Source organism: uncultured Campylobacter sp. (assembly GCF_963517995.1).
GTDB lineage: Bacteria > Campylobacterota > Campylobacteria > Campylobacterales > Campylobacteraceae > Campylobacter_A.
In genome coordinates, this window is sequence record NZ_CAUQHQ010000003.1 from 1 (window position 1) to 52142 (window position 52142).

The 52142-nt window shown below is 47.6% G+C and carries 47 protein-coding genes and 1 pseudogene; 8 read left to right on the top strand and 40 right to left on the bottom strand.

Going from position 1 to position 52142, the window contains the following annotated elements; translation table 11 throughout:
* A pseudogene (locus RYL88_RS00630) lies at positions 1-1349 on the top strand (GTP pyrophosphokinase); the annotation flags it as partial.
* Between the two features lie 213 nt (positions 1350-1562).
* Here the strand turns inward: RYL88_RS00630 and RYL88_RS00635 are convergent.
* From RYL88_RS00635 to RYL88_RS00775, 29 genes are all read right to left on the bottom strand, one after another.
* On the bottom strand, positions 1563-2261 hold the full coding sequence (locus RYL88_RS00635) for a VWA domain-containing protein (RefSeq protein ID WP_314988518.1): 699 nt from the start codon (positions 2259-2261) through the stop codon (positions 1563-1565).
* A gap of 342 nt (positions 2262-2603) precedes the next feature.
* Positions 2604-4121 carry a 2-isopropylmalate synthase gene (locus tag RYL88_RS00640; protein WP_314988519.1) on the bottom strand — a complete coding sequence of 506 codons (1518 nt, stop codon included), beginning with the start codon at positions 4119-4121 and terminating at the stop codon, positions 2604-2606.
* Between the two features lie 123 nt (positions 4122-4244).
* On the bottom strand, positions 4245-5024 hold the full coding sequence (gene pssA / locus RYL88_RS00645) for a CDP-diacylglycerol--serine O-phosphatidyltransferase (RefSeq protein ID WP_314988520.1): 780 nt from the start codon (positions 5022-5024) through the stop codon (positions 4245-4247).
* Entirely contained in the window at positions 5005-5649 is a 645-nt protein-coding gene (locus RYL88_RS00650) for a phosphatidylserine decarboxylase (RefSeq protein WP_314988521.1), read from the bottom strand. Before RYL88_RS00650 ends, pssA begins: the two co-directional genes overlap by 20 nt.
* A gap of 4 nt (positions 5650-5653) precedes the next feature.
* The gene (gene ftsH / locus RYL88_RS00655; protein ID WP_314988522.1) at positions 5654-7582 is read right to left on the bottom strand and encodes an ATP-dependent zinc metalloprotease FtsH; all 1929 of its coding nucleotides are present in this window, start codon (positions 7580-7582) and stop codon (positions 5654-5656) included.
* Between the two features lie 18 nt (positions 7583-7600).
* Positions 7601-8431 carry a 50S ribosomal protein L11 methyltransferase gene (locus RYL88_RS00660; RefSeq protein ID WP_314988523.1) on the bottom strand — a complete coding sequence of 277 codons (831 nt, stop codon included), beginning with the start codon at positions 8429-8431 and terminating at the stop codon, positions 7601-7603.
* 12 nt (positions 8432-8443) lie between these two features.
* Positions 8444-8809: a chemotaxis response regulator CheY gene (locus RYL88_RS00665; RefSeq protein ID WP_002952918.1), complete on the bottom strand. Its 366-nt coding sequence runs from the start codon at positions 8807-8809 to the stop codon at positions 8444-8446.
* Positions 8810-8875: 66 nt separating this feature from the next.
* A complete protein-coding gene (hisA, locus tag RYL88_RS00670) occupies positions 8876-9586 on the bottom strand; it encodes a 1-(5-phosphoribosyl)-5-[(5-phosphoribosylamino)methylideneamino]imidazole-4-carboxamide isomerase (protein ID WP_314988562.1) in 711 nt (236 codons plus the stop codon).
* On the bottom strand, positions 9586-10197 hold the full coding sequence (gene hisH / locus RYL88_RS00675; protein WP_314988524.1) for an imidazole glycerol phosphate synthase subunit HisH: 612 nt from the start codon (positions 10195-10197) through the stop codon (positions 9586-9588). Before hisH ends, hisA begins: the two co-directional genes overlap by 1 nt.
* On the bottom strand, positions 10194-11090 hold the full coding sequence (locus tag RYL88_RS00680; protein ID WP_314988525.1) for a PDC sensor domain-containing protein: 897 nt from the start codon (positions 11088-11090) through the stop codon (positions 10194-10196). Before RYL88_RS00680 ends, hisH begins: the two co-directional genes overlap by 4 nt.
* 2 nt (positions 11091-11092) lie before the next feature.
* The gene (gene pglF, locus RYL88_RS00685; RefSeq protein ID WP_314988526.1) at positions 11093-12871 is read right to left on the bottom strand and encodes a UDP-N-acetylglucosamine 4,6-dehydratase (configuration-retaining); all 1779 of its coding nucleotides are present in this window, start codon (positions 12869-12871) and stop codon (positions 11093-11095) included.
* On the bottom strand, positions 12872-13960 hold the full coding sequence (gene pglE / locus RYL88_RS00690; protein WP_314988527.1) for a UDP-N-acetylbacillosamine transaminase: 1089 nt from the start codon (positions 13958-13960) through the stop codon (positions 12872-12874).
* Between the two features lie 225 nt (positions 13961-14185).
* Entirely contained in the window at positions 14186-14797 is a 612-nt protein-coding gene (gene pglD, locus RYL88_RS00695; protein ID WP_314988528.1) for a UDP-N-acetylbacillosamine N-acetyltransferase, read from the bottom strand.
* On the bottom strand, positions 14784-15389 hold the full coding sequence (gene pglC / locus RYL88_RS00700; RefSeq protein ID WP_122866383.1) for an undecaprenyl phosphate N,N'-diacetylbacillosamine 1-phosphate transferase: 606 nt from the start codon (positions 15387-15389) through the stop codon (positions 14784-14786). Before pglC ends, pglD begins: the two co-directional genes overlap by 14 nt.
* Positions 15382-16509: a N,N'-diacetylbacillosaminyl-diphospho-undecaprenol alpha-1,3-N-acetylgalactosaminyltransferase gene (gene pglA, locus RYL88_RS00705; protein ID WP_314988529.1), complete on the bottom strand. Its 1128-nt coding sequence runs from the start codon at positions 16507-16509 to the stop codon at positions 15382-15384. Before pglA ends, pglC begins: the two co-directional genes overlap by 8 nt.
* Positions 16510-16539: 30 nt before the next feature.
* Positions 16540-18900, bottom strand: coding sequence for an STT3 domain-containing protein (locus RYL88_RS00710; protein ID WP_314988530.1), 2361 nt, complete (start codon positions 18898-18900; stop codon positions 16540-16542).
* Entirely contained in the window at positions 18890-20017 is a 1128-nt protein-coding gene (locus RYL88_RS00715) for a glycosyltransferase (RefSeq protein WP_314988531.1), read from the bottom strand. The genes RYL88_RS00710 and RYL88_RS00715 overlap by 11 nt, the downstream gene beginning before the upstream one ends.
* On the bottom strand, positions 20014-20997 hold the full coding sequence (locus RYL88_RS00720; RefSeq protein WP_314988533.1) for a glycosyltransferase family 2 protein: 984 nt from the start codon (positions 20995-20997) through the stop codon (positions 20014-20016). Before RYL88_RS00720 ends, RYL88_RS00715 begins: the two co-directional genes overlap by 4 nt.
* A gap of 1 nt (position 20998) precedes the next feature.
* Positions 20999-22063: a glycosyltransferase gene (locus tag RYL88_RS00725; protein ID WP_314988534.1), complete on the bottom strand. Its 1065-nt coding sequence runs from the start codon at positions 22061-22063 to the stop codon at positions 20999-21001.
* A gap of 93 nt (positions 22064-22156) precedes the next feature.
* Positions 22157-22912 carry a glycosyltransferase family 25 protein gene (locus RYL88_RS00730; protein WP_314988535.1) on the bottom strand — a complete coding sequence of 252 codons (756 nt, stop codon included), beginning with the start codon at positions 22910-22912 and terminating at the stop codon, positions 22157-22159.
* Positions 22909-24423, bottom strand: coding sequence for an MATE family efflux transporter (locus RYL88_RS00735; RefSeq protein ID WP_314988536.1), 1515 nt, complete (start codon positions 24421-24423; stop codon positions 22909-22911). The genes RYL88_RS00730 and RYL88_RS00735 overlap by 4 nt, the downstream gene beginning before the upstream one ends.
* 88 nt (positions 24424-24511) lie before the next feature.
* On the bottom strand, positions 24512-24928 hold the full coding sequence (locus RYL88_RS00740) for a 4-fold beta flower protein (RefSeq protein ID WP_314988537.1): 417 nt from the start codon (positions 24926-24928) through the stop codon (positions 24512-24514).
* A gap of 33 nt (positions 24929-24961) precedes the next feature.
* Entirely contained in the window at positions 24962-26194 is a 1233-nt protein-coding gene (gene tviB, locus RYL88_RS00745; RefSeq protein ID WP_314988538.1) for a Vi polysaccharide biosynthesis UDP-N-acetylglucosamine C-6 dehydrogenase TviB, read from the bottom strand.
* Positions 26191-26634 (bottom strand): ecotin family protein, encoded by a 444-nt coding sequence (locus RYL88_RS00750; protein ID WP_314988539.1) that lies wholly within the window; start codon positions 26632-26634, stop codon positions 26191-26193. The genes tviB and RYL88_RS00750 overlap by 4 nt, the downstream gene beginning before the upstream one ends.
* Positions 26631-27953 (bottom strand): UDP-glucose/GDP-mannose dehydrogenase family protein, encoded by a 1323-nt coding sequence (locus tag RYL88_RS00755; protein WP_314988563.1) that lies wholly within the window; start codon positions 27951-27953, stop codon positions 26631-26633. The genes RYL88_RS00750 and RYL88_RS00755 overlap by 4 nt, the downstream gene beginning before the upstream one ends.
* On the bottom strand, positions 27950-28936 hold the full coding sequence (gene galE / locus RYL88_RS00760; RefSeq protein ID WP_314988540.1) for a UDP-glucose 4-epimerase GalE: 987 nt from the start codon (positions 28934-28936) through the stop codon (positions 27950-27952). Before galE ends, RYL88_RS00755 begins: the two co-directional genes overlap by 4 nt.
* Before the next feature lie 182 nt (positions 28937-29118).
* Positions 29119-30030 carry a DNA ligase gene (locus RYL88_RS00765; RefSeq protein WP_314988541.1) on the bottom strand — a complete coding sequence of 304 codons (912 nt, stop codon included), beginning with the start codon at positions 30028-30030 and terminating at the stop codon, positions 29119-29121.
* On the bottom strand, positions 30027-31085 hold the full coding sequence (locus RYL88_RS00770; RefSeq protein ID WP_314988543.1) for an NAD-dependent epimerase: 1059 nt from the start codon (positions 31083-31085) through the stop codon (positions 30027-30029). The genes RYL88_RS00765 and RYL88_RS00770 overlap by 4 nt, the downstream gene beginning before the upstream one ends.
* Positions 31086-31136: 51 nt before the next feature.
* Entirely contained in the window at positions 31137-32054 is a 918-nt protein-coding gene (locus tag RYL88_RS00775; protein ID WP_314128035.1) for a 3'-5' exonuclease, read from the bottom strand.
* Positions 32055-32117: 63 nt separating this feature from the next.
* On the opposite strand from RYL88_RS00775, the gene waaC reads away from it, so the two are divergent.
* From waaC to rfaQ, 4 genes are read left to right on the top strand one after another with little or no spacing between them, the layout of a single operon-like run.
* A complete protein-coding gene (gene waaC / locus RYL88_RS00780) occupies positions 32118-33104 on the top strand; it encodes a lipopolysaccharide heptosyltransferase I (protein WP_314988544.1) in 987 nt (328 codons plus the stop codon).
* Positions 33097-33990: a lipid A biosynthesis lauroyl acyltransferase gene (locus tag RYL88_RS00785; RefSeq protein WP_314988546.1), complete on the top strand. Its 894-nt coding sequence runs from the start codon at positions 33097-33099 to the stop codon at positions 33988-33990. The genes waaC and RYL88_RS00785 overlap by 8 nt, the downstream gene beginning before the upstream one ends.
* Positions 33984-34748, top strand: a complete 765-nt coding sequence (locus tag RYL88_RS00790; RefSeq protein WP_314988547.1) for a glycosyltransferase family 2 protein — start codon at positions 33984-33986, stop codon at positions 34746-34748. Before RYL88_RS00785 ends, RYL88_RS00790 begins: the two co-directional genes overlap by 7 nt.
* Positions 34745-35833: a putative lipopolysaccharide heptosyltransferase III gene (gene rfaQ, locus RYL88_RS00795; RefSeq protein ID WP_314988548.1), complete on the top strand. Its 1089-nt coding sequence runs from the start codon at positions 34745-34747 to the stop codon at positions 35831-35833. The genes RYL88_RS00790 and rfaQ overlap by 4 nt, the downstream gene beginning before the upstream one ends.
* Before the next feature lie 240 nt (positions 35834-36073).
* Here rfaQ and RYL88_RS00800 read toward each other — a convergent pair whose 3' ends face one another.
* The 4 genes from RYL88_RS00800 to RYL88_RS00815 all read right to left on the bottom strand — a co-directional run bounded on the left by RYL88_RS00800 (position 36074) and on the right by RYL88_RS00815 (position 39517).
* On the bottom strand, positions 36074-36466 hold the full coding sequence (locus RYL88_RS00800) for a hypothetical protein (RefSeq protein ID WP_314988549.1): 393 nt from the start codon (positions 36464-36466) through the stop codon (positions 36074-36076).
* A gap of 47 nt (positions 36467-36513) precedes the next feature.
* The gene (locus tag RYL88_RS00805; protein ID WP_314988550.1) at positions 36514-37275 is read right to left on the bottom strand and encodes a hypothetical protein; all 762 of its coding nucleotides are present in this window, start codon (positions 37273-37275) and stop codon (positions 36514-36516) included.
* Between the two features lie 156 nt (positions 37276-37431).
* Positions 37432-38190, bottom strand: coding sequence for a polysaccharide deacetylase family protein (locus RYL88_RS00810; RefSeq protein ID WP_314988551.1), 759 nt, complete (start codon positions 38188-38190; stop codon positions 37432-37434).
* Positions 38180-39517, bottom strand: coding sequence for a hypothetical protein (locus RYL88_RS00815; RefSeq protein WP_314988552.1), 1338 nt, complete (start codon positions 39515-39517; stop codon positions 38180-38182). The genes RYL88_RS00810 and RYL88_RS00815 overlap by 11 nt, the downstream gene beginning before the upstream one ends.
* A 163-nt stretch (positions 39518-39680) precedes the next feature.
* Here RYL88_RS00815 and RYL88_RS00820 point away from each other — a divergent pair, with 163 nt between their 5' ends.
* On the top strand, positions 39681-40970 hold the full coding sequence (locus RYL88_RS00820) for a lipopolysaccharide heptosyltransferase family protein (RefSeq protein WP_314988553.1): 1290 nt from the start codon (positions 39681-39683) through the stop codon (positions 40968-40970).
* Here RYL88_RS00820 and RYL88_RS00825 read toward each other — a convergent pair.
* The 4 genes from RYL88_RS00825 to RYL88_RS00840 are packed head-to-tail and all read right to left on the bottom strand — an operon-like array spanning position 40918 to position 45143.
* Positions 40918-42105 (bottom strand): glycosyltransferase family 4 protein, encoded by a 1188-nt coding sequence (locus RYL88_RS00825; protein ID WP_314988554.1) that lies wholly within the window; start codon positions 42103-42105, stop codon positions 40918-40920. The two genes, RYL88_RS00820 and RYL88_RS00825, sit on opposite strands and share 53 nt — an antisense overlap.
* Positions 42102-43175 carry a glycosyltransferase family 9 protein gene (locus RYL88_RS00830; protein ID WP_314988555.1) on the bottom strand — a complete coding sequence of 358 codons (1074 nt, stop codon included), beginning with the start codon at positions 43173-43175 and terminating at the stop codon, positions 42102-42104. Before RYL88_RS00830 ends, RYL88_RS00825 begins: the two co-directional genes overlap by 4 nt.
* The gene (locus tag RYL88_RS00835) at positions 43162-44214 is read right to left on the bottom strand and encodes a glycosyltransferase family 4 protein (RefSeq protein WP_314988556.1); all 1053 of its coding nucleotides are present in this window, start codon (positions 44212-44214) and stop codon (positions 43162-43164) included. Before RYL88_RS00835 ends, RYL88_RS00830 begins: the two co-directional genes overlap by 14 nt.
* Positions 44211-45143 (bottom strand): glycosyltransferase family 9 protein, encoded by a 933-nt coding sequence (locus tag RYL88_RS00840; RefSeq protein ID WP_314988557.1) that lies wholly within the window; start codon positions 45141-45143, stop codon positions 44211-44213. The genes RYL88_RS00835 and RYL88_RS00840 overlap by 4 nt, the downstream gene beginning before the upstream one ends.
* Positions 45144-45275: 132 nt before the next feature.
* Between RYL88_RS00840 and RYL88_RS00845 the strand changes: the two genes are divergently transcribed.
* Together RYL88_RS00845 and RYL88_RS00850 are read left to right on the top strand one after the other, a co-directional pair.
* Entirely contained in the window at positions 45276-46307 is a 1032-nt protein-coding gene (locus RYL88_RS00845) for a glycosyltransferase family 4 protein (protein WP_314988558.1), read from the top strand.
* 28 nt (positions 46308-46335) lie between these two features.
* On the top strand, positions 46336-47475 hold the full coding sequence (locus RYL88_RS00850) for a glycosyltransferase family 9 protein (protein ID WP_314988564.1): 1140 nt from the start codon (positions 46336-46338) through the stop codon (positions 47473-47475).
* A gap of 708 nt (positions 47476-48183) precedes the next feature.
* On the opposite strand, the gene RYL88_RS00855 is transcribed toward RYL88_RS00850, so the two are convergent.
* From RYL88_RS00855 to RYL88_RS00865, 3 genes are all read right to left on the bottom strand, one after another.
* Positions 48184-49587 (bottom strand): CAP domain-containing protein, encoded by a 1404-nt coding sequence (locus RYL88_RS00855; protein WP_314988559.1) that lies wholly within the window; start codon positions 49585-49587, stop codon positions 48184-48186.
* A gap of 16 nt (positions 49588-49603) precedes the next feature.
* Positions 49604-51181 carry a phosphoenolpyruvate carboxykinase (ATP) gene (pckA, locus tag RYL88_RS00860; protein WP_314988560.1) on the bottom strand — a complete coding sequence of 526 codons (1578 nt, stop codon included), beginning with the start codon at positions 51179-51181 and terminating at the stop codon, positions 49604-49606.
* Positions 51182-51199: 18 nt separating this feature from the next.
* On the bottom strand, positions 51200-52142 hold a 943-nt coding region (locus RYL88_RS00865), incomplete at its 5' end, for a biotin/lipoyl-containing protein (protein WP_314988561.1).

Below are 52142 nucleotides of genomic sequence, written 5' to 3' on the forward strand. Positions count from 1 at the left end.
CGCTGTTTTTAAACGCGAATTTTCCGATAAAAACGATACTAAATCCCGAGCTTTTCGACGTAAATTTAGCCCAGGCGCACTTTAGAAACGACCTATTTTTCGATAAAACCAAACGCTACGAGACGCTGTTTTACTTCGCGCCTTACAAGGTTTTTGACCCGAATCAAACGATAAACTACATAAGAAAAGGCGGAGTGAGCCTATTTTTGGACGACGCAAGCGCGGCGGGCAACTACCTAAACGCTAGCGGCGCGCTCTCAAAGGTAAATTTAGAGCTCTCATCAGCCATCGCAAACGCCCTAAACTACAAGCTAAAGCAGGCCAACGCGCAGTTTGCCTCGCTCATCTCGCTCTATCCCGAGCACTCGGTTTTGCACTACGACCTAGCGCTTAGCTACGCCCAGCTTGGCAACTTTAGCATGGCGGCGAAGCACTTTATCATGAGCTACCACCTAGACCCAACAAACCACCTAGCAGGCGTACTGGGCGCTATCGCAAATGACATAAACGCAGTGGATAATACTAAACTACTGCAAGAAATTTCGGAAAACCTCGACCACGACTCTAGCTCAAAAGACACACCCGTTAGCCAGGCTCTCATGGCGCTCATAGCAAATAATAGCGGCGCTTTAATGCGCTGGCTAGAAGAAGATAAGGAAGAGACGGCGCTAAATTTAGCCTTTGACGCTATAATCGCAAAGATGACCGACAAGGGCGAGGAGTTTGCCAAAAAGACGCAAATTTTAAAGACCAAGCTGCCTGATGATATCGTGGCGAACATTCTTGATTTTATCGCAAATTACAAGGATGAAGGCATCAAAAAATATGTCGAGCAGATTCAAATTTACTTCCACGACAAACGGCTAAACGATGCGGCGTTTTATCACGGCGCAAACATCATCAAAGAGCAGTACATCAAGCTTTTGCAAATCTCGGGCCTACTAAACTACGAACGCCAGAAGTTAAAAGCGCTACTAAAACAAGACGCCAATAACGCCGACTTACTCCAGACGCTAGCTTATATCGACATTTTCACGAACGATTTTGAGGAGAGCTATCAGATCTACAACCGCATAATCGACGAGTTTAAGATAAACGACGCTGGCACGCTGTTTCTAGCAGCCGTAGCTGCCATCGGCTCAAACCACCCGCAAAACGCAACCGCGCTTTTGGAGCTATCTAAACTCACCGATCCAAACGCGACGGAGAGTCGCGCGGCGCTTGGATATCTGTATCAGGAGATCGATAATATCGAAGCTGCGACGATACAATACGGGTTGATAAAAGATCCAAATTTTAAAAGCAAATTCGTTGATTTTATGATTGATTACGAGAAGCTAAAAAAGTAGTTTTATGCGGGCGATACGGCGATAAATTCGTCGCAAATTCGCCCGAATAATTTTTATAGATAATAGCGCCGAAGCAAAACGACTTTGTCAAATTTGACGAGAAGCAAAAATAACTAGCCTCATCAAATTTAATCGCCCTGCTTGCCTCGCTCGCGGCCTAAAAACGCCGCGAATTTACAACAGCACGCCACTAAGCCGCGCTAAAGTCAAATTTTATTTGTCCTCAAGCACTTTTTCGCGCCACTTCGAGCTTGATTTTTTATCCATCGCCATATCCTTAGACATCTCGGCAGCGGCCTCAAAGTTTTTCTGCACGCCTTCGCTGCTATTTTGATATTTAACGGCATTTGAACGCTGTATGCCGATACTCTCGGCCTCGCTAGCCGCATCGATGTTCGCTCCCAAAAATATAAACTCCCAGTCGTATTTTTCCTGCTTATCGCTTATCATTTTTTTGATCTGCGCCTTTGAGTATTCCTTGCTCGAGTTCTCCTGCCCGTCGGTGATGATGACAAAAAGCACGGCTCTGTTTTTAGCGTAGATGTCCTCGACTTTTGAGATTTTATTTATCGTTTCGCCGACTGCGTCTAGCAGCGCTGTGTTGCCGCTAGCGACATAGTCTTTTGCGGTTAGCTTCTCAACCTTTTTGATATCTACTCTATCGTGCAACGTCCTAAAATGCGTATCAAAAAGCACCGTAGTTACCTTTGCGTCAACGCCGGCTTCTTTTTGCTTGTCGATCATGGAGTTAAAGCCGCCGATCGTATCGCTCTCAAGCCCGCTCATGGAGCCCGATTTATCTAGGATCAGCACCATCTCAAGCTGCTTTGGCGCAGATTTTTGCGGCGCTTCCTCGCTTTTAGCAAACGCAAACGCCCCGATAATCATCAACAAAAACGCGATTTTTTTCATATTTTCTCCTTTGAAAATTTGGCTTGATTATAGCAAATTTTAACGGCGCGGCGGTAAATGCGAAGGGATTTAAATTTGCGCGCCGAGCAAAATCCGCTCGAAATCAAAGCTGGATTTTACCCGCCGCAAAACGGAAGCGATTTGATATAAATTTATCGCAGTCGGTTTGGGCGGCTAAATTTTGGCTTTAAATCAAAATCCCAAATTTAGCTCGGGGTAATTTTGCTACGAGCCGCCCGCCCAAGTTGCGCTTAAATTTATGAGCAAATTTAAAGGCTAAATTTACGAATTTAATGCCCGAATTTAGCCCCAAATTCGCCGCGCCGTAAAAACGACTGATTTTTACTTCGAAGCGCTAATTTTAACGTAGCTGTTTAGCGCGCCTACGTACGCTTTAGCGCTCGCCGTCATCGTGTCGATATCAAGGCCGTGTCCGATAACGGTCTTGCCGTCAAATTCGACCTTCACTATTACGTTTGCCAGCGCGTCTTTGCCTTGCGAAACGGCGTTTACCTTATAGTCTTTTAGTACGCCGTGGATGCCGCTTAGACGGTCGATGACCTTAAATATCGCGTCCGCCGTACCGTTGCCAAGCGCCGCATCGCTCTTGATCTCGTCTGCGTGGCGAAGCGTGATAGCAGCGCTACTTAAGCCTTTGTTGCAGCTGCTTTGAGTTAGCGTCAAAAACTCGAAAACTTCTGGGATCTTGATGATTTCGCTAGTTACCAGCGCGCGCAAATCGTCGTCAAATATCTCTTTTTTCTTATCCGCTAGCGCCTTAAATTTCTCAAACGCCTCGTTTAGCGCGCCATCTTCTAGCTCAAAACCAAGACTAATTAGCTTATCTTTAAAGGCGTGGCGACCCGAGTGCTTGCCTAGTATCAGCGAGTTCTTATCCAGTCCGATGCTCTCGGCACTGATGATTTCGTAGGTCTCTTTGTGCTTTAACACGCCGTCTTGATGGATGCCGCTTTCGTGAGCGAAGGCGTTTTTGCCGACGATGGCTTTATTAGGCTGCGGCTCGATACCGATGATACCCGCTAGCAGGCGCGAGCTAGGATAAATTTCTTTATAAACTATGTCCGTGTAAAGCGGCGCGAATACGTCGCTGCGCGTCTTTATCGCCATCACGATCTCTTCGAGCGCGGCATTTCCCGCACGCTCGCCGATACCGTTTAGCGTACACTCGACCTGCCTGGCGCCCGCTTTTATCGCGGCCAGCGAGTTTGCCGTAGCTAGGCCTAGATCGTTGTGATTATGCACGGAGACGACTGCGCGGCCGTTTATAAATTTAACCATTTCTCCTATGCGAGCGGTAATCTCCTCTGGATATAGATAGCCTACGGTGTCTGGGATGTTGATCGTTTTTGCTCCGGCGTTTATGGCGGCGTCGCAAATTTCTTTTAAAAAGCTCATCTCGCTCCTGCATGCGTCCTCGCAGCTAAACTCAACGTCCTCGCAGAAGGTTTTAGCGTATTCCACGGCTCGCACGGCGCGCCTGATTACCTCGTCGGGGGTCATCTTTAGCTTAAACTCCATATGGATCGGGCTTGTGGCGATAAAGGTGTGGATGCGCCTGTTTTTTGCCGGAGCGATAGCCTCTCCCGCAGCCTTTATATCGCCGTCTACGGCGCGAGCAAGCGAACAGATAGAGGCGTTTGAGGCTTGTTTAGCGATCTGATGTATCGCATCGAAATCGCCCCTGCTAGCCGCTGCAAAGCCGACCTCCATAACGTCCACGTTTAGGCGCTCCAGCTGGCGCGCGATACGGATTTTCTCCTCGGTATTCATTGATGCGCCGGGGCTTTGCTCGCCGTCGCGAAGCGTAGTGTCAAATATTATAATTTTATTTTCGTTCATTTTTTATCCTTTTTTAGAATTTTAGTTTGTGCGGTTAAATTTGATTATTAGGGTGTGAAAGAGTCGCTGCTTAGCGCAGCAGCAGAAGTAGGGAGAAAAATGCGTTAAATTTGACGTTGCCGTTCATTCGCTCTCCTTTTGAATTTTTTTGTTTTTAAATCTCATAAAAACGTATCTGATTATACCGTAAGAAACATAAACGCTCATTAAAGTCGTAACCGCTTCGATAGGGCAAACGTAAATAGCCGAAAACGCAACCGTAAGTCCGACTAAAATGCGCAAAAAATCAGCCCTTTTGAGATCTACTTTTTTAAAGCTCGGGTAGCGGATATTGCTCACCATCAAGACCGAAAGCAAAATTTGCAAAAACATCAAAAACCACTCGGCGCTTCTGGTAAAATCGTATTCTAAGCTTAGCCCGACCCAAAATGCCGAAACGATGGCGGCCGTAGGTATCGGAAGGCCGATAAAAACGGACGGCTCGTAAGTGCCGGTCATCACGTTAAACCGTGCAAGTCTAATAGCGCCAAAAACTACGAACAATGCAGCTACCAGCGAACCCAAACGCCCAAAACTATGCCCGACCGTAAAGTAAAAAAGCATCGCGGGCGCGACGCCGAAGGCTATGACGTCTGCAAGACTGTCGAATTCTACGCCGAATTTGGACGTAGTTTTGGTTAGCCTCGCCACTCGTCCGTCAAGTCCGTCCAAAAATAGCGATAAAACTATGTAGATAATGGCCTTAAAAAAATAGCCGTTAGCTTCATCGTCTAGCCCTGAGCCGGCCGCGACGTAGCCGCGAACGGAAGCGATAATGCTAATGATACCCAAAAATGCCGAAGCCGCAGTGAATAAATTTGGTAAAATGTACATTAACTGAAGTTTATGCTGATTGTCTTGCATCTTTTTCCTCGTAGCTAAAAAACCCTAAAATGCCCGCACTCGCGACCTTTTCGCCTACGCTGACGCTTATTCTCGTATTTGCGGGTAGTATCAAAATCGCCTCGCCGCTACTTAAAAAGCCAAATCTCCTGCCCGCTTTTAGTCGGCTTAAATTTTCAAAAGAAATGCCCTTACTAAGAGGCCCTGCGATGACGCGGATCGCAAATTTATTATTTGAGTTTTTACAGACGAACAAGGCTCGCTCGTTTAAATTTTTAGAAGCTTCCATAGCGTTGCACAAAAACAGTCCGTGCCTTTGTTTGACTTCTAAAAGCTCCATATCGCAAGGAGCTCTGAGCGCACCCGCGTCAAATACGCCCTTGCAGATAGTTATGGCTACGCACTGCGTGTCGAAATAGTAAATTTTATCTATGCTTTTTATCTTACCGTCGATCGGACTAAGCACGGCGTACGCATCGTCGCTACCTAGAGCTCGCTCCGGGTTTCTAAACCAAAATACGCAAAGCGCAAAAAGCGCGAAAAATAAAATTTGACATACGCCCAAAACCAGCGCAAGCAAAAACAAAAGCCCTAAAACGAAAACGTATTTGTAGCCCTGTTTTGCGATTAGCCCGATGTTTTGCATATCTTTACGCTTGTTCCTCTTTGTTTTCTTCTAAATTTACGAGCCTGCTAGGCATCCCGCGCTCTTTTTCGTAGTTTGCAATGATCTCTCTAACCTTCGCTCCCTCGATAGTTTCCTCTTCGTAAAGCGCCTCAACCATCTTTTCTATCGCATCACCGTAAGTTCGCAGCGTCTCTAGTACGTGTTTATAGCGCTCATCAAGCGTGGTTTTAATAAATTCATCCACTTTTTCCGCCGTCTTGTCGCTATAGTCCCTATCGGCCTGACCACCGGCTAGGAAGGTGCTACGGCGCTTTTCAAGCACCATAAGTCCAGCGATATCGCTCATGCCGTATATAGAGATCATCGAGCGAAGTATATCGGTCGCGCGCTCTAGGTCGTTGCCCGCGCCGGTTGAAATCTCTTTTATAAAGACCTCTTCTGCCGCGCGTCCGGCTAGAAGTACGTCCACTTCGGCCATCAGCTCGTGACGCTGCATCATAAATTTATTCTCTTCTGGCGTATGAAGCGTGTAGCCCAGCGCCGCAAGTCCGCGCGGTATGATCGATACCTTAGTGACTCTGTTTGCGCCTTTAGTGGTTTCGGCTATGAGCGCATGTCCGCTCTCGTGATAGGCTACGATGCGCTTTTCTTTCGGATTTATACGGCGAGATTTTTTCTCAAGGCCCGCGATCGCTCGCTCGACGGCCTCGAGTAAATCAGATTGCTCGACCTTGCCTTTTTCTTTTCTGCCCGCTAGCAGCGCGGCTTCGTTTATGATGTTTGCCAGATCCGCACCCGCAAGACCCGCCGTCATGCGCGCGATATCCTCAATACTGACGCTATGATCAAGCTTGATATCCTTCATATGCACGCGTAAAATTTCGATCCTACCTTTAAAATCAGGCTTATCGACGAGCACCTGCCTGTCAAATCTACCCGGCCTTAAAAGCGCGGCGTCAAGCACCTCGGGACGGTTCGTCGCGGCAAGCACGATAACGGGCGACGCATCCGAGCTAAAGCCGTCCATCTCGGCCAAAAGCTGGTTTAGCGTCTGCTCGCGCTCGTCGTTTCCGCCGATCATGCCGCTAGCTGCGCGGCTCTTGCCGATAGCGTCGATCTCGTCTATAAAGACGATCGCCGGAGCTTCTTTTTTTGCGTTTTCAAAAAGATCCCTCACGCGGCTAGCGCCTACGCCGACGAACATCTCGATAAAACTCGATCCCGAAACCGAGAAAAACGGCACGTCCGCTTCGCCTGCGACAGCTTTTGCAAGTAAAGTTTTACCAGTGCCGGGAGGTCCAACTAAAAGCACGCCTTTTGGGATTTTGGCTCCCAAATTTATATATCTATCGGGATGTTTTAGAAAATCCACTATTTCCTTGACTTCCTCTTTAGCCTCCTGCACGCCCGCTACGTCGGTAAATTTAACCTTCGGCTTTTCCGAGTTTACGAGCTTTTTGGAGCTTCCCATTCCAAGGATTCCGCTACCCATATTTCGCTGCATACGGCTAGCCAAAAACATCCAAATTCCAAAGAAAATAAAAATAGGAAGCACCCACGAGAAAATCATCTCGGTAAACCAATTCGTCTCGCTATAGGCTCCGTAAGGGATCTTTTGCTCCTCTAAAAGAGGAACTAAAGTAGAGTCGCCCACCCTCTTTGCCGTATAGACCGAACCGCCGTTATCTACGGCTTTTATCGAAGTTTCAGAGATGCCGACCTTTGCGACTTGCTTATTTTTTATCATCTCTTTTATATCCGAATACGATAAATTTTTAGCAGTTACCGCGCTTTGTCCGGTTATCGGCATACCGTCTACATCACCGTTTAGCCCCTTAAACACCAGCACGACGACTACTGCGAAAATCGCGAAAATCATAATCGGATTTTTATTAAAAAAGCCGTTTCCGCCGTTATTTAAATTTTTATCATCGTTTTTTCTGTTATCCATTATGTTCCTTAAATTATTTTACGCTTTTTGAAATACGAAGCTTCTCCACTCGTTTTTGGTTTGGTTTTCTATCAACTTGAGCGATGAAAAAGCCTCTAAAATTCGCGTTTCGTACTTATCCAAAACGCCTGCTAAAACGAGATACGAGCCCTCTTTTAGCAAATTTATCAAATCGTTTTTTAGCATTAGTATCACGTCTGCGATGATGTTTGCGACGACGACGTCGTATTTTTTTTCCAGATTCGCCACCGAACCGGTCCAAATTTGATTAAATTTAACCCCGTTTAGCTCGGCATTTTTCTGCGAGCTTTGCACGGCCTGCTCATCCGTATCGCAGGCGTCCGTGACGCAGCCTAGTTTTGCTAGAGCGATGCTTAGTATCCCGCTTCCGCAGCCCACGTCAAGCGCGCCCATGCCGTTTGCGGCGTATTTTTGCAGATACTCTATACAGGCGCTCGTGCTCTCGTGGTGACCCGAGCCAAAGGCAAGCGCGGGATCGATAACGATGTTTTCAAACCCGTCTTTAGACTCTTCCCAGCTTGGGTGGATGTAAAATTTACCGATCCCTATCGGTCTTACGTTTTTTTTGTATTCGTTTAGCCAGTCTTTATTTTCTTTTTGACTTTTTGTTATCTTAAATTCGATCTCGCGGCCAAGCGCGTCTTGTAGGGATTTTGCGTATTCTCGTAGGCCAAATTCCACTTCGTCTAGCTCGTCTTCGTCTCGGATGATAAACCCGCCCGCAGTCTCCTGCGTGCAAGTAACGCCCAAAGAAAAAACAAGATCTTCGAAAAGCTCGCGAAGCTCCTGAGAGCAAAGAACTTCAAGCTCGTAAAATTTATCTTTCAAATTTACGCTCTTTTAGCCTAAGACGTCTTCAAGTTTTTCTTTTAAAACTTGCGGCGTAAACGGCTTTACGATGTAGTTATTGACGCCTGCTTTTAGCGCGGTGATGACCTCGGCTTTACCGCCCTCGGTCGTTACCATGATGATAGGCATATCGACGTATTTTGCCTCGGCGCGGACCTTTTTTACGAGCTCAAGGCCGTTCATCTCAGGCATATTCCAGTCGGTGATAAGCACGTTTATATCGCTGTGCTGACCCAAAATTTGCCATGCTTCGACTCCGTGCTCGGCCTCCAAAATTTCTTGATGTCCGAGCCTTTGTAGGGTGTTTTTTATAATTCTTCTCATAGTAGAGCTGTCGTCGACTACTAGTATTTTCACAATCGCATCCTTTTTTAAAAAATGTCCAATTCTAGCAAATTTTATATTTAAATTTACTTTAAAAATTTATCGGCCCAGTTTAAAGGCCCCTTTTAGATCGAGCGTCCCTTCGTAGTACGCCTTACCCACGATCGCTCCGTAAACGTCTCCCGCGCGCATTAACGCCTCGATATCCTCCATATCTTTTACGCCGCCGCTTGCGATCGTATTTATACCGCTTGCCTTTGCGATTTGCGATGTAAACTCCACATTCACGCCGCTAAGGGTGCCGTCTTTTGAGATGTCGGTGCAGATTATCGCTTCGACTCCGGCTCCGGCAAATTTAGTCGCCAGCTCGGTCGCCCTCATCTGCGATACCTCCGCCCAGCCCTGCACGGCAACGAAACCGTCTTTTGCGTCTATGCCGACGGCGACGCGGTATTTTTGCGCCATTTCTTTAGTAAAATTCGGATCTTTTAGCGCTACCGAGCCCAAGATAACGCGCGTTATGCCGCTATCAAGATAGCTTTTTATTCGCGCTTCGTCGCGTATCCCGCCGCCGATTTGGATTTGTAAATTTACGGCTTTTGCGATCTTTTCTACGGTTTTTAGATTTACCGCTTCGCCCGCAAACGCCCCGTCAAGATCGACGACGTGAAGCCACTTTGCGCCCATATCTTCAAATCTTTTGGCTAGCTCCCAAGGCGCATCCGAGTAGATTTTGGCGCTACTCATTTCGCCTTTAAAAAGCCGAACCGCCTTGCCCTCTTTTAAATCTATCGCAGGGAAAATTTCCATCACATCTCTCCGAAATTTCGTAAAATTTTAAGTCCCGTCTCATGGCTCTTTTCGGGGTGCGGCTGAAAACCGAAAATATTATCTTTATGCACCGCGCTCACGAATTTATAGCCGTACTCTGTAAAGCCAAGCGCCGCATCTTCCTCGCAAACTACGTGATAAGAGTGCACGAAATACAAATACTCGCTAACAGCCAAGCCCTTATTTATCGGCATTTGTTTGGTAAAATTTATCGTATTCCACCCCGTATGAGGCACCTTTAGCGGAGCGTCAAATTTGGACGGGTCAAATTTAATAACTCGCCCTTTTACGAGCCCGAGCCCCTCATTTACGCCAAACTCCTCGCTTTGCTCAAAAAGTAGCTGCATACCCAGACAAATGCCTAAAAACGGCTTTCCGCCGGCTGCGGCCTCTTTTATAGCGGGGATAAAATTTCTATCTTTTAGCTTATCCATCGCTTCGCCAAAAGCCCCGACGCCGGGCAAAATAATCTTGTCAAATTTACCCAGCTCCTCGCCGCGAACCGCTAGCCGCGCCTTTAAATTTAAACTCTCAAACGCGTTTAAAACGCTCTTTAAATTTCCCGCTCCGTAGTCGATGATGCCGATCAATGCGAACTCCTTTGCTTTGTAGCAAAAAGATAAACGCTAAGCGCGATCATCAATATCGCGACGCCGCCTATGAGATAGATTGCGTTTATGATGTGATCTGGCGCCGTGATGGCAAATTTAAACACGAGCATCAGCGCCTCGATAGCAAGCGCGATGATGATCGACCCGATAAATCTAATCATCGTTTTGTTTTCCATATCTTCATTGCGCTTGCTTTTACCCAGCACCTCTTCTTCAAATATCGCTTTAACCAGATCAAAGATCGCAAGCGCCAGCGTCAGCACGATCGTGTGCTCAAACATCTTTTCTACTTCGATATTTAAAAGATCGTTAGCCAAAAGCCCTTTAAGCGCATCGGCGAACAAAAACAAGGCTATGATAAAAAGCGCAACCGAAAACGCGGCGTAAACGACTTTTAGAAATTTGCCGAAGTAGCTCTCTAGCTTGCCATGGGAGACGATGGCTAGGATATTTTCTAGAGAAACATCGATACACGCGACGAATTTTAGCTCTCCCTTATCGTCATATATCGGAGTGGACGCCGTCACACACAGCTCGCCCGTGAGCGAGGACGGGTACGGGTCGCTTAGCACGCAGCGCTTTTCACGCACCGCGGTGTAATAATAAGACTTATTGCTGCAGTTTTCGCCACCGCCGGCTTTGTATTTTTCATTTAGGCTCACGGCGTCGCCTATTTGCACGCCGTTTGCGTCAAGCACGTAAAACGCGTCAAAGCCCTCTATCTCGTGCGCCATTTTATCAAAGCCGCTTTTTATCGACTCGGCGTTTACCCCCGGCAGCCTGTTTGGCAAATTTTTACTAAAAAGATAGCATATATAGGCTCTAGCCTTATATCTTAACTCTGAAAACCTCTGTATATCTTGCAGCGTCAAATTTATTCCTTATTTAGCGCGTGATTAAACTCGGGCACGATCTCTTTTAGTCCCGCTGCCACGTCGTCCGCGTGCGTTAAATTTTTAATTTGCTCGTTTAGTTTAGCCACGTCGTATTCGCCCGAGTGCGTCACGAAAATAGACTGAAACTCGGTTTTTACGTCGTCTTTATTGATTAAAAGCTCCTCGTAAAGCTTCTCTCCCGGGCGAAGGCCGACAAATTCGACGCCAAGGTGTTCTTTGTTCGATAAAATAAGCATTTTTTTAGCTAGATCGGCGATCTTTATCGGCTCGCCCATATCAAGCACGAAAAGCTCGCCACCCTTTGCGATCGAGGCGGCCTGAAGCACGAGCTGACAGGCCTCGGAGACCAGCATAAAATACCTCGTGATATCCGGATGCGTGACGGTTAGCGGTTTATTATTTTCGATTTGTTCTTTAAATTTCGGTATTACGCTGCCGCTTGATCCTAGAACGTTACCGAAGCGTACCGCGACGATCTCGGTTTTGGCAGGCAAATTCGAGTTTAGCGCGTAAAGCTCGCACACGCGTTTAGTCGCACCCATGATGTTTGTCGGGCGCACGGCCTTATCGGACGAGATCATCACGACCTTGCTAACGCCGTATTCTATGGACAAATCAATCAAAATTTTAGTGCCGATTATGTTATTTACGACCGCGGCTTTAGGGTTTGCTTCGCAAAGCGGCACGTGCTTATAGGCTGCGGCGTGGATCGCGATCTGCGGTTTAAACTCCTCAAACACCGCGCGCAAGTCCGCTTCGTTTACGATATTTATCATCTTGCTCACGGTTTTGTCGCTGTGAGTTATCTCGCCGATTTTATAGAGATTAAACTCGCTGTGATCGATCATGATTAGCTTGCTAACGCCAAATTTTAGGCACTGCTTGCAAATTTCGCTACCGATACTGCCGCCGGCTCCCGTGACCAAAACGACCTTACCGCCTAAAAATTTCTCCACCGCGCTACTATCTAGGTCTTTTGGCTTTCTAGCTAGCAGATCCTCGATCGAGATATCTTTGATAGCGTCCTTGCCGGTGCCAAACATAGAAAAAATCTTGATATCGCGGATACCGTAAGCCGTAAGCTCGTCAAAAAGCTCCGCTAGCTCGTCTTGACCCAGCGCTAGCGCGATGATAGCGGTTTTTACGTTGTACTCTTTGATCAAATTTGCGATTTCGCTCTTTGGCTGCACTAAAAATCCGTCGCAGTAAGTGCCGACTAGATCGCTCCTGCCGTCTACCACGCCCACGGCATATAGATCGATATAGCCCTGCCTAAGCCCCTTTAAAACGTGAAGCGCCTTTGACGTAGCACCGATAACGACGCAAGGCTCGCCCGTGTGCGGTTTTTTAGAAAAGTCTAAAAACATACGCTTGGCGATCCTTAAATTTCCGATTAGCAGGCACGAGATAACGGCGTCGATAAAAATCACGCTTCGAGGAAATGGATTAAAAAGACTAGGAGCCGCAAAATAAACGATCCAAAAGCAGACGATCGCGCAAAGATGAACGAGGAAAATTTTCCTCGCTTCGTTTAGTCCGAAAAATCTCCACGGCACCTTGTAAATTTTAAAAAGCCACATGAAAAATAGCTTTAAAACCACCATCGTAGCGCAGCCCGCGACCAGTCCGCCTCTAAAATAATCAGGCAGCACGCCGCTAAATCTAAGCAGATACGCCAGATAAAACGACACGACGAATATCGCGACGTCAAAACCCAGGAAAAACGCAAGCCGCTTTAGCTTCGTCGCCTTAAACATTTATAAATTTTCCTTTACGATTTTTACTACTCGCGCAAACTCCTCGTCTCGCATCGCCGTGCCGCTAGGCAGGCAGATACCGCGCGCAAACATATCCTCGCTAGTACCGTCAGTAAACGCTAGCGCCCCCTCAAACACCGGCTGCATGTGCATCGGCTTCCAAAGCGGACGGCTTTCTATATTTTCCTTCGCAAGCGCCTCAATCACGCGTAGATGCGCGCCTTTTTCTTTAAACAGCGCGGTCGTTAGCCAGCGGTTGCCGCGGGAATTTGCTATCTCAGGCATAAACTCAAGCTCAGGAAGCTCTTTTTTGTACTTTTCAAAAATTTCGCGTTTTTTTATCACGCGCGCTTCCAGCACCTCCATCTGCGCCGTTCCTATCGCGCCTAGGACGTTGCTCAGGCGGTAGTTGTAGCCGTAGTCTTTATGCTCGTAGTGTAAAAACGGCTCTCTAGCTTGGGTGCTATAAAATCTCGCCTTCTCGACGAGCTCTTTCTCGCCCACCAGCATGCCACCTCCGCTTGTAGTGATGATCTTGTTGCCGTTAAAGCTATATGCGCCCAGCCGCCCGAACGTACCCAGCGCTTTGCCATTCAAAAATCCGCCCAGCGCCTCGGCCGCGTCCTCGACGACGGCGATATTTTCCCGCTCGCAGATCTCGCAGATCTCTTTCATCTTGGCCGCCTGACCATAAAGGTGCGTGACGACGAGCGCTTTTGGCTTTTTAGGCGAATTTGCGATCGCCTTTTTTAGTAGCTCGGGGCTTAGATTCCAGCTTTCGTCGCTATCTATAAAAACAGGCGTAGCGCCTTGATAAAGTATCGGGCTAACGGACGCCATAAAGGTAAACGTAGAGGCTAGCACCACGTCACCCGCGCCGATACCTAGCACCCTTAGCGCCAAGTGGATCGCCGACGTGCCGGAATTTAGCGCCAAAGCATCGGGAGCGCCAGCGTAGCTTGAGACGCTCGCTTCAAATTTATTCACGTATTCGCCAAGCGGCGCGATATAGTTGCTCTTAAAAACCTCGTTTATGTACTCTTGCTCTTTGCCGCTCATGTGCGGCGGACTTAGGAAAATTCTTTGCATTATTATTCCTTAAAGAAATTTACGCATTGTAGCACTTAAAATCTAAATATTTTTATAAAAACTCGTTTAAAGTCGCTTTTGAGCGTAGAAAATGGGGATTTTGTTAAATTTTGCGTCAAAATGTATTTTAAAACGGCAAATTTGATACGGCTAGAGATAGGGCTAAATTTTATCTATTTTCTTTTGTCGTTGCGAGCGCAAATTTGACGAGCGATATTTTGGCTCTCAAATTTCGCTCAAATTTCGCCTAACTTTAGCGGGATTACCGTAGGCGACGCTGCCGTCTGCGATATCTCGTACTACGACGCTGCCCGCTCCGATGACGCAGTTTGTGCCGATTTTTATGCATTGGATGACGCAAGCGCCGATACCCACGTGCGTATTTGCGCCCACGATTACGCCGCCGGCCAGAGCCGCGTTTGGGCTAATATGCGCGAAATCGCCGATCTCGCAGTCATGCTCTATGATCGCGCCCGTGTTTATTATGGCGCCCTCGCCCACCACCGCGTGCGCGTTTATGACGGCATTTGGCATCACGACCGCGCCCTCGCCTATTTGCGCGCTCTTGCTTACCACCGCACTTGGATGGATCAAGTGCACAACGCGAAAGCCCGCGTTTTTTACTCTTTCTTGCAGGATGCGCCTGATTCTATTATCCCCAATAGCGACGATCACGTCCGCTTTTTCTAAGCTCGGATCAAATTTGAGCACGTTTTTGCCGTCAAATTTAGCGTCGTCCAAAAACACGACCTCGCCGTATCCGCACGCTCTAGCCACGTCCGCGACGACGGCTCCGTGTCCGCTAAAGCCGTAAACGTAAATTTTAGTTGCGGCCATTAAATTTCTCCGTCGTGGCCATGCCTTCTTTGCTCACGCCGCTTCGTTTTAGCACCTTTTGCACCGTTAAAATCGCGATTTTAACGTCCAGCGCAAAGCTAAGCTCGCGGACGTACCTAGCGTCAAATTTAAACTTCTCCGCCCAGCTGATCGCGTTGCGGCCGTTTACCTGCGCTAGCCCAGTGATACCGGGCCTCACGTCGTGGCGGGTCGCCTGCTCGGCGTCGTAAAGAGGCAGGTATTCGACCAAAAGCGGACGCGGCCCGATGAAGCTCATATCGCCTTTTAGCACGTTAAAAAGCTGCGGCAGCTCGTCAAGGCTGAGGCTTCTGATGGTCTTGCCGATGCCGCTTAGGCGCATCTCGTCGGGCAGCAGCTCGCCGTCCGCGCCGCGCTCGTCGCTCATCGTTTTAAATTTATAAATTTTAAAAATTTTAGCGTGCAAGCCCGGGCGCGCCTGCGTAAAAATGACGTCCTTGCTAACCTTAAAATAGATCAAAACCGCGACGACCGCCATGATCGGCAGCGTCAAAACTATGAGAAAAATCGCGCCGCAAATATCCAGTAATCTCTTAAAAAACGCCCTATACATCGATAAATTTCCTATAAATTTCTATATATTTCCTAGCGACCGCTCGCTCGTCAAACTCGCGTACGGCGAGCTCCCGCCCGTTTCGCCCCATCTGTGCGGCCAAATTTTCGTCGTTTAGTAAAATTTCTATCTTTGCGGCTAGATCGGCTGAGTTTTTCGCCTCGCAAAGCAGGCCGTTAAAGCCGTTCGTCACGGCCTCGTTACAGCCGGCCACGTCGCTAGTCACGACCGCGCGGCTCATACTCATCGCCTCTAAAACCGTGCGAGGAAAGCCCTCTTTGTAGCTTGGAAGCGCGAGTAGATAGCTAGCCTTTAAAAGCTCAGGTACGTCGTCTCTAGCACCCAGATACCGCACGACACCGCCAGTTAGAAATTTCGCGTCGGCAGTACTTTTGTTTCCTTCAAACCCTTCGCCCGCAAAGACGAACGCGCAGTCATTGCGCCCGCGCAAAAGCTCGGCCGCCTCGTAAAACTCGCGCACGCCCTTGTGCCACATCGCGCGCGCTATCATCAGCACGATCTTTTTGCCGCGTAAATCTTCGCCCAAATTTGCTGCCGGCACGCTGTTTTCGTCAAATTTGAGCGTATCCACGCCCACGCTTTTTATCTTAAAAATTTTCTCTTCGGCAATCAGTCCTCGACCCAGAAAATACGCCGGATCGGTCTTGTTTACGAACACGCAGCCGTCGCTCATTTTTAGCGCCCGCTTATAAAGCGTCTCGATCGCGGCGCGCACCAGACGGGTTTTTAAGTCGTTATCGATATAAAAGCTGCCCAGCCCCTCGACCAAATTTATCACGCGCTTTATGCCCGCTTTTTTAGCTGCAAAGGTGCCGAATACGTTTGATTTATGCGCCGAGGTTTGCAGTAGGTCTAAATTTAGTCCGCTTAAAATCTCGGCTAGTTTTTTTGAGTTTTCAAGCACGGTTAGAGGGTTTAAGCTCGCGCGGTCAAGCTCGTACGTCACGCAGTTAAATTCGCTTTTTAGCCTATCCGTATACTCGCCCTTCGGAGCGATAGCAAAAACCTCGTGCCCGAGCCGCTTTAGCTCGCGCATTATCGGCGCACGGAAAAAATAAATGCTCATATCGGCATGAGATAAAAATCCAAATTTAGCCATTTTTAAAATTTTCCTTTAAATTTACTGCCCTCATCTTAGCAACCTATAAATTTTAACCGCGCCGTTTAAAACGACCGGCTCAAATAGCTCTTTGTCGTAGTTTTCGAGCACGAAAAGCTGTATGTACGCCGAGTTTAGCACCGCTTCGTCAAGCACCAAAAACCGCCTGTAATCCTTCATAAAAATGAGATAAATTTTACTGTCCGCGTTCATCTCGTGCTTTTTGACGACTAGCTTGTCTTTCTCGTCGTAGCTTGTTTCAAAGTAGGTATTTACCGGCATTTCGCGCTCGCCGATATAGACTTTAGATGCGTCGCCCGATACGCTAAAACCTCCGCCGATATTTATCGTATCCTCGTCTATGGAGTAAGGTTTGCCCGGATAAAATATCGCCCCGTACTCCTCGCCGCTGTTTAGATCAAGGTTTGAAAAGCGCAAAACTGTGCTAAAAATATCAAGCATGGAGTCCGGTAAATAATAGTAAATCTCGCGCGTTTTTTGCGGCGGGCGAAAATCCTTGTCGTTTAGCGAATACAAAAACGAATTTACGTTAGTCGCGTTATAGTCCTTCATCATCTGCACCAAATTTAGCCCGAATTTCTCGCTAAAATTGCGCTCGGTGTACTCGACCTCTAGACGCGCCATATTTGCCGACATGCGTTGATTAGCCGCTAGCGCGAAGCTCACGGCGAAGTTATCTCTGCCCAGGTGCTTGCCGCCGTCGATGAGAGTCTTGACGTCCGCGTAGTAGCGGATCGGATAGCCGTAGTCCCACCACGCCAGCACGTAGTCCTCGCGCCCTGCTATTTTGCGTAGTTTATCTAAACTCTCCACCTCGCTTTTGGCAAAAACCGTGCCGACTTTGTAGCCGTAAATATGCTCAAGACACGGCATCAAAGATAGCGCGGCGATACAAAAGACGCAAATTTTTTCTAAAAGCGCGTGTTTTTTGAGCGAGCTTAGGCCTGAGACCATAAAATAAGCCGCCCCACAAATAAGCGCCGTCGCCGCAAACGTGGCTAGATATACGCCAAAGCCCGCCTCGCCGTCAAAATTTGGCGCAAAAACTGGAGATTTGCCGTGCAAAAGGCTGTAATATTTATCAAAATACAAAAAGAAAAACGCAAAAAACGCCGCCAGGCAAACGGTGCAAAATTTGTCTAAAATTTTATCTTTTTTGAAAAAATCCACGCAAAGGACGGCGAAATACCCAAACCCTATCGCCATCGCCGGCACGGAGTAAATCGTAAATCTAAGCCCGCCTTTTAGCGCTAAAAACCCAAGCAATAGCATCGGGAGGGCAAGCAAAAAGGAGCGAAATTTAAGACAAAGCGCCGCGACTCCTACGAGCGATAAAGCAAAAGTAACGATATGCCCGCTGATACGCTTGGCAAAGGCGTTTATCGACTCGAACTCAAACGAATAATCGCTCATTTCCATTATCGTTTTATTTACGTTATAAAAATGAAAAACCGGCTCGCTACTCTCCGAAACCCCGCGAAATATGTAAAATTTAAGCTGAAATAAAATTTGATTTAGCCCGCCGCTAAAGCCAAGTAAACCTACGGCAAGAGCTAGGCATGCTGCTACTACGCGTTTATCCCAGATCTGCGGACGAAATCTCATCGCTAGATAAAGCGCGACGGCAAGCGCGCTTTTAGCGTAAAAATCGATATATGTAAGCGCGACTATCATCAAAATAGCCGCCTGGTAATTTAGTGCGTTTTTCCTATCAAAAACCAAAGTGTAGAGCAAAAATGCGCCCAGCATGGCAAAATTTAGCGAGTAAGAGCTCGGATACCACCAGTCGTTTATCAGGATAAAAATCGGGATAAAAATAAGATCGTTTACGTTTTTTTTCTGCGCGAGGCGTACCATCGCCCAGACGCTAAACGCAGGCAGCACGATCGTGAGCATGTCGGTGTCGTAGTATCCCGCCATCGTGCGGTTGTAGTAGCTGTTTGCGATACTAGCTAGCAGAGCCGCCGCAAAGCCCATGCCTGACATCTCGTACTCTTTGGCTATCAAAATCACGGGGATAACGATAAGCGAGCTAAAAAACACGCTCATATAAAGCAAAATGCTCTCAAAGCTAAAAGGTAAAATTTGATACAAAAAATACGTAAGCGTCGGCATCGAACGGCCGTAGTAGCTAAGGTCGTTTGGCTGATGAAAGCCCGCTATCATATCGCGCGCGCCCTCGGCGAAGGCGTAGCCGTCGTTTGTACTGATCATGAGCTGATCGTTCCAGAAAAAGTGCTGATACTCGCCCGCCCAGTACACCCAGTACAGCCTGCAAACTACGCTAAAAATAAACGCCGCAAGCATCAAAAAACAAGTTTGCTTTGAAAATTTAAATTTGCCGGGGAATTCTAAAATTTTACTCGCCATTTTCACCCTCTAAATATCCTATGAGCTGCGCCGCGACGGCGTTTTTATCAAATTTTGCCACGCGGCCGTACGCTCTTTTTTCATAATCTCGCCTTAAATTTTCATCCTCAAGCGCTCGTCTCATCGCGGCCTCCATCGCTTTTTCGTCGTCAACGGGTGTTAAAATGCCGTACTCATCGTCGCCCAGAAGCTCTCTAGCGCCGCTTTTGTGATCGGTGGAGATGATAAATCTCTCGCAAGCAAGCGCCTCTAAAAGCACGTTTGAAAAGCCCTCAAACCGCGAAGCGCAGACGAAACACTGCGCGTTTTTGATAAATTTAAACGGATTTTTATCCGTGCCTAGCAGTTTTACGCGCGAGCTTACGCCAAGCTCGTCGATCAAATTTTGAAGCTCGCCTTGCAAAGGCCCTTTGCCGAGAATCCCAAGCGTCGCGCGCTCGTCGTTTAAATTTGCGATTATTTTTATTAGCATTGCTTGATTTTTACCGCTATCAAGCCGTCCGATATTTAGAAAAAACGGCTTAAATTTAGCCTCTAACGGCTCATCGGCAAGAGTTTTTATCGCCGATAAATCGACCGCGTTATATAGCACCTTAGTTTTTGCGGCGTCGCAGCCGAAATTTCGCACGAGATCATCGGCGTTTCCCTGCGCGTTAGCTAGGATGAGATCGGCCCTAGGATACAGCGCCTTAACCAAAATTCTATTGGCAAACCCGCTAAGGCCGCTTTTATAGATGACCGACGGACAGCTACGCTCGCTTATTACCATCCGCCCTTTTACTCCGGCGATCCTTGCTAAAAGCGCGATGTAGCAAGGACGGTTCATTAAGACAAAATGTAGGTCAATAGCCAAATCGTCGCAAAGTTTTTTATAATTTAAGGCTAGAAACGGAAACAAAAGTCCCAAACGAAAAAGCTTTTTTACGCCGCTTTCGTAGGGATCCGAGCGCTCGAGGAAGTGGATTTTTACCGCGCTTGGTATCTCGTAGGCTATGACCTCGCTCATCAAAACGAGATGAACTTCGTATTTTTCGCACAAAGCCGGGAGCAAATTTGAAACCACGCGCTCCGCGCCGCCAGGCCCCATCGAGTAGAGAAAAACGGCTAATTTTTTCATTCGCCGTGCGTTTTTTTGTATATCCAAACGCGAATTTTAGTTAAAAACAAAATCATCGACTTTGGAAACGGGCTTAAAATCAGCATCGCAAGCGCTTCTTTCGTAAATTTAAATTTGAGACTTTTAAAAAGATACTCGTACATTTTTTTGTATTCGCCGCCAAATTTTGCATAGTACGCCGCCATTTTATATAGGATCGCGATATGAGCGTCGTTTACGCTAAATTTCGGCTCGGCCGAATTTGCCCCGTTTGCGGTAGCTTGAGCGTTTTTCTCGGCGATCTTTTGCAAAATGAGCTCCGCAGTCATCGCGTAGCCTTTCATTATGCAAAGCGGGCGTTTAAACGAGTTTATCGTGACGCTGTCGCTGCGGTGAAAGCGGTAAATACGCACTGCGTCGTGCAGATAGTAGGCAGGAAGGTCAAAAAGATAGATCCAAAGCGTATTTTCGCTACCGTAAAGCCCCTTTTCAAAGCGTCTCTGGCCGATGGCGTCGCGGCGAAACATTATCAAAAACTCGCCCGTTATCTTGCCGTCGTAGTAGTCCTGCGGCGAAATTTCCCCGCTTTTATTTAGTCCAAATCCCGAAAATTTCGTCGTCGGCTCGCCGTCAAGCTCAAAATAACAGTTCGCCCAGACGCTAGCATACCCCTGCTCTAGTACGGCCGCCATTTTGCTTATGGCGCCTTCTATCAGCAGGTCATCGTCGTCTAGTATCACGAAAGCATCGCCGCTAGCGTGATCAAAGCCGTTGTTTTTATTGCCGTTTGGGCCGCGGTCGTAGGTTTGGTTTAAGACGTATTTTACGTTGTCAAATTTAGCGACGTAACTTTGCGCAAGCTCGCGCGTACCGTCGTTCGAGTTATCGTCGCTGATTATGATCTCTTTATTTTCGTAGTCTTGAGCTAGCGCGCTTTTTAGGGCGGCTTCAAAAAGCTCTTTGCGGTTGTAGGTTGGGATTATTATGCTTACTTTTAGCATTTTAGTTCTTTATATTTTGCGTGATAAAATCCATCCACTTTTGATAAATTTGATCGGTTTTAAAGGCGTTTTTTCGCTCGTTGGCGTTTTTTACCAGCTCTTGCCTAAGCTCCTCGTCGCGCATTAAAAGTTCGATTTTGCTTCCGAGCGCTTTTACGTCGTCTATCGGCACTAAAAATCCGTCCTTGCCGTCCTCGATGAGCTCTTTTGCGCCGCTCGTAGCAGTCGCCACCCTAGCGCAGTTAAAAAATACGCTCTCGATTAAAACATTCGGCAAGCCCTCGGTTTTAGAGCTTGAAACGAGGATTTTAGCCCTTTCGTAAAGCGAAGCTACGTCGCTTGTTTGCCCGATAAACTCGGCATCCAGATGAAGCTGTTCGTGCGCGATGAGCTCTAGCCTTTGCCTCTCTTCGCCAGCGCCCGCTATCACGATTTTCCACTCTTTTAAAAGCTCTTTATCGACTAGGCTCATAGCCTTTAAAAATACGTCGCAACCTTTAATCGAGATGAGACGGCCGACGAAAAGGATGATATTTTCCTTCGGCAAGCCCTGTTTTTTGGCTTCAAACATAGGATTGTACATCACGGTTTTATTTTTTACGAAGCTATAGTATTCGTAGTCCTCTTTTGTAAGCACCGTGAGTCCGCTAGCTAGCGGATAGAGCAAACGGCGCAAAAACAGCCAGCCGCGCCCTTTGAAAAAATCGGCGCTTGAATGCTCGCTGATAAAAAGCGGCTTGTTTATAAATAAATTCGACAAAATCACGTTGATATTAGTGCTATCCATCGAGGAGATAACGACGTCAAAACCGCCGTTTTTGATCAAATTTCGCTGATAAAAAAACTTTTTCACGCGCCTAATTAAATTTGCAAAAAACCCTTTTTTCACCATCGGAAAAGGCAGATCGATCAGCTTTATCCTCTCGTCTAGCTCGTAAAACGGTGGTTTAGTGTCAAATTTTAAAAGCGTTACGTCGTGAAATTTCGCAAAATAGCTCGCTAGCAAGCTCATCACGCGCTCAGCGCCGCCTGCTTGCAGGGTCGAAATTATAAATAAAACCTTCATTCTCTCTCCAAATTTTAATCAATGCGCGAAAATTTAATAAATCTTCAAAATTATTGATTTTATAAATTTTGAGCTTTATAATCGCTTAGTTTCCTATCTTTTAAATATCCGCTCATAGCCTAAAATTGCCGCTTCAAAGCGCGTTGCGGCGACATATTTTAAGCTATTTAGACGAGCTAGCGGGGAGACTTTTACCTGCGCTCTTTGCACCCGCTCGGCTTGGATATTTGAGTCTGTTAGATCGGTCGGATGCGCGAAAATATCGCTAAAATACATCCTTAAGCCGTTTTGCAAAAGCAAAATCCGCCAAAAATCAGCCACGCAAAGCGCCTTTTTGTGCGTTTGCAAAACCGTTTCCGCCGCGCGCCTATCAAGCACGTAAGCAGCCGCTCGGTAAATCGTGCCGTAAGAGCGCTTTGAGACTAGCCAAAAATCATCCTCCAGTTTTTTACCAAATGCGCTAAATCGCCCCTCTAGCCCGTCTTGCGCGCCGCAAATGAGCACCGAGCCCTCGTGCATCTTTGCAGCCGTTTCAAACGCCTTTTTCACGCCGCCCTCGTCTCCGATAATGTCGTCTTCTAAAATTAGCGCAAATTTGGCGTCGCTTTTTAAAAACTCCTCGTAAGCGCGCACGTGAGATAGCGAGCAGCCGACCTCGGACGGGCTTAACAGCCTGCCGTAAGCCTCGAGGCTAGCTAGCGCGTAGCCGTAGTACTCCTTTGCGCTCATCGCCCTGCCGTCGGTTGCTTCGACGAGCTTAAATTCGCCGTAGTTTTTAAACCGCTCTTTTAGCTTTTCTCGGCGCGCCTCGTCGCTTTTTAGCGAAATAACGAATACTAAATTTTTCATCTTTTAAACTTCGATTTGATTTTATTTATCACGATTAGTTGTTCTCTTTTGTCAAATATCAAAAACAGGCTCGCGGCGTATCCCACTGCAAGCAAAATCGCCGAATACGCGGCAAATTCGCTCCAGCTTGAAATCTGCACGAAATTTCGCAGCCCAAAAAACAGTCCGCAAACTGCCGCGAAAACGGCTAAATTTTTAAAATAAACGCCGTAAAAAGTAGTAAGCGGCAAGCTCAAATTTAACGCGGCGTTTATAAGGTCAAATCCCAAAATGCGCACCGAATAAAGCGCGGCGCCGACGATCGCCATACCGTAAATGCCGTAGTCCGTAAATTTAAGCACGGCAATCTGCGCCAAAATCGTGCCAGCACCCAAAATAGTGTTTGCTATCGCGGGGCGTTTTAGTTTATTCGTCGCACCGTCGAGATTAAAAAGCGAAAAAACGTAGCTGATAAATATAATCGGCACTAGAGTTATCATCGAGAGATTATAGATTAGACTTATCTCGTCCGCGTTTTTAAACGGTAGCCAAAGCGCGTAAAATTCGCGCCCGAAAGCCACGAAAATGGCCGCCGGCACGCTCATGACAAAAGCCGTAACTCGCATCGAAAATTTTGCCTCCGTAACAAGCGCGGCCAAATTTAACTTAGAGTAGTACTCGACGAATTTTGGCGCAAATATCGCGCTAAGCTGCGCCACGAAGCTCTCTAAAATTATCGGAGCCGCCTTTGAAACGGCTAAAATTCCCGTCGCGTTAGCGCTTAAAAAGATGTTGCATATAAACAGGTCCATACCGCTCATAAGCACTCGGTTTAGGGCGTTAAAGCTATTATATACGCCTGATTTCAAAAGCTCTTTTATCCGCATAAAGTCAAATTCGCGCGGGTTAAATTTAAGCTCGGGCGTGATGCGACGCGAAACCCAAACACTCGTAAAAAACACAAAGAGCGACGCGACTAGAGCGGAGATCGCGATATAGGCGATCATCGGCCTGAAAAAATAAAAAAGCGCCACGATAAGGGTCGCTAAAATGGCGCTAGATGCGGCGTTGCGAACGGAGATGATGTAGAGCTTGTTTTTGATAAACATCGATACGCTGATGACGCCGTTAAAAAGCCCGACGCAAAAATTTATAAAATAAAATGCAAAAGTAAGCCGCACGTCGCCTAGTAGCGCGTCGCTCACGTTTAGCACGCTTTGTAAATTTAAGATAAAAATGCCCGCGCCTAGCAAAATAAGAACGCAAAAAAAGATATTTACGACTAGAACCGACGAGTAGTAGGCGTTAGCCGCGCGGACATCGTCTCTATGCCACTCGTAAGCGACGAAGCGGCCGCTAACGGAGTTTATCGCAGCGGTCACGACTAGGGCGTAAGCCACGATAGCGTTTGACAGCCCGACAAAGCCGTAGGCTTCGTTGCCTAGGCTCTTTAGGATGTAGGGCGTGAGGAAAAAATTTATCCCCATCGAGACGATAAAAACGACGATGGAGCTGATCAAATTTATAAACAATTTTTTTATCTTTTTTGTTTTTAAAGTTTTTAGCAAACTGCATAAGTAATTAACCGGAATATTTTTACGCTTAATACTATTATACGGGCTATTGCCTACCAAGGTTTAAATATAGTTCCGCAGATATGTTCCCGAAGTTACTTTTTGTATACGGTCTCATTTTTGCTATTTTTTTAAAACTTTTAAACGGTTGGAACTCTTTAAAAGCTTTAAATGGCTTAAATGGGGCAAACCCACTATATGCTTCCTCAACGCAAGCAAAAGGATAACCATCGGTATCATACATAATTCCATTTTCAAACCATCCCAAGTACCTACCATTAAACCCATAAATATCAAAATTATCGTCTAAATAGGCTAGAGGTTTGCCGCCCCATGAGTAAATAGTAAGCTCTTCATCTGTATCAACATAGACAGCCCACTCCCCACTATTGTCTAAAAAATCGACCTCTTCGGCATAGATACAAGTTATTACACAAAACAATAACACAAAAATACTTTTCATTATATTTGTCCTAAAAGTAAAATATTAATAAATTTACAGCCTTGCGTCGGCGTTTTCGTAAACGTTTTTTATATCGTAAACGAGAGCTTTGCTAAATTTTAACCCTTTAAATTTATCGTGTGCGACGGCGATCACGACGCAGTCGTAGTCCGCTTCGTCAAAGCTTTTTAGAGGCGTCAAGCCGTACTCGCGCTTCACCTCGGCTTCGTCCGCCCACGGATCGTAGACGTCCACGCGACAACCAAAATCCCTAAGCTCCTCGATCACGTCTATCACGCGCGAGTTGCGGATATCCGGGCAGTTTTCCTTAAACGTAAGCCCAAGCACCAAAACGCGAGCCGAATTTATCAAAACGCCCCTTTTTATCATTAGTTTTACAACCTGATCGGCAGCGTATTTGCCCATATTATCGTTTATACGGCGTCCGGCTAGGATCATCTCGGGATGAAAGCCAAGCTCCTGCGCCTTGTGCGTGAGATAATAAGGATCCACGCCGATGCAGTGGCCGCCCACTAGTCCCGGACGGAAATTTAAGAAATTCCACTTCGTGCCCGCCGCCTGCAAAACGGCGTTCGTGTCGATGTTCATCTTGTTAAATATCATCGCAAGCTCGTTCATAAAGGCGATGTTTATATCGCGCTGAGTATTTTCGATGACTTTGGCAGCCTCGGCGACCTTGATAGTAGGCGCTTTGTGAGTGCCAGCCGTAATGATCGAGCGGTAGACCTCGTCGACCTTTTGGGCGATTTCCGGCGTCGAGCCGCTAGTGATTTTTTTGATTTTAGTTACGGTGTGCTCTTTGTCACCAGGATTTATGCGCTCGGGCGAGTATCCGCAGAAAAAGTTCTCGTTAAATTTAAGCCCACTTTGCTCAAGCAGCGGCACGCAAATCTCCTCCGTAACGCCCGGATATACCGTGCTTTCATACACGACGATATCGCCTTTTTTTAGCACTTTAGCGACGCTTTGCGTGGCTTTTACCACTGGCGTCAAATCAGGGCGCTTGTTTTTATCGATCGGCGTCGGGACGGTAACGATAAAGAAGTTGCAATCTCTAATATCGTCCAAATTTAGGCTAAATTTCATACCGTTTTCTATCGCTTTTTTCATCTGCTCAGCACTTAGCTCCAGCGTGCGATCATATCCGCTTTTAAGTTCCTTTATGCGGGCAGCGTTTACGTCAAAGCCCGTGACTTCGTATTTCTCGCTAAACGCCGCCGCCAAAGGCAGCCCGACGTATCCTAGTCCGATAACGGCTATTTTCATTTATCTTTCCTTTTTAATTTTTTTGATTCTATCGTTTTTACGCGTTCATACACTCTTATTTCCGCGCCTACGCCTTGCGGAGTTATGATTTTAATAGGGCTAACGCCAGATAAAATTTGAGTGAGCTCATAATAAACCCGCCTTTTTTTCTTTCCATCCTTGCAGAGCATCATCGTTTGCGCCAGCTCGTCCCCGCCGCTAAATTCGTAATAAATCCCGCGCGCGTCCTCTTTTTCCTCGAGTTTTCCGCCTAGCAAAAAGGCTAAGTTGCAGTTGGTTTCTATCTCTTTAAAAAACGCGACTTCGTATTTAAAATAATCAGGCGGCATCTTTGAGATAGGTGGCTCGAAAATATTTTCCTCGGTTTTTGCCGCATTTTCGCCTGCCAAAAGCGTAAACGGCAGCGCGAAAGCCGCGATAAAAAGTAAAATTTTCCTCATGATTTCACTCCTATTTGGAAATACTTAAAGCCTAAATTTGCCAGATTTTTGGCGTCGTATTGATTGCGCCCGTCAAAGATCACGGCGTTTTTTAGCCGCTGTTTCATCTCCGTAAAATCAGGCGATCTAAATTCGCTCCACTCGGTCACGAGCGCGAGCGCGTCGGCGCCGTTTAGCGCGTCGTATTTGTTTGGGGCAAATTTAAAATTTGAGTTTGGTAGATATTTTTTGGCTTCGTTTGCTGCCTTTGGATCATAGGCGACGACGTTTGCGCCCGCGTTTTCTAGCGATTTTATGAGCACTAGCGAGCTAGCCTCGCGCATATCGTCGGTGTTTGGTTTAAACGCTAGCCCCCAAATCGCCACCGTTTTGCCGCTCAAATTTCCGCCGAAAAATGCTGAAATTTTCTCAAACAGCACCGTTTTTTGCGCCGCGTTTCTAGCCTCCACCGCGCTTAAAACCTTCGGCTCAAAGCCGTTTTGCCTAGCGGTATATATGAGCGCCTCGACGTCTTTTGGAAAGCAACTGCCGCCGTATCCGCAGCCCGGATATATAAAGCTATAACCGATGCGAGAGTCGCTGCCGATGCCTTTTCGCACCAAATTTACGTCCGCTCCCACGCGCTCGCAGATACCCGCGATCTCGTTTATGAAGCTGATTTTAGTCGCTAGCATCGCATTTGCGGCGTATTTTGTCATCTCGGCAGACTTTACGTCCATGGCGATAAATCTATCGTGATTTTTCATAAAGGGCGCATAAAGCTCGCGCATGACGCTTTGTCCCCACTCGCTGCTAGCGCCCACTACGACGCGATCGGGCTTTAAAAAGTCCTCGACCGCCGCGCCCTCTTTTAAAAACTCGGGGTTGGAGACGACCTCAAATTTGACGTCCAGGTTTCTTTTTTTTAGTTCGCTAGCGATCACTTCGCTAACCTTCTCCGCCGTGCCCACGGGGACGGTTGATTTATCCACGACGATTAGCGGCGAGGTCAAATTTTGCCCGATGCTTTTTGCGACCTCTAGCACGTAGCGCAGATCGGCCTGCCCGTCCGCGCCCATAGGCGTGCCAACCGCGATAAATAGCACGCTAGCGTGTGCCAAGGCTTCTTTTATATCGACGCTAAATTTGAGCGCGCCGTTTGCCCTGCACTCGGCCACGATTTCAGAGAGCCCCGGCTCATAGATCGGTATGACGCCGTTATTTAGGGCGTTTATCTTGGCTTCGTCTACGTCCACGCATATGACGTCGTTGCCCATTTTGGCTAGGCACGCGCCGCTAACTAGCCCCACGTATCCCGTGCCTACGACTGCGATCCTCACAGCCTTTTCTCCCACTCAAGCGCGGTTTTTACGATTAGCGCGAGATCCTCCCTCTTAGGCCGCCAGTTAGTTAAATTTCTTATCTTTTCTGGCTTTGCGATGAGGCATGCAGGATCGCCATCTCTGCGAGGCGAGTTAATAACCTTAAAATCAACCCCGCTTACTTTTTTAGCCGTTTCTATAACCTCTTTTACGCTAAAGCCGCGGCCGTAGCCGACGTTAAAGATTTGGCTTTTTTCATGCTCGTTTAGGTACTCTAGCGCGCTTAGATGCGCGTCTGCTAGGTCGCTCACATGGATATAGTCCCTCACGCAGGTGCCGTCTGCGGTCTGGTAGTCGCTACCAAAAATTCCCATGCTTTCGCGCTTACCCAGAGCCGTCTGCGTCGCGACTTTGATTAAGTGCGTGGCGTTTGGATAGTTTTGCCCGATAAGCCCCTCCTCGTCGGCGCCCGCGACGTTAAAGTACCGCAAAATCGCAAATTTGAAATTTTCATTTGAGGCGGCATAGTCTTTGATGATCCACTCGCTCATTAGCTTGCTTCGGCCGTAGGGATTTATCGGACTTGCCGCGGTTTGTTCGTCAACCTCGCCGATCTCGGGCTCGCCGTAAACGGCAGCGGTGGAGCTAAATATAAATTTATTTACGCCGTATTCTTTGCAATAGGTCAAAATTTTAGCTACGTTTGCGGTGTTGTTTAGGTAGTATTTTAGCGGCTCTTGCGTGCTTTCAAAAACCTCGATAAATGCGGCGAAATGGATAATCGCGTCAAATTTGCCCTCCGCAAAAATCCCGCTTAAATCATCCTCTAAATTTGCCTTTACGAACTTAAATTTACCGATTTTCTCAAGCGCGTCAAGCGCCTTTGTAGTGCCTTTGCAGAGATTATCCACAACCGTTATCTCGTGCCCGCCCCGCTTTAAAAGCGCTTTTAGCACATGAGAGCCGATGTAGCCTGCTCCGCCGGTTATTAAAATTTTCATAAATTCCACCTCTTTAAATTTTAGATTTTGGATTTTATCATAAAAGTTAAAAAGGTAAAATAAAAAATGCGGCGTCGCTAAACCCGCGCATTAAATTTAGCCGCCCTACCACGCGCCGAGCGTAAATTTACGGCGCCCACCTCAAAGCGACCAGCGGGCAAATTTGCCCGAAACGGCCGAATTTAATCCTCTCTAACCCGCAAAAATACCGGAAACCTCGGCAACCCTTTTGCGGTTAAATTTTGATATTTATAGGTTATTATCGAGCCGATTTTAGGCGGGTTTGCGCGCTCTTCGTCGCTAAAGCCCGAGCCAATCTTAAATTTTACTCCGCTAGCGATTTGCTCGTCCGAGTTTGAGACCGCAGCGCTAAGCGCCTTGCAGGTTACCGAGCCCATGAGCCCGGCGTATTTGCCCGTGCCCGCGTTTATCGCCGTTACTTCGCACTCGGCGTCTTTAAATTTTTTGTATTTCAGCGCGTTTTTGCTTCGTTTTCGCTCGTAGGGTGCGTTTGGTTCTCGCACGACCGCGCCCTCGCCGCCATTTGCGACGATATGCTCGGCAAATGCCTCAAATTCGGCGCTATCTTTTACTTTTACCTGCTTTATTATCTTTAAATTTTGCCCGGCTTGCGGGTTCTTTGCGATAAATTTTTCAAGCTCGCTAAGCCGCTCTAAAAGTCCGCCGCCTGCCTCAGGTATGTCGAAAACGTAAAATTTGATCTCGCTCCACGCCGTGGCGCTCGGCATTTTATCCATCACGATCGATTGTATTTTTTCAAATTCGCCCCGCGCCGTGTAAAGCTCGCCGTCAAGCGCAAATGACGGAAAATGCGCGCTCCAGCCACCTGGTGCGGCTAAAATTTTACCGTTTCTAGATAGCAAATTTCGCCCGTCCCAGTAGGCGCGCACGCCGTCGAGCTTCTCGCTAGCTAGCCAGCCGCCGACGTTTTGGCCTTTGTATTCGCTAAGTTTTAAAAGCTCAAATTTAGCTTTTTTAGCGGCATCTGCGCTCACCGCGCCGCTTAGATTTTCGCTCTGCGCCGCCAAAGCTAAATTTAAAAAGACGGCGATCAAGAGCGCGAAAAATCTCAAATTTTAACCCCGTAAAACTCGCAGTACCACTCGATAAACCTCGCCACCCCGTCATTTACGCTAGTTGCGGGCTTATACTCAAAGTCCGCGACCAAATCGCCCACGTCTGCGTAGGTCGCCGGTACGTCGCCGGCTTGCAGCGGGAGGAAGTTTTTCTCTATCTCGCGGCCGATTTTTAGCTCGACGGCCTTGATGTAGTCCATGAGCTCGACAGGACTATTGTTGCCGATATTATAGACCTTAAACGGCGCGCTTGACGTGGCGGGATCCGGATGCTTCGCGTCCCACTCGGGATTTGGCTTGGCTGGGTTATCGATGCATTTTATGATGCCCTTTACGATGTCGTCCACGTAGGTAAAGTCGCGCTTCATCTTGCCGTAGTTAAAGACGTCGATTTTCTTGCCTTTTAGCGCGGCGTCGACGAACAAAAACAGCGCCATATCGGGGCGTCCCCACGGACCGTAAACGGTGAAAAATCGCAGTCCAGTAGTCGGCACGCCAAAGAGATGCGAGTACGTATGCGCCATCATTTCGTTGCTTTTTTTAGTCGCGGCGTATAGGCTGATCGGGTGATTTACGCCCTCGTGCGTAGAAAACGGCATATTTTCGTTTAGGCCGTAGACCGAGCTCGAGCTTGCGTAGACTAGATTTTTAGTTTGGTTGTGGCGGCAGCACTCAAGGATGTTCATAAAGCCCGTGACGTTGCTGTCGATGTAGGCTTGCGGATTGATGAGCGAATATCTCACGCCCGCTTGCGCGGCTAAATTTACGACGCAGTCAAATTTTTCTTTAGCAAAAAGCTCTTTCATCGTCTCTGTATCAGCTAGATCGGCCTTTATAAATTTTAAATTAGGCTGCGTTTTTGAGGTAATAAGCTTGCCATAGTCTATCTCGCTCACGTCAAAGCCAGCCGTTTTTAGGCGCGCGAGCTTTAAATTTACGTCGTAGTAGTCGTTTATCACGTCGTATCCGACGACCTCGTCGCCTCTTTTTACCAGGGCGTTTGCCAAGTGAAATCCGATAAATCCCGCCGTTCCGGTTACTAAAATTTTCATGTTTTTTCCTTTGTGATTTGACGCTATTTTAGCGTATTTTTGCGCCCGTTTTCACTGCTCGTCCAAATTTATCTCGGGCATATTTTCTTCGGTGTAGTACTCCTCTGCTCCGGCTTGCTCGTCGTCGTCATTAAGCTCCGGCTCATCCTCGTAGTTTTGCGTTTCAAGGCGTACGAGTTCGCGCTCGACCGCTTCGCAAAACACCGGCGTATAGCCCATCTGCGCGCAGTTTGCCGCGAGCCACTCGCTCATCACCGAGATGTCGTCCGCGTAATCGTCCAGCGTCAAATTTCCTCGCAAAAGCTCGTATTTTAGGAAAAGCCAGTATGTGTTTAGCACGTCGCTTTCGCAGTATTCGTTGATCTTTTCGATCTTACCGTCAAAAAATAGCTCCATCACCTGATCGCCGTGCACGTCGTATTTACCGGGTAAATTTAAGCTAGCGCAGAGCGTATCGAGCTTTAGCCCGCGCACGGAGCCAAACTCGCTTACGTGATCGAGTAGATCGAAGTGAAATTTGCCGCTATATCTGTCGCGGTAGTTGCCGTCCCATTTGCCTTTACCAAGCTCCTTGTTTTCGACCTCGTAAAAGCTCGGAAACGAGACGTTGTACCTCATCGCGCGAGTTAAAATCATCGGCAGATCAAAGCCCCGTCCGTTAAAGCTCACCAGGCGCGGGTTGTGCGAGTTTACGAAACCGATAAATTTATTTAGGATTTCGCGCTCGTTTGCGCCTTTCATCGTACTTACGCGCAAAAATTTACCGTACTCGTCCGCCATCACCGCAGAGATCGCCACGACGCGGTGAAACATCACAGGCAAAAACTCGCTTCCGCTTGCTGCCTTTTGCGCAGCAAACGCCTGCCTCGCCACCTCCGCGTCGCTTCCCTCATAGCCGTAAATTTTACGCAAAAGCGCGGTGTCGGGCACCGTCTCGCAGTCAAAAACGCAGATATAATTTTTAGCCATTTCAAACCTTTTTTAGCTATTTTTTCCTAAAATGATAGCTAAAAATCTTTATAAAAGCGGTAAATGAGTAAAAATTTAAGCCCAAACATCGCCGTTATCAAGCTATCCGCCCTGGGCGATATCGTCCATGCGGCGACCGTCTTGCAGTTTATCAAAAAGCACTTGCCGCAAGCCAAAATTACATGGTTTGCCGACGCTAAATTTAGCGAGATTTTGTTCCTTTGCCCGCAAATTTCGCGCGTCGTATCGCTACCGCTAAAAAACGGCGAATACAAAAAAAGCTTGGAGCTGATCGCGTCTGCTAAGCAAGAAGGAAAATTTGACTACGTCATTGACCTGCAAGGACTTCTTAAATCCGCCGCGGTTGCGAAACTTCTTGGCAAAAACAGTTACGGATTTGATAAATTTAGCGTCAAAGAGCCGCTTGCGGCGCTGTTTTATAGGCATAAATTTAATTGCGACTACGGCGAAAATATCATCTTGCGAAATTTAAAACTTACGGCTTTTGCTTTAGGCTTTAGTTTTAGCGAGGATGAAATTTTAGCCAAACAGCCTTGTTTTAGCGCCTCGCAAAGTAAATCTCAAAGCTCAAAAAAGAAAATTTTGATCGCTCCTTTTGCTAGCGAGCCAAGTAAAATTTATGATAAATTTGGCGATGTTATCGCGCTACTAGACGAGCCGCAAAATGAAATTTTCGTCTGCTTTAACGGCGAAAACGAGGAGAAAAAAGCCATAAATTTGATCAAAAACTCAAATGCAAAACCGCTGAATTTGGGCCTAAAAGAGCTCGTAAGCTTTATCTCGTCCTGCGACCTTGTTATCGGCAACGATAGCGGCGTAACGCATATAGCTTGGGCGCAAAATCGCCCCTCTATCGCGCTTTTTGGCAACCGCCCCGCAGAGCGAAACGCTTACGTGACTCCCGTAAATTTAACGCTGGATGCGGGCAAAAAAATAGACGCGAAAAAGATAGATAAAAGCGACTTTTGCGTGCGAGATATCGCGCCGCAGACTATCGCAAACGCTGCAAAAAGGCTACTTGATGCGTGATTTATTTTACCTTTGGCTTTATAGATTTTTTAAATTTATCTTTACCGTTACGCCCGCGTTTTTGCTGGATCCTTTTTTAAATTTCATCGCGTTTTTGTTTTATAAATTTGACGCCAAACACACCAAAATCATCAGAGCAAATCTAAATTTCGCTTATGCTGGCGAGCTAACGGCCGCGCAAAAAGAGCAGATCATAAAAGATACGTACCGCAACTACGCTAAATTTGCGGTAAATTTTATAAAAAATCAAAACGCGAGCAAGGAAAAAATCCTAGAAAAAGTCGAATTTAAAAACGAGCAAATCCTGCAAAACGCGCTCGCTTCGGGTCGCCCGATCATCGTGCAAACGGCGCACTACGGACAGTGGGAGCTCTTTTCTCTAGCGATGGCGGCGAAATTCGGCGGCGTTAGCATCGTCGGACGCGCTCTTGATAGCGAGGTCATGCAGCGCATTTTGGCGGCAAATCGCACCCGCTTTGACATCGAGCTCATCGATAAAATGGGCGGCGCCAAGCAAATTTTAAAAGCGGTTAAGGCGCGCAGGCTAGTTGGCATCCTAGTCGATCAAAACACCGCCAAAGAAGAAGGCGTAGAGGTTAAATTTTTCGGACGAAAAGTCCTGCATACGCCTGCGGTTAGCATTTTTGCGCAAAAAACGGACGCGCTCATAGTGCCGGCATTTATCCGCGAAAAAGGGGCAAACCTCAGCGAAATTTGCTTTTTCCCGCCGATTGACGTTAGGGATTTTGACAAAGAAGACGCCGTACTAAAGGCCACGCAAGCCCAATCAGACGCCACCGAGGCCGCCGTACGCGAGAAGCCGGACGAGTACTTTTGGTTTCATAAACGCTTTAAGCATTTTAACGAGGAAATTTATAAATGCTAAGCGTCGTAATCCTCACGCTTAACAGCGAAAAATACCTCGCCGAGGTGCTAAAAAGCTGCGAATTCGCAGACGAAGTCGTCGTGGTCGATAGCGGCTCGCAAGACGCCACTGAGCAAATTTGCACTGGGTTTACAAACGTCAAATTTCATAAAGAAAAGTGGCGAGGGTTTAGTGCGCAAAAGCAGCTAGGTGTAGATCTAGCGCGCAATCGCTGGGTTTTCGTGCTAGATAGCGACGAGGTGATTTTAGAGCCTTTGCGGGAGGAAATTTTGCAGGTTTTACAGCGCCCCGAGTTTTGCGCGTACGAGGTGGCTCGCGCAAATATCTTTTTCGGCAAGGAAGTGCGCACTATGGGGCTTTATCCAGACTACACGGTCAGGCTTTTTGACAAGATGCGGGCGGAATTTGACGGACGCGAGATACACGAAAAGGTAGTTTTAAAAAGCGCGACGAAAACGGATGAACAAATCCGGGAAGACGCCGCAAATTTAACCGCCGCTAAAAATCAAATCGGCAGGCTAAAAAATCACTTCAAGCACTATGCCTACGACAGTATCGAGCAGTTTATCGACAAGCAAAATCGCTATTCGAGCCTGGGCGCAAAGAGTGCAAAATCAAGTAAATTTAAAGCCGTTTTCAATCCCGCTTGGACGTTTTTTAAGCTATTTTTCCTAAAAGGCGGCTGGCGCGATGGCTGGCGCGGCTACGTGATAGCAAGGCTTTATGCGCAATACACATTTTGGAAGTACGTAAAATGAAAGATAAAAAAATCAAAATCCTAGTTATGAAATTTAGAAACATCGGCGACGTGCTGCTCACGACTCCGCTCATCGAAAACCTGCGCCGCATCTACCCTGACGCGCAGATAGATTTCGCGCTAAATAAGGGCACCGAAGCGATGATCGAAGGCAACCCGAACATCCAAAACATCCACTTCTACGACCGCGCAAACATAAAAGAGGTCGGCTTTTTCAAACGACTTTGGCGCGAGCTAAAGTTTATCCGCGCTATCAAAAAGCAAAAATACGACATCGCGGTGCAGACCACTACGGGCGACCGCGGCATCATCGTCGCCAAATACGCCAAAATAAAAACCATCGTGGGATTTGAGGGCAAAAACAAGACCGTGAATAAAATGATAACGCACAAAGCCCCTAAAATAGGCGGCCTGCGCCACACCGTGGATCGTAATCTAGACGCCTTGGCAGCTCTTGGAAACGAGCCTAGCGGCAAACGAGTGAGCGTGTATTTTGATCCGGACTGCATCAGCCATCTAAATTTACCGCCTAAATTTATCCACGTGCATCTAACTAGCCGCTGGATGTTTAAGTGCGCGGACGACGAAACCATGGCGCATATCATCGACTTTTGCGAGAGCCTTGGCGTGCGAGTAGTGCTAACGGCCGATAACAACGACGCCGAGCTAAAAAAGCTGGACGACGTGCTGGTGCTATGCTCCTCTAGTCCCGTAAATCTAGGCGGCAAACTCACCCTAAAACAAACCGCCGCGCTCTCAAAGCGCTCAGCGATGTTTATCGGCGTGGATACGGCGATCATGCACCTAGCCGCGGCCAACGACGTGCCCGTAATCGCGCTGTTTGGGCCTAGCGGGGCGTTTGAGTGGGGTCCGTGGGATAACAATCTAAACGCAAACGGCTACACGCAGCGCAACGGCAACCAAACTATGGGCAAGCACGCGGTATTTCAAAAAGACTGGGACTTCGTGCCGTGCGATAAAGAGGGGATGATAAAGCACGGCGTGGAGCGAACGCTGATGAGATTTGAGGGCGAGGAGCTGGAGGCGATAAAGAGGAAAATCTGGGAAATTTTGAGCCAAAGCTAAGAAGGCTTTGTAAAATTCGGCTGCTTTGGCCAAATTTTACTGGCAAATTTGAGCCGCGAGCGGTAAATTTGGCTGTTTTGGTCAAATTTGACGATCAAATTTATCGGCTCAAATTTTGTAAGTCAAATTTGACTTGAACGCTGTCCGTCAAATTTGACCTTCTTGATTTTATAAATTTGGGCGCTTAAATTTGACGCCTAAGCCTTCTTTTCGTTAAACATGTACGAAATCGCGAAAACGTCAGACAAACGGGCGCGAACGCAAACGCAAATACCGCGCTCTAGTCGGCGGCGCGCTCGTCCCAAAAAACCCCGCCGCGAGGCATGCTAAAAATCCGCCGTAAAAAGCGCCGAGCGATAAATTTTCTACCGCAAAAAGTAGCAAACTAAGATTTGGATTTTTTATAAACAGCTTGCTTGGCTTAAAATTTTTATACCTTTTGAACAAATACCAAAGCAGCGCGTAAGCCAAAATCGCAAATATCGCTGCAAAAACGGCGATCCTTAGCGCGCCCTCAAAAGGCAAAACCGCCAAAATCAAAGACGCCGCCCACCAATCAAGCAAGAAAACCATCGGCACCGTCAGCAAATACCTCGCCGTCCTTTGAAATTTATACCTTTGCTCCGCACTCATTGGTCTTAAGTCCCTTAAATTTTTTAATGAAATTAATATTAGAGAATTTAGCGCATCTCTATATCTCTACCTCCCAAATAATATTCTTCCAGCGGATAATTTATATTGCCGCAGTTATCAAATTTAAAACCTTTTCCAATACCGACTACGGCATTTTTTCTCTTTTTATAGTATTCTCTAGTAATGTCAAAATTTGTTACCAAGTCATAAATATACTCCGAATGGTTAAATTGCATATAATTACCGTTAAATATAGCAAATTTATCAAGGAACAAAGTGCCTGTGACTTCTTTCTCGCCACCGCCAACCCTAACTATCGGTCTGTCAAATCCAACGCTCGTATCTTTCAAATTTATTTTTAGATATTTCTTTGGATCGGTTTTTTTAGCCTTTAGCTCTTTCATCAGTATCTCCTCGGTCGTTTTTCCCTCTTGGTAATATTTTTCCAATACCTCAAAACAATTTGATAAATTTATATTTTCTAGTTCATAGTATGCAACCTCGTATCTACTGGACCAAAGACTACCGAAGGTTTTCAACCTATAAGCATCAATCATTTGGTATAATTTTACATTATTATCTAAATATGCTCCTCCCACTTTTTTATACAGCTCCTCTTTGGGTAAAATTCTATCCTCTTTGAGGCAGTATCCCTGCTTGTATTTATTGTAATCAGGGAGGGAAACGACGGCGAAGCCTCGTGAAGTGGAAAAATCTGGCACGATGCGGATAAATGCTGCGCAGAGTATCGCCGCTAGAAGTAGCGCCGCGGCTAGGATTTTAAATTTAAGGGATTTGTAGAATTTCATAACGATCCTTTAAATGTCGCCGGCGAAGCAAACGCATATCTCGCCGCCGCGCGAAATTACGCCCGCTACTTCACGCTTTTTTAAATTTGAGCGATTTTACGCAGGCCGAGCTAAATCCGCCAAAACTCCAAATTTTACTCAAATTTATGGCAAATTTTACTTTTTTATCTTCGAGTATATCCCGCCCAAAATGTCGTTTTGATAGATAAAAAGCGTGCGTTTTAGCCACGCAGCGTCCTTTTTAGCGGCGATGCGCTTGATAGCCGACAGGTCGCCGTCTGGTCTATTTATACCTCGCTGCGTCGTGAAAAACGCCTCGTAACCTACCTGCCTAGCTAGACGGATCAAATTTTCGTCGTATTTGCCGCGCGGCCAGCACAAAATTTTATCCTCGATGCCCAAATTTGCGCGCATAAACTCGCGGCACCGAGCGAAATTTTCCTCAGGCGGGAGCGCGCCGAAATACTCGTCAAAATGCGTATGCGTATGCGAGTGAAAGTCAAAAACGTCCCGCATCGCAGCTATCTCCTCAAGGCTCAAAAACACGTCCTGCGGGCGCTGGGGCGCTGCTTTTTTGTATTCGGAGTGCGTTAGCTCGGTAAACTCGCCTCGTCGCTCGCTCGCGCGCTCTATCCACTGCGTCACTAAAAATATGCTCGCCCGCAGCCCAAACTCGCGCAATATCGGATAGGCATAGACGTAGTTGTCCTTCCAGCCGTCGTCAAAGGTTACGAGGACGCTTTTTTTAGGCACGGCCAGCTCGCCCTTTTTATAGGCGATAAATTCGCTCATCGTGAGCGTTTTGTAGCCAGCCTCGGCGAGAAATCTCATCTGCGAAGCAAAATCCTCCGCGCTAGAAGCGATAAATCCACCCTTTTTTAAAACGTGATGATACATCAAAACGCTAACGCTCAACGCCGCCTCCTTTAACTTCCGCCCTCGCAGCTAGCAAGACGAAAAATCCAAGCATATAAAACATATAAAGTATGCGTAAATTTATCGCCTCAAACAGCCCGCGCACGCCGAAATAACACACTAGCGAGATAAAAATCGCCGCAAAAAGTAGCTCGCGCGAGCGCAAAAAATATCTAAACGCATACGCCAAAAGCGAGATAAAACCGCCCAGTAGCAGCGCCGTGCCGACCGCGCCGTAGTAGTAGTAATGCCCGATAAAAAACGGCTCGTCGTTAAACCAATACCGCTCGCCGCTCGGCCTCGTTTGCATCATCGAGATCTGCGCGCCCTTGTCCGCCTCGTCTCGTAAAAATGCATCATACTGCTCCTTGCCGTATCCAAGCCCCGTTAGCGCGCGCGGACTCGCAAAAAGCAGCGGCAAGCGCTCCTTTAAAATCAAATCGCGTCCCGAGCTAAAGCCCGCACCCGCGATACGCTCTCTCATGCTCTCGTTTTCAAGATTTGCCTCGCTCACTAGCCCAATCTGGAAAAATTTATACATCGCCGTGGGCGAACTCAAAACCGCCGCCGACGCGCCCGCGACGCAAACGGCAAAAATAACGGCAAAGAGTTTAAATTTACGTTTCGCCTCGCCGCCAAAAATATACAAACAAAAACCAAACATAATAAAACAAGCCAGCATCGCCCCCCAGCTGCCTCTAACGCCGCTCAAAATATCAAGCCCTACGGCCGCCAGACAAAGCGCGCCGCACGAAACTCGCGCCCAAAGCCGCCTAAAGATAAAAACTCCCGCAAGCGCAAAAGGCAAAAATCTATCCACGTAGTCCGCGTACGCTCGGCGCACGACCCGCGCGTCAAATTCGTCCGCGCTGCCAAGTCTCTCAAACTCGCTAAAAAGCGGTGCGGCGTAATAAACGCTAACGAGCGCAAAAGCGGTTAAAATAGCGTAAAAAAAGGCTCTGGGCTCGCTCTGATCGCCGTTTGCTACGATATAAACCGCTAGCAAAAAAGCAAATCCGCGCCCAAATTCGCCCGCAGCGTTGCCTAGCGAGTCAAACTGCGGCGCATAGGGAAAGGCCGAGATCAAAAACGCGTAAAAAGCAAATGCGATAAGACAAAACGCGGGCGCGCGCGAAAGGCTAAAATTTACCCCGACCCTTGCGGCAAATCGCGCCCTATCGGTAAAGTAAAGCCAGATCGCGCAAACAAGCGCGAGATAAAGCGAGATATTTTTCGCCGCCGTCATACGCGGAACGTGCTCGCAAGCGATAAAAACGCAAACGAGGTATAAAGCGGCGTTTTGCAAGCGGTTTTGTAGCTTCGTCATTTTCTCCCTTAAATTTAAAACGCCCATTATAACGATAAAATCATTAAAATCCAGTAAGCGATTTTTAGTCGAATTTTAGCCCGCGCACTCTCAAAAAACGTCCGTAAATTTATAAATTTATGCTAAATTTGGGCTAAATTTTTACGGAATAAAGGCCTAAATTTTGATATATTTTTTCATATATTTGCTGATTTACCCATATCTTTTCGCGATGAAAAAGCTAAAATTTAAAGGCGAAAAAGGCAAAATTTTACTCATACAAACCGCTAAAATCGGCGACTACGCAAACTCAAGCGTGATCTTTGAAAAGCTTGGCAAATTTGACGTGCTAATCGACGAGATAAACCTAGCCTTCGCAAAGCACGACAGCCGAATAGAAAAAATATTTACGATAAACGGCGTAAAGCGCAAAAAAGCCTCAAAAATAGGACTCGCGCTCGAGCTTTTTTCGCGCAACTACGAGAGCGTCTACGTGCTGATGCCAAACAGCCTAAATCTCTTTTTAGCGCGCTGCACTCTAGCTAAAAACATCGTCGCCGTGCATCACTACGCGGCATCTAGCGGCTTTGCCCTGCTGGCGCTCGGTATGAAAAAAGTACCGCATACCCTGCAAGAGCTCACGCTGCTAACCTACCTAAAAACGCTGGGTGAGAGCTCGCTAAAATATGAAAAATGCTTGCAAAAGCCGCTCTTTATCCCGCAAGAAAATCTAATAAAAAGCGGCAAATTTAAGATCGGCGTGAGCCTAAGCGCGGGCAACAAAATGAAAACGCCGCCAAAACATACTTGGGAAAAAATATTTGAAATTTTCGCTAAATTTGACTGCGAGGTTTACATTTTCGGCGTCGGCGAGGAAGCTGCTCTGCTACAAGACCTGCTCGCGGAAAATGCAGATCAAAAGCAGGCAAAAAATCCTAGCGATAGGCAATTTTGCGCGAATTTGGCTGATAGCGATACGAGCGAAATTTACGGTGGTCTTGAAAATACAAACGAAGAGCAATCAAAAGCTCAAATTTGTAGCAAAAATGGCACTAGCGGCGGAACAAATTTTAGCTCGCAAATTTGCGATACCTACGTGAAAAAATTCGGCAAAAACGAGCTAAAAATCATCTCTTTGATAGATAAAATCAAGCTTGAGGAGTTGCCGTTTTATCTCTCGCAGATGCAGCTTTACGCGAGCTCAGACACGGGCAACTACTACGTCGCAGATAGCGTGCGCACGCCAACGATATGCCTGATGGGGCCTTGTTTTGCCAGCGAGCAAAGGGGCGTCGCCGACTCGCTCGTCATAAATTCACATTTACCGCCCGTTAGCTCCGTGTTTAAAACCGTGCGCGACATCGACGCAAGCGAGTTTTTCGAGCTTAGCGAGCAAAACCTCGCAGACATCGAGGCCTTTGTCAAAGTCCGCTATATATCTTATCTATCCCGCGAAGATAATTTTCTATGCTAAATGCCTTTATAACGGTATCGTCGGGGCTTTTTGAGGCTGGCTTACGCAAGTTCTCAAAACAAGCCAAAAGCGCGTCCGAGCTTCTTTGAACTATAAAAAAATCTTGCTTTTTCGAGGAGATTTCATAAATCTCTCTTATGACGGCGATATCAGAGTACACCACGCCAAGCCCACAGCCAAGCGCCTCGATGACGACTCTAGGCAGTCCCTCGTCGCTGGAAAATCCAAGCACGTAGTCGCACGCTGCATAAATCTCGTCCATCTTGGAAACAAAGCCCAGATACTCGGCCTTGTTTGATTTTATCAGCGCGTCAAATTTGGCTTTAGCGCCCGCTTTTAGCTCGCCTCCGCCCGCGAAATAAACCTTTATATCGCTTCTTTTTAGCCCAGCAAGCGCGTTAAAAACCAGCTCGTGGCCTTTAAGCGTCAAGAAATTTGCGGGCATTATGATATTTATTTTTTCGGCGTCAAATTTGGCTTTTATGGCGGCGCTTTTATCGTAGCCGCTATCTTTTAAATTTGTCTGCGAGAGGCTTAAATTTTCGCTCGCTTCAGACTTTTCCCGCCTTAAAACGGGCGCCTCAACGGGATTATAAACCACGTTTTGAGGCATCTTTATCTGCGCGGCATAAAATTCGTAAGTCGCGTTTGAAACGCAAACGGGCGTAAATTTTAGCCGCTTTAAAATTTCAAGCTTAAAGGGCTCGACGGCCGAGTTTTTGCGCAGATGTTGCACTACCGCGATATTTAGGGCATTTGCGGCGGCGATGTAGGCGAGATTGGTTGAAAAGTGATTATTTAGATGAAGGATGTCAGGGCGCACCTGCCGCAGCAGGCAAAGCGCGTAGTCGTAGTCTTTTTTGTAGAGGTATTTTGCTAAAATTTGACCGCCCAGCGCGCGTAAAAGCTCTTTTTTTAGCTTTGAGGGCTGCTTTTTGGGCTCAAAATTTATAAATTTAGCCTCGGCTTCTTCGATGATTTGCGAGATTTTGCGTCCGCCAGCCTCGTAATCAGTCTCAAAAAACGCGCAAAGCTCGTATTTTTGCTGTGCGGCAAGCCCACGCAAAAGATACAAAAAACTCTTCGTCCCGCCGCCGTATTCGCACCCCGTATCGACGAACAAAATCTTTTTCAAATCATTTCCTTTAGCATATCCCAAACCTCATCTGCCCCTATTTGCAGCATGCACTCCTGAAATTTGCAGTTTTTACCGATGCAAGGCGAACAGGTGCGCGGCTTTTTGATAAATTTATGGATATTTTCGTCAAAATCCGGATTTGAGTTCACGGGCGAAGCGACGGCAAAAAGCCCGATCGTAGGCGTTTTTAGCGCGGCTGCGACGTGCAGCGGGCCGGTATCGGGCGTAACAAGCACGTCAAGCCTAGCTATCAGCGCGGCGGCCTCCCTCAGACTAAATTTACCCGCCGCATCTATCACGTGCGCGCTTCTTAACTCCTCGTCTAACTGCGCGGTCATCGCTCGCTCGGCGGGGCTGCCCGTTAGCACGATGACGGCGTCCGTGCGCTCCAAAATAATTCCCGCCAGCTCCCGCCAACGCTGCCAAAACCACTGCCTGGAAACCGTGCTAGCCCCCATCTGAAAGCCGATAAATTTGCGTTTGCCGTCTTTTTTTAGCATTTCATCGACGCGGGTAAAGTCCTCGTCTCGCAAATATAAATTTAACCTCGTGTCGCGACTCTCGATGCCTACAAATTTAAGCTGCTCGAGGCGGTTTAGTACGACGTATCGCTCATCTCCGTATGGCTCTGGCGCATTTGAGTGAAAGGGGCTAAATTTACTGCCGGCATTTGGAAGCTTAAAGACGTATTTGGCTCCGCTTAAAACGGCTAGCGGAGTGGCCTCGGGCTCGTTTGAGTGCAGGATAAAGATGGCGTCTGGCTTTACTTTTTTTAAAGCAAACAAAGCGCGCAAAAAGCCGCCTTTTTTACCGTCGTAAAGTAAAATTTCGTCAACATTTGGATCTGTTTTAAAAAGCGGTGCGGTAGATGGATTTAGCAGCGCGACGGTGCGTACGTGCGGGAAATTTTGCCGAAAAACGCGAAAAACGGGCGTGTTAAAAATCGTATCGCCAAGCGCGGTGTTGCTAAAAAAACAAACCGTTTGTATGGGCTGCGTAACCAGCTGCGTTTTGCGCACGCTTTTAAAGCGCAAAATTAGCCGCGCCGCGCCCTCAAAGAGCTTCATACATCGCTTCCGTCTGCGCGACCATCGTCTCTATCGAGAAGTTTCGCACGATAAATTCCCTCGCGTTCGCGCTAAATTTCGCCCGAAGCGCCGCGTCTTCTATCAGCGTTTTTAAGGCCGCTTTGAGCGATTCTTTATCGCCGTTTTTAAACAAGAGCCCAGTTTCGCCGCTATTTATCGCTTCGCCGATGCCGCCCGCGTCGCTACCGATACAAGGCACCCCGCACGACTGCGCTTCAAGCAGAGCAGTGCCCAGCGCCTCCATCTTTGAGGGCAGCACGAAAACGTCAAAACTACCCAAAAACTCGCTCACGTCGGTGCGGGGGCCCAGCATGTGAATGTTTGGCGTCTTAATTTTTTTTAAATTTTCTTCCTGCGGACCGTCGCCGACCACGACTAGCGCGGTGTTTGGCAGATTTAGCTCGCTAAAAGCCTCAAACAAAAGCTGATGATTTTTCGCCGCGCGCAAGACCGCTACGATGCCCACTACGACGCAGTCCGCGCTCAAATTTAGCTCCGCTTTTATATCTTTAGTAAAATTTGGATTAAACCGCGCCGTATCCACGCCCGTATAGATAACGTCTATCAAATTTCCCCGCACACCCTGCGAGACGAGCTGGGTTTTTACAGCATTTGAGACGGCTACGATTTTATCGTTTACGTTGTAGCTAAATGCCGATCTGATCGGCGTTTGCAGATGTCTAGTGCGCACGACCTTCACGCCCGTTAGCTTTGCGACGATCGCGCCGATGTTGCCGTCCTTGCCCGAGTGCGTTGCGATGATCGAGATACCTTTTTCGCGCACGAAACGGCAAATTTTAAAAATTTCAAAAATATTATAGACCTTACTTAGATTAAATTCCACAAACTCGCAACCAATGGGCTTTTCAAAGCTTTTTGAGCCTGGATTTAGCGCGTAAAATACCTTAAATTTATCTTTATTTAGCCCGTTTATGACGCGCTGAGTGCGGTGTTCCTGACCACCGAAGCCTAGCGAGCTTTCAAGCTCTAGGATGTTGATTTTGTCCGTTTTTTTCATATATTTTTGACCGCCTCGTAGATTTCCTCGTCCACGACGTCTTGCGCCCTTTTACTCGCGCTTTGCAGCACGGCGCACTCCGCTCCGCCGTAAATGGGAGCCCAGCGAGCGGCGTCCGTTTTGCCAAGCACCAGCACCGTTTTTACGCCAAGTGCCGGAGCTAGGTGCGCTACGCCGCCGTCAAGCGTGAGGACAAATTTAGCCGCCCAGATATAGCCCGCAAGTTCATCTAGGCTCGCAGTCGAGGCAAACTCCGCGCCCGCTTCTTGCGCTACTTTTTCGCCTAGTTTCACGTCCTCGGCGCTAACGGCTACACTCCTAAAATTTTGCTTTAAAAATCCCAAAATCCGCAAAATTTTAGCCTCGTCCATACGGTTTTGCTCCACCCTTGATGAGACGTGAAAAAATACGAAATCCTTAAATTTCTCGCTTTTAAAGCTCGGTACGTAAAGCGTCTTTTCTCCGTCAAATTTCGCTCCCAGCGGTGCGGCTAGCTCATAGCAAAGCAACACCTCGTGAGGCGGCAGATTAAAGCTTAGTTTATGCGTTATTAATAAACCGCCCTCGTTTTGCTTTGCCGCTCCTATCGTCGTTTTAGCTCCTGCGGCTCTAGCAAATATCGCGGCAGATGGCGAATAGGCACTTCTAAAAATCACCGTGGCATCGTATTTTTCGCGGCGAATTTGAAACAAAATTTCACATTTCCCCCAAAACGCTCGTACCTTTGCCGCCGCTCCTTTTACGTGCTTTGGTTTAGTGTAGATATAGATTTTGTTTAAAAATGGATTGCCGCGAACGACACATGCGTTTAGGCTATTTACCACGATGTCGATTTGCGCGCGCGGATGAGCCTTTCGCAGCGCTTCAATCGCCGGCGTCGTGCAGATGAGATCGCCGATGTTATCGTTTCTAACGAGCAAAATTTTCACTATTTTCCTTTTTTTGCGCGATTATACCTATTTTACGCTTATACTTATTTACGCCCTAATCCCTCGCACGCCCGGCATAACCTAAAATTCATCAAAAAACTTATAAAATAGCGCTAAATTTTAAAGGCGAACATGAAAAAAATAGTATTTTTAAGGCTCGATCCGGGCGCTATCGGCGGGGCGCAGAGATATCTCTCGCGGCTCGTTAAGGCTCTAAAAGACTCGGGCGTTGCGTGCGAAACGCGCGGATTTAACGGCAGCAAAAAGCTAAGCTCGTGGATCAAAGCCCTGCTTTTTAACTCGCAAGCAAGGCAGCAAAAGGGCGCGGACGAGATTTATTTTAGCTTAGAGCGTATCACCTGCGCCGACATCTACCGCGCGGGCGACGGCGTGCATAAAGTCTATATGAAAACCAAGCCGTTTTGGTTTGTAAACCCCCTAAATTTCGTCATTCCCTACCTTGAAAAGCGCACTTTTAAAAACGCAAAAAAAATCATCGCCAACTCAAATTTCATAAAACGTCAAATTTGCGAAACCTACGCCGTCGCAGAGGAAAAGATCGCAGTCGTCTATAACGGCGTAAATTTGCCCGCGCGCGTGCAAAAAGGCGCGGCAAAGCTCGCTCTTTGCGAGGAATTCGGACTTGATTTTAACCTGCCGACGCTACTGTTTGTAGGAAGCGGCTTTAAACGCAAGGGCGCGAGCGGGTTTTTACGCATCGCGGCTCGCCTAAAAACCCGCGTAAACTGCCTGATCGTGGGCCGCGACAAAAACGCCGCCCGCTACAAAAATCTAGCCAAGGAACTAGGCCTAAACGCCGTATTTACGGGTGCGCAAAAAAGTACGGCGAGATTTTACGAAGGCAGCGAGCTGTTTTTGTTTCCGACGGCGTACGAGCCGTTTTCAAACGTCGTTTTGGAGGCGCTTAGCTACGGCTGCGTCGCTATCACGACCGCTCAAAACGGTGCCGCGGAAATACTACCCGAGGAGTTTGTGATGAGTTCGCCGCAAGACTACGATATCTGCGCTCTGATCGATGAAATCCTAAACGACGACGAGCGGCTAGCAATGCTGCAAGAGCGAAATTTGGCGCTTGCTAGCGAGTTTAGTATCGAAAAAAACGCGAACGCGACGCTGGAGATAGTGCGTGCGAATCTTGATTGAGCTGCCGACCTGGCTGGGCGACGCCGTGATGGCAAGCGCCGCGGTAGAGGCCATCGCAAAGCACGCGGCGGCGTTTGACGCGGGGAATTTGACGGACGAATTTGAAAACGAGCGAGATTTTAGCTTTTCGTCGCAAAATTTCGGCTCGGTAACGCAAGAAATTCAAATTTTTAAAAACGATACGCCAAATTTGGACGGTAAATTTGAAGCTGACCGCGGCGCAAATTTGACGGCAAACGCGCAAGAAAATCAAAATCCGCAAAATTTAAAAAAAGATGCACGAGAGCAAGTCAAAATCGTATTTTTCGGCTCGTTTGCGGCGTGCGAGCTTTTTAAGGCTCACCCAAACTGCGAACGCGTCGTCGTTGATAACAGCAAAAAGGCTAAATTTAGGCTCTGGCGGCTATTTTGGCAGGCTAGAAATCTCGGTAAATTTGACGCGGCTTTTAGCTTTAGAAGCTCGTTTGCGAGTAAAATTTTGCTTTTTGGAGCGCGGACGCAGCGAAAATTTATTTTTCAAAAGAGCAAAGACGGCGCGCATCAGGTGCAAAAATACCTAAAATTCGTCAAAGCGGCGTTAAATTTAAAACGGGCGGACGACGAACTAAGGCTTTACTTTGAGCCGCGCAAATTTGACGCTCCGGTGCTCGGGCTAAATCCGGGAGCTAGCTACGGAAGCGCCAAACGCTGGTACCCAGCCTACTTCGCGCAGGTGGCGCTGCATTTTAAAGATAAATTTAAGATTATGATTTTCGGTGGCGCGGGCGAGCGGGATATGTGCGAGCAGATCGAGCGAATTTTACGCGAAAACGGCGCAGAGTGCCTAAATCTAGCGGGCAAAACGGGCGTGCGGGAGCTTTGCGAAAATATCGGCGGCATCGGGCAAAGCGGCGGGATATTTGTCACGAACGACAGCGGCCCGATGCATATCGCCGCAGCCTACAATACGCCTACGATCGCGCTTTTTGGGCCGACGAGATTTACACAAACCTGTCCGTGGCGCAACGAAAACGCCCGCATCCTGCACCTAAATTTAGAGTGTATGCCGTGCATGAAGCGCGTCTGTCCGCTAAAAACCCACGCCTGTATGAAAGACCTCTCGCCGCAAGCAGTCATCCAAACGATCGAGCGGGAGTTTATTAAAAAACGCGAAAAAATAAATTTTTAAAAATAGATAAATCGCGTTTTAACTCTACTTTTAATCGGCGCTTCGTTATTTTAGCGCTAAAGCATTGCGATATTTATATGAGAACGGTTCTGCGTAGCTAAAATGTCAAAAGCAAGCCGCCCAAATTAATAAAATTCTCAAGAACTCGCATTAATTTAGAAGCAACAAAAAGTAAAGCTATCGCTAACGGACTCGGTTGTTTTCTTTGATACCTAAACGATAGATATTTGAAGATTTTTGAAACGACCGCGTAAATTCGAGTTTTAAAAATAAAAAATTAGTATCGGTATATTCATAGATTTAATTAATTATTTTTAAATGCATATAGAGTAGCCTTAGCAAAAGCAGAATGCCCACATACGGTTTTATGGCGCAATTAAGCGCCTCGCGCATGCCGTTTGCCGTCTCTAGTCCGCCGTGGCGCGCTTTACGCAAATCTTAATTTTAGGTTTATGGGCCGATTTTGTATCCGCAGCTCGCCTATCGCTCATTTTTTTAGACTCTTTTGAAGCTAACCCCAGATCATAACCGCCTAGTTTGATTTACGTCCATTTTTGCCGCATTCGCAAGGTCGGCCTATCGTAAACGCCGCTGCGAATTTTGCGATTTTCCCAAAATTAACCGAAAATAGCCGACTTAGGGACGCGATTTAATTAATCGCCGTAAAATTATGAGGTTTATTAAGATTACGCTAAGCTATAGTTAATCCTACCGCTTCATCTTTCTGCCAATCAGCGCAAAAATCACGATCACGCCGGCGATCATCAGCCCCGCCCTCACGTAAAACGCCCTCCTCTCGCGCACGGCTTCGGGCGAGCTGGTTTTGAGCCGCACCTTGACGCTCATGCCGCCCGCCGTGATGCTTAGCGTATCGCCTGCTAGGCCTTTTAGTTTCACGCTTAGCGTGTTCGTGCCGCTTTGTTTTATTTGCGCTTCGGCAAAACTGGAGACCTTATAAACATAGCGCGTCATGAGGTCGTTGCAGTCTTTGGGGCGGAAAAATATCTCATAAGTCTTACCTGCATCCACGCCCAGCACGTCGCCGTCGCGCGCGTCGAAATATGGATTTTGCGGGGTTTTGGTTTTAAAGCTCCATTTTATCTGCTTTACCTGCGCGCCCGCGTTTTGGGCGCTTTGATTTCGCGCGCCTGCTTGCTCGTAGCTAAAAACCGCCTCGTACTGTGCGCCGAAGTCAAAAACCTCCCGCGCAAAAGCCGCAAACTGCCCTTTGCTAAATTTAGAATTTACGTCGTTTTTACTCGTGATGACGTGCAAATTTTGAAGCTTTTGCCCGTCTTTAAATATCTCAAAATCCTTAAATTTTATCTCGCCCGCATTTGCGTTAAACTCGATGCTAACGGGATTTGCCGTGATCTTGCACTCTGGGAAGGGGTCTGGTATCTCGCCGCTAAAATAGGGCGTCACCGCAGTAGAGCCGGGAAATTTGACGAAAGGCTTGCTAGAGCCGGTAAAATTATCGAATTTAGCGTCTTTTATTTTTAGATTTTTATCTGCGCAGACGTTGGTATAAAACCGCCCCGCTCCCGTATCGCTCGCACCTCTGGCGCAAAAAGCGTTAAGGCGCGAGTTGCCCATCTCAAAGACGAAGGCGTTAAATTTATCCTTGGACGCGAGCGCGTAGCCGACCTCATCGACGCTTAAATTTAAAAACGCAAATCTGTGATAAATCGCCGAAAACAGCCCGTCCACCGCCTCTTTGAAGTCATTTTTATAAGCGATATTTTCAAGAATATGTCGCGACTTATATCCGGCTGCGATAGCTCTACTAACGGGGTCCGCGCCGCTAAATTTAGCCCGTCCAGCCGTCTCATCGTGCCCCATGTATTCGTTTTGGGCGCTATAGTCGGCATGATTTTTGGCGGCTTGGCTTAAAATTTGATTTTGTTTTAGACCAGAGAGTCCGGAGCCTCGGCGGTACTCGTTTAGATACGAGACCGCGTCGGAGTCAGGAACGAAAGAAAACTCGGGCTGCTTGGCGGACTTTAGCGCGACGTCTTTATCCTGCCCGCTCAAGATATCGCAACCAGAAAGAAAAAAGGCGCAGGCTAAAAGGCTAAATTTAAGCCCGCGTTTTACAGAGTAAAATCTCAACCCGCGCCCTTTAAATTTAAGCCTTAGGGCCTGCTTTTGCGTATTCTACGCCCTCTTTTACGTCCTCGTAGCGTTTAAAATTTGCCTCAAACATACCCGCTAGTTTATCGCGAGTCGCGACGTATTCGTCCTTGTTCTCCCACGTGTTGATCGGATTTAGCAGCTTCGTCTCGACGCCTGCGAGCTCTTTTGGGATCGCTAGGTTAAAAATACCAAAATTTTCAAATTCGCACTTTTTGATACTACCGTCCAAGATCGCGTTTATGCACGCGCGCGTGGCTTTGATGCTCATTCGCTTGCCCACGCCGTACGCGCCGCCGCTCCAGCCTGTGTTTACGAGATAGACGCTAACATTATGTTTGTCGATCTTTTCGCCCAGTAGCTTAGCGTAAACGGTCGGGTGCAGCGGCATAAACGGCTCGCCAAAGCACGCGCTAAAGGTCGCCACGGGCTCGGTGATACCGCGCTCGGTGCCCGCGACTTTTGCCGTATAGCCGCTTAGAAAATAATACATCGCCTGCTCTTTAGTAAGCTTTGCGACCGGCGGCAAAACGCCGAATGCGTCGGCGGTTAGGAAGATGATGTTTTTGGGATGACCGCCCGCGGAGCTTGGCTCGTAGTTATCGATATGATAGATCGGGTAGCTGACGCGGGTGTTTTCGGTCTTGCTACCGTCTTTGTAGTCTACTACGCCGGCCTCGTTGGCGACCACGTTTTCAAGCAGCGCGTCGCGTTTGATCGCGGCGTAAATTTCAGGCTCGCTGCTCGGGTCTAAATTTATGCATTTCGCGTAGCAGCCGCCCTCGAAGTTAAATATACCCTCATCGTCCCAGCCGTGCTCGTCATCGCCTATTAACTTGCGATTAGGATCGGTCGATAGCGTAGTTTTGCCCGTGCCGCTTAGGCCGAAAAATAGCGCCGTGTCGCCCTCTTTGCCCACGTTTGCCGAGCAGTGCATCGACATCTTGCCCGCAAGCGGCAGCCAGTAGTTCATCATCGAAAAAATTCCCTTTTTCATCTCGCCGCCGTACCACGTGCCGCCAATAACCGCGACGTTTTCCTCGACGTTAAAGATAACGAAAACGTCGGAATGCAGCCCGTCGCTCGCGTAATCTTCGTTTTTGCATTTGCACGCATTGTAAACGACGAAATCGGGATTAAATTCTGCTAGCTCGCTCTCGCTTGGACGGATGAACATATTTTTTACAAAATGCGCCTGCCACGCGACTTCGGTTACGAAGCGCACGTTTTTGCGGCTGGATTTGCTCGCGCCGCAAAATGCGTCTTGGATAAAAATTTCCTTGCCGCTTAGCTGGGCTTTAGCTTTGGCTAAAAGCTTATCGAAAAGCTCTTTTGAGATAGGCTGATTTACCTTGCCCCAGGCGATGTATTTTTGGCTCGGGTCCTGCTTTACGAAGTACTTATCCTTGGGGCTTCTACCCGTAAAGATGCCGGTATCGACCATAAAGGTGCCGTTGCTTGATACGCGTCCCTCGCCCATCGCCTTTTCAAGCTCAAAAAGCTCGTCGTAGCTTAGGTTGTGGTTGATTTTTTTTATATCTTTAAGACCCAATTTTTCTATTTCGTTTACCATTTTTCTTCCTTTTTTGGATTAAATTTTCGCTAAAATTTGACCGTTTGCTACGGTTTGTCCTTGCTGTACCTCGATAGACGTTACCAGCCCGTCTTTTGGAGCGTTTACGTCTATTTCCATCTTCATGGCCTCTAGCACGAACATCCTTTGCCCCTTTTTCACGCTATCGCCCACTGCGACTAGGATTTTAAACACGTTTCCAGGAAGCGTGCTTTTTACCGGTTCGCCGCTGCCGCCGGTCGTTTTAGCGGGCGAGAGCTCAGGAGGCGGCATGTGCGCTACGCTTGCGGGTTTTACGCTTTTTATCTCGGCTTTGCCGTCAGCGTCCGTGACCTCGACGTCAAATTTCTTGCCGTTTACGGTGACGCTGTATTTTTCGTTTATCGGGGTTTTCGCGCGAGGGGTCGGCGTGCTCGTTTCGCACGCATTTGTCGATTTTTTTCGGATATTTACCTTACCTTCGCCTTTTAAAAACGCGATGCCCTTTTCTTTGCACGCCGCAGCGATAAAGATATTTTCCTCGCTAGGCTCGATGCCCTCTTTTTTAAGCAGCTCGCGCGTAAATTTAAGCGACTTGCTCTCGTCTTTATCCGCGATATCCATGGCGTGTTCTTTGGTCGGTTTTAAGCTTAACTGCTCGCTAGCTAGCTTAACTACGCTCTTATCGGGCTCCACCGGCGTCTTGCCGAAGTAGCCTAGTACCATTTTGCCGTAGCCCTCGGCGATCTTTTTCCACGGGCCAAACATCACGTTGTTAAACGCCTGCTGGAAATAAAACTGGCTCACCGGCGTCACGCTCGTGCCGTAGCCGCCCTTTTGTACGACTTCGCGCATGGCAAGGATGACTTCTGGAAATTTATCCAGGATATTATTGTCGCGCATCATTTGGGTATTTGCCGTTAGCGCGCCGCCAGGCATCGGGCTAAACGGTATTAGCGGGCTAACCTGCACGGCTTCCGGC

Excerpts from the sequence above, each read along its gene's own strand:
- RYL88_RS00635 (WP_314988518.1), bottom strand. The coding sequence starts at position 2,261 with ATGAAAAAAATCGCGTTTTTGTTGATGATTATCGGGGCGTTTGCGTTT.
- RYL88_RS00640 (WP_314988519.1), bottom strand. The coding sequence starts at position 4,121 with ATGAACGAAAATAAAATTATAATATTTGACACTACGCTTCGCGACGGC.
- pssA (WP_314988520.1), bottom strand. The coding sequence starts at position 5,024 with ATGCAAGACAATCAGCATAAACTTCAGTTAATGTACATTTTACCAAAT.
- RYL88_RS00650 (WP_314988521.1), bottom strand. The coding sequence starts at position 5,649 with ATGCAAAACATCGGGCTAATCGCAAAACAGGGCTACAAATACGTTTTC.
- ftsH (WP_314988522.1), bottom strand. The coding sequence starts at position 7,582 with ATGGATAACAGAAAAAACGATGATAAAAATTTAAATAACGGCGGAAAC.
- hisA (WP_314988562.1), bottom strand. The coding sequence starts at position 9,586 with ATGGAAATTTTCCCTGCGATAGATTTAAAAGAGGGCAAGGCGGTTCGG.
- pglF (WP_314988526.1), bottom strand. The coding sequence starts at position 12,871 with ATGTTTAAGGCGACGAAGCTAAAGCGGCTTGCGTTTTTCCTGGGTTTT.
- pglE (WP_314988527.1), bottom strand. The coding sequence starts at position 13,960 with ATGCAAAGAATTTTCCTAAGTCCGCCGCACATGAGCGGCAAAGAGCAA.
- pglD (WP_314988528.1), bottom strand. The coding sequence starts at position 14,797 with ATGGCCGCAACTAAAATTTACGTTTACGGCTTTAGCGGACACGGAGCC.
- pglC (WP_122866383.1), bottom strand. The coding sequence starts at position 15,389 with ATGTATAGGGCGTTTTTTAAGAGATTACTGGATATTTGCGGCGCGATT.
- pglA (WP_314988529.1), bottom strand. The coding sequence starts at position 16,509 with ATGGCTAAATTTGGATTTTTATCTCATGCCGATATGAGCATTTATTTT.
- RYL88_RS00710 (WP_314988530.1), bottom strand. The coding sequence starts at position 18,900 with ATGGCGAGTAAAATTTTAGAATTCCCCGGCAAATTTAAATTTTCAAAG.
- RYL88_RS00715 (WP_314988531.1), bottom strand. The coding sequence starts at position 20,017 with ATGAAAAAATTAGCCGTTTTTCTCTACTCGATGGGGCCTGGCGGCGCG.
- RYL88_RS00720 (WP_314988533.1), bottom strand. The coding sequence starts at position 20,997 with ATGCTAAAAGTAAGCATAATAATCCCAACCTACAACCGCAAAGAGCTT.
- RYL88_RS00725 (WP_314988534.1), bottom strand. The coding sequence starts at position 22,063 with ATGAAGGTTTTATTTATAATTTCGACCCTGCAAGCAGGCGGCGCTGAG.
- RYL88_RS00730 (WP_314988535.1), bottom strand. The coding sequence starts at position 22,912 with ATGAAAAATTTAGTATTCGTTATTTCGCTAAAAAGCGACGAGGCGCGC.
- RYL88_RS00740 (WP_314988537.1), bottom strand. The coding sequence starts at position 24,928 with ATGAAAAGTATTTTTGTGTTATTGTTTTGTGTAATAACTTGTATCTAT.
- tviB (WP_314988538.1), bottom strand. The coding sequence starts at position 26,194 with ATGAAAATAGCCGTTATCGGACTAGGATACGTCGGGCTGCCTTTGGCG.
- RYL88_RS00750 (WP_314988539.1), bottom strand. The coding sequence starts at position 26,634 with ATGAGGAAAATTTTACTTTTTATCGCGGCTTTCGCGCTGCCGTTTACG.
- galE (WP_314988540.1), bottom strand. The coding sequence starts at position 28,936 with ATGAAAATTTTAATAACCGGCGGAGCAGGCTACATCGGCTCTCATGTG.
- RYL88_RS00770 (WP_314988543.1), bottom strand. The coding sequence starts at position 31,085 with ATGAAAATTTTAGTAACCGGAACGGCGGGATTTATCGGATTTCACTTG.
- RYL88_RS00775 (WP_314128035.1), bottom strand. The coding sequence starts at position 32,054 with ATGGCTAAAAATTATATCTGCGTTTTTGACTGCGAGACGGTGCCCGAC.
- waaC (WP_314988544.1), top strand. The coding sequence starts at position 32,118 with ATGAGTAAAAATTTAAGCCCAAACATCGCCGTTATCAAGCTATCCGCC.
- RYL88_RS00785 (WP_314988546.1), top strand. The coding sequence starts at position 33,097 with ATGCGTGATTTATTTTACCTTTGGCTTTATAGATTTTTTAAATTTATC.
- RYL88_RS00790 (WP_314988547.1), top strand. The coding sequence starts at position 33,984 with ATGCTAAGCGTCGTAATCCTCACGCTTAACAGCGAAAAATACCTCGCC.
- rfaQ (WP_314988548.1), top strand. The coding sequence starts at position 34,745 with ATGAAAGATAAAAAAATCAAAATCCTAGTTATGAAATTTAGAAACATC.
- RYL88_RS00800 (WP_314988549.1), bottom strand. The coding sequence starts at position 36,466 with ATGAGTGCGGAGCAAAGGTATAAATTTCAAAGGACGGCGAGGTATTTG.
- RYL88_RS00805 (WP_314988550.1), bottom strand. The coding sequence starts at position 37,275 with ATGAAATTCTACAAATCCCTTAAATTTAAAATCCTAGCCGCGGCGCTA.
- RYL88_RS00815 (WP_314988552.1), bottom strand. The coding sequence starts at position 39,517 with ATGACGAAGCTACAAAACCGCTTGCAAAACGCCGCTTTATACCTCGTT.
- RYL88_RS00830 (WP_314988555.1), bottom strand. The coding sequence starts at position 43,175 with ATGAAGCTCTTTGAGGGCGCGGCGCGGCTAATTTTGCGCTTTAAAAGC.
- RYL88_RS00835 (WP_314988556.1), bottom strand. The coding sequence starts at position 44,214 with ATGAAAAAAACGGACAAAATCAACATCCTAGAGCTTGAAAGCTCGCTA.
- RYL88_RS00845 (WP_314988558.1), top strand. The coding sequence starts at position 45,276 with ATGAAAAAAATAGTATTTTTAAGGCTCGATCCGGGCGCTATCGGCGGG.
- RYL88_RS00850 (WP_314988564.1), top strand. The coding sequence starts at position 46,336 with ATGGCAAGCGCCGCGGTAGAGGCCATCGCAAAGCACGCGGCGGCGTTT.
- pckA (WP_314988560.1), bottom strand. The coding sequence starts at position 51,181 with ATGGTAAACGAAATAGAAAAATTGGGTCTTAAAGATATAAAAAAAATC.